Annotated in this window: 46 protein-coding genes (1 of these 46 cut by a window edge); 28 read left to right on the plus strand and 18 right to left on the minus strand. The window is 66.9% G+C overall.

Annotation, left to right across the window (positions count from 1 at the left end; genetic code table 11):
* Nucleotides 1-2 precede the first annotated feature (2 nt).
* Entirely contained in the window at nt 3-1,178 is a 1,176-nt protein-coding gene (locus ACTWJ5_RS04855; protein WP_444437585.1) for a thiolase family protein, read from the minus strand.
* A gap of 201 nt (nt 1,179-1,379) precedes the next feature.
* Here ACTWJ5_RS04855 and ACTWJ5_RS04860 point away from each other — a divergent pair, with 201 nt between their 5' ends.
* The 4 genes from ACTWJ5_RS04860 to ACTWJ5_RS04875 all read left to right on the plus strand — a co-directional run bounded on the left by ACTWJ5_RS04860 (nt 1,380) and on the right by ACTWJ5_RS04875 (nt 7,186).
* Entirely contained in the window at nt 1,380-3,062 is a 1,683-nt protein-coding gene (locus tag ACTWJ5_RS04860; RefSeq protein WP_444437587.1) for a fatty acid--CoA ligase, read from the plus strand.
* A 200-nt stretch (nt 3,063-3,262) separates the two neighbouring features.
* Entirely contained in the window at nt 3,263-5,140 is a 1,878-nt protein-coding gene (locus tag ACTWJ5_RS04865) for a DUF1302 domain-containing protein (RefSeq protein ID WP_074977407.1), read from the plus strand.
* A 112-nt stretch (nt 5,141-5,252) separates the two neighbouring features.
* Entirely contained in the window at nt 5,253-6,626 is a 1,374-nt protein-coding gene (locus tag ACTWJ5_RS04870; RefSeq protein ID WP_009617481.1) for a DUF1329 domain-containing protein, read from the plus strand.
* 119 nt (nt 6,627-6,745) lie between these two features.
* Complete coding sequence (locus ACTWJ5_RS04875; protein WP_169720925.1) at nt 6,746-7,186, plus strand: response regulator; 441 nt, start codon at nt 6,746-6,748, stop codon at nt 7,184-7,186.
* Nucleotides 7,187-8,013: 827 nt separating this feature from the next.
* Here the strand turns inward: ACTWJ5_RS04875 and ypfJ are convergent.
* Nucleotides 8,014-8,910 (minus strand): KPN_02809 family neutral zinc metallopeptidase, encoded by an 897-nt coding sequence (gene ypfJ, locus ACTWJ5_RS04880; RefSeq protein WP_444437590.1) that lies wholly within the window; start codon nt 8,908-8,910, stop codon nt 8,014-8,016.
* A 67-nt stretch (nt 8,911-8,977) separates the two neighbouring features.
* Nucleotides 8,978-9,838 carry a PhzF family phenazine biosynthesis protein gene (locus ACTWJ5_RS04885; RefSeq protein ID WP_074977411.1) on the minus strand — a complete coding sequence of 287 codons (861 nt, stop codon included), beginning with the start codon at nt 9,836-9,838 and terminating at the stop codon, nt 8,978-8,980.
* A 141-nt stretch (nt 9,839-9,979) separates the two neighbouring features.
* On the opposite strand from ACTWJ5_RS04885, the gene alaC reads away from it, so the two are divergent.
* Nucleotides 9,980-11,203, plus strand: a complete 1,224-nt coding sequence (alaC, locus tag ACTWJ5_RS04890; protein ID WP_043313643.1) for an alanine transaminase — start codon at nt 9,980-9,982, stop codon at nt 11,201-11,203.
* 301 nt (nt 11,204-11,504) lie between these two features.
* On the opposite strand, the gene ACTWJ5_RS04895 is transcribed toward alaC, so the two are convergent.
* The gene (locus ACTWJ5_RS04895) at nt 11,505-11,939 is read right to left on the minus strand and encodes a DUF411 domain-containing protein (RefSeq protein WP_074977414.1); all 435 of its coding nucleotides are present in this window, start codon (nt 11,937-11,939) and stop codon (nt 11,505-11,507) included.
* A 173-nt stretch (nt 11,940-12,112) separates the two neighbouring features.
* On the opposite strand from ACTWJ5_RS04895, the gene ACTWJ5_RS04900 reads away from it, so the two are divergent.
* The 3 genes from ACTWJ5_RS04900 (at nt 12,113) to ACTWJ5_RS04910 (ending at nt 13,476) form a co-directional block, all read left to right on the plus strand.
* Entirely contained in the window at nt 12,113-12,580 is a 468-nt protein-coding gene (locus ACTWJ5_RS04900; protein WP_009617493.1) for a DUF4345 family protein, read from the plus strand.
* A gap of 156 nt (nt 12,581-12,736) precedes the next feature.
* A complete protein-coding gene (locus ACTWJ5_RS04905; protein ID WP_444437592.1) occupies nt 12,737-13,087 on the plus strand; it encodes a hypothetical protein in 351 nt (116 codons plus the stop codon).
* Between the two features lie 86 nt (nt 13,088-13,173).
* Entirely contained in the window at nt 13,174-13,476 is a 303-nt protein-coding gene (locus ACTWJ5_RS04910) for a DUF1883 domain-containing protein (RefSeq protein WP_256514259.1), read from the plus strand.
* A 6-nt stretch (nt 13,477-13,482) separates the two neighbouring features.
* Here the strand turns inward: ACTWJ5_RS04910 and ACTWJ5_RS04915 are convergent, their stop codons facing one another.
* From ACTWJ5_RS04915 to ACTWJ5_RS04925, 3 genes are all read right to left on the minus strand, one after another.
* Nucleotides 13,483-13,977 (minus strand): DUF4136 domain-containing protein, encoded by a 495-nt coding sequence (locus ACTWJ5_RS04915; RefSeq protein ID WP_069862008.1) that lies wholly within the window; start codon nt 13,975-13,977, stop codon nt 13,483-13,485.
* Nucleotides 13,978-14,050: 73 nt separating this feature from the next.
* Nucleotides 14,051-15,145: a tRNA (uridine(54)-C5)-methyltransferase TrmA gene (gene trmA, locus ACTWJ5_RS04920; protein ID WP_444437595.1), complete on the minus strand. Its 1,095-nt coding sequence runs from the start codon at nt 15,143-15,145 to the stop codon at nt 14,051-14,053.
* Nucleotides 15,146-15,267: 122 nt separating this feature from the next.
* Nucleotides 15,268-16,563: an NCS2 family permease gene (locus ACTWJ5_RS04925; RefSeq protein ID WP_074977418.1), complete on the minus strand. Its 1,296-nt coding sequence runs from the start codon at nt 16,561-16,563 to the stop codon at nt 15,268-15,270.
* A gap of 330 nt (nt 16,564-16,893) precedes the next feature.
* Here ACTWJ5_RS04925 and ACTWJ5_RS04930 point away from each other — a divergent pair, with 330 nt between their 5' ends.
* Nucleotides 16,894-17,361, plus strand: coding sequence for a SecDF P1 head subdomain-containing protein (locus ACTWJ5_RS04930; protein ID WP_249917834.1), 468 nt, complete (start codon nt 16,894-16,896; stop codon nt 17,359-17,361).
* A 306-nt stretch (nt 17,362-17,667) separates the two neighbouring features.
* Here ACTWJ5_RS04930 and glyA read toward each other — a convergent pair whose 3' ends face one another.
* Both glyA and ACTWJ5_RS04940 read right to left on the minus strand, forming a co-directional pair.
* Entirely contained in the window at nt 17,668-18,921 is a 1,254-nt protein-coding gene (gene glyA, locus ACTWJ5_RS04935; RefSeq protein WP_009617520.1) for a serine hydroxymethyltransferase, read from the minus strand.
* 332 nt (nt 18,922-19,253) lie between these two features.
* Nucleotides 19,254-23,513: a sensor domain-containing protein gene (locus tag ACTWJ5_RS04940; RefSeq protein ID WP_444439530.1), complete on the minus strand. Its 4,260-nt coding sequence runs from the start codon at nt 23,511-23,513 to the stop codon at nt 19,254-19,256.
* A gap of 249 nt (nt 23,514-23,762) precedes the next feature.
* Between ACTWJ5_RS04940 and ettA the strand changes: the two genes are divergently transcribed.
* Both ettA and gdhA read left to right on the plus strand, forming a co-directional pair.
* Nucleotides 23,763-25,427, plus strand: a complete 1,665-nt coding sequence (gene ettA / locus ACTWJ5_RS04945; RefSeq protein WP_444437599.1) for an energy-dependent translational throttle protein EttA — start codon at nt 23,763-23,765, stop codon at nt 25,425-25,427.
* A gap of 230 nt (nt 25,428-25,657) precedes the next feature.
* Entirely contained in the window at nt 25,658-26,992 is a 1,335-nt protein-coding gene (gdhA, locus tag ACTWJ5_RS04950) for an NADP-specific glutamate dehydrogenase (RefSeq protein ID WP_074977429.1), read from the plus strand.
* Nucleotides 26,993-27,489: 497 nt separating this feature from the next.
* Here the strand turns inward: gdhA and ACTWJ5_RS04955 are convergent, their stop codons facing one another.
* The 4 genes from ACTWJ5_RS04955 to ACTWJ5_RS04970 form a co-directional block, all read right to left on the minus strand.
* Entirely contained in the window at nt 27,490-28,512 is a 1,023-nt protein-coding gene (locus ACTWJ5_RS04955) for a cytochrome-c peroxidase (protein ID WP_249917831.1), read from the minus strand.
* 128 nt (nt 28,513-28,640) lie between these two features.
* A complete protein-coding gene (locus tag ACTWJ5_RS04960) occupies nt 28,641-29,861 on the minus strand; it encodes an RtcB family protein (protein ID WP_444437602.1) in 1,221 nt (406 codons plus the stop codon).
* A 46-nt stretch (nt 29,862-29,907) separates the two neighbouring features.
* Nucleotides 29,908-31,773: an Lnb N-terminal periplasmic domain-containing protein gene (locus ACTWJ5_RS04965; protein WP_276213963.1), complete on the minus strand. Its 1,866-nt coding sequence runs from the start codon at nt 31,771-31,773 to the stop codon at nt 29,908-29,910.
* Nucleotides 31,774-31,830: 57 nt separating this feature from the next.
* A complete protein-coding gene (locus tag ACTWJ5_RS04970; protein ID WP_009617533.1) occupies nt 31,831-32,319 on the minus strand; it encodes a DUF3015 domain-containing protein in 489 nt (162 codons plus the stop codon).
* Nucleotides 32,320-32,550: 231 nt separating this feature from the next.
* Here ACTWJ5_RS04970 and ACTWJ5_RS04975 point away from each other — a divergent pair, with 231 nt between their 5' ends.
* The 6 genes from ACTWJ5_RS04975 (at nt 32,551) to ACTWJ5_RS05000 (ending at nt 37,758) form a co-directional block, all read left to right on the plus strand.
* Complete coding sequence (locus ACTWJ5_RS04975; protein ID WP_043273629.1) at nt 32,551-32,880, plus strand: TraR/DksA family transcriptional regulator; 330 nt, start codon at nt 32,551-32,553, stop codon at nt 32,878-32,880.
* Nucleotides 32,881-32,979: 99 nt separating this feature from the next.
* The gene (locus ACTWJ5_RS04980) at nt 32,980-35,463 is read left to right on the plus strand and encodes a Lon protease family protein (protein WP_249917828.1); all 2,484 of its coding nucleotides are present in this window, start codon (nt 32,980-32,982) and stop codon (nt 35,461-35,463) included.
* Between the two features lie 179 nt (nt 35,464-35,642).
* The gene (locus ACTWJ5_RS04985) at nt 35,643-35,984 is read left to right on the plus strand and encodes a PA4575 family protein (protein ID WP_009617539.1); all 342 of its coding nucleotides are present in this window, start codon (nt 35,643-35,645) and stop codon (nt 35,982-35,984) included.
* Nucleotides 35,985-36,152: 168 nt separating this feature from the next.
* Nucleotides 36,153-36,647, plus strand: coding sequence for a TIGR00645 family protein (locus ACTWJ5_RS04990; RefSeq protein ID WP_043273630.1), 495 nt, complete (start codon nt 36,153-36,155; stop codon nt 36,645-36,647).
* Nucleotides 36,648-36,771: 124 nt separating this feature from the next.
* Nucleotides 36,772-37,071, plus strand: a complete 300-nt coding sequence (locus tag ACTWJ5_RS04995) for a DUF6482 family protein (protein WP_009617543.1) — start codon at nt 36,772-36,774, stop codon at nt 37,069-37,071.
* A 69-nt stretch (nt 37,072-37,140) separates the two neighbouring features.
* Nucleotides 37,141-37,758: an FKBP-type peptidyl-prolyl cis-trans isomerase gene (locus tag ACTWJ5_RS05000; protein ID WP_009617545.1), complete on the plus strand. Its 618-nt coding sequence runs from the start codon at nt 37,141-37,143 to the stop codon at nt 37,756-37,758.
* 457 nt (nt 37,759-38,215) lie between these two features.
* Here the strand turns inward: ACTWJ5_RS05000 and ACTWJ5_RS05005 are convergent, their stop codons facing one another.
* Together ACTWJ5_RS05005 and ACTWJ5_RS05010 are read right to left on the minus strand one after the other, a co-directional pair.
* A complete protein-coding gene (locus ACTWJ5_RS05005) occupies nt 38,216-38,440 on the minus strand; it encodes a PA4570 family protein (RefSeq protein WP_009617547.1) in 225 nt (74 codons plus the stop codon).
* Between the two features lie 176 nt (nt 38,441-38,616).
* Nucleotides 38,617-39,585, minus strand: a complete 969-nt coding sequence (locus tag ACTWJ5_RS05010) for a polyprenyl synthetase family protein (protein ID WP_444437606.1) — start codon at nt 39,583-39,585, stop codon at nt 38,617-38,619.
* Nucleotides 39,586-39,825: 240 nt separating this feature from the next.
* Here ACTWJ5_RS05010 and rplU point away from each other — a divergent pair, with 240 nt between their 5' ends.
* The 5 genes from rplU (at nt 39,826) to ACTWJ5_RS05035 (ending at nt 43,450) form a co-directional block, all read left to right on the plus strand.
* Nucleotides 39,826-40,137: a 50S ribosomal protein L21 gene (gene rplU / locus ACTWJ5_RS05015; RefSeq protein ID WP_009617549.1), complete on the plus strand. Its 312-nt coding sequence runs from the start codon at nt 39,826-39,828 to the stop codon at nt 40,135-40,137.
* A 24-nt stretch (nt 40,138-40,161) separates the two neighbouring features.
* Entirely contained in the window at nt 40,162-40,419 is a 258-nt protein-coding gene (gene rpmA / locus ACTWJ5_RS05020) for a 50S ribosomal protein L27 (protein WP_009617551.1), read from the plus strand.
* 156 nt (nt 40,420-40,575) lie between these two features.
* Complete coding sequence (gene cgtA, locus ACTWJ5_RS05025; protein ID WP_074977441.1) at nt 40,576-41,796, plus strand: Obg family GTPase CgtA; 1,221 nt, start codon at nt 40,576-40,578, stop codon at nt 41,794-41,796.
* Nucleotides 41,797-41,858: 62 nt separating this feature from the next.
* Nucleotides 41,859-42,977 carry a glutamate 5-kinase gene (gene proB / locus ACTWJ5_RS05030; protein ID WP_009617553.1) on the plus strand — a complete coding sequence of 373 codons (1,119 nt, stop codon included), beginning with the start codon at nt 41,859-41,861 and terminating at the stop codon, nt 42,975-42,977.
* An 11-nt stretch (nt 42,978-42,988) separates the two neighbouring features.
* The gene (locus ACTWJ5_RS05035; protein ID WP_074977443.1) at nt 42,989-43,450 is read left to right on the plus strand and encodes a CreA family protein; all 462 of its coding nucleotides are present in this window, start codon (nt 42,989-42,991) and stop codon (nt 43,448-43,450) included.
* Nucleotides 43,451-43,754: 304 nt separating this feature from the next.
* Here the strand turns inward: ACTWJ5_RS05035 and rpsT are convergent, their stop codons facing one another.
* A complete protein-coding gene (rpsT, locus tag ACTWJ5_RS05040; RefSeq protein WP_009617555.1) occupies nt 43,755-44,024 on the minus strand; it encodes a 30S ribosomal protein S20 in 270 nt (89 codons plus the stop codon).
* Nucleotides 44,025-44,266: 242 nt separating this feature from the next.
* Between rpsT and murJ the strand changes: the two genes are divergently transcribed.
* The 6 genes from murJ (at nt 44,267) to ispH (ending at nt 51,675) form a co-directional block, all read left to right on the plus strand.
* Nucleotides 44,267-45,805: a murein biosynthesis integral membrane protein MurJ gene (murJ, locus tag ACTWJ5_RS05045; protein ID WP_116422689.1), complete on the plus strand. Its 1,539-nt coding sequence runs from the start codon at nt 44,267-44,269 to the stop codon at nt 45,803-45,805.
* A gap of 106 nt (nt 45,806-45,911) precedes the next feature.
* Nucleotides 45,912-46,850, plus strand: coding sequence for a bifunctional riboflavin kinase/FAD synthetase (gene ribF / locus ACTWJ5_RS05050; protein WP_009617557.1), 939 nt, complete (start codon nt 45,912-45,914; stop codon nt 46,848-46,850).
* Nucleotides 46,851-46,873: 23 nt separating this feature from the next.
* Complete coding sequence (gene ileS / locus ACTWJ5_RS05055) at nt 46,874-49,708, plus strand: isoleucine--tRNA ligase (RefSeq protein ID WP_444437611.1); 2,835 nt, start codon at nt 46,874-46,876, stop codon at nt 49,706-49,708.
* Nucleotides 49,701-50,204 (plus strand): signal peptidase II, encoded by a 504-nt coding sequence (gene lspA / locus ACTWJ5_RS05060; protein WP_043318028.1) that lies wholly within the window; start codon nt 49,701-49,703, stop codon nt 50,202-50,204. Before ileS ends, lspA begins: the two co-directional genes overlap by 8 nt.
* On the plus strand, nt 50,197-50,649 hold the full coding sequence (gene fkpB / locus ACTWJ5_RS05065) for an FKBP-type peptidyl-prolyl cis-trans isomerase (RefSeq protein ID WP_009617560.1): 453 nt from the start codon (nt 50,197-50,199) through the stop codon (nt 50,647-50,649). Before lspA ends, fkpB begins: the two co-directional genes overlap by 8 nt.
* Nucleotides 50,650-50,730: 81 nt before the next feature.
* The gene (gene ispH / locus ACTWJ5_RS05070; protein WP_069861986.1) at nt 50,731-51,675 is read left to right on the plus strand and encodes a 4-hydroxy-3-methylbut-2-enyl diphosphate reductase; all 945 of its coding nucleotides are present in this window, start codon (nt 50,731-50,733) and stop codon (nt 51,673-51,675) included.
* Nucleotides 51,676-51,981: 306 nt separating this feature from the next.
* On the opposite strand, the gene ACTWJ5_RS05075 is transcribed toward ispH, so the two are convergent.
* Together ACTWJ5_RS05075 and ACTWJ5_RS05080 are read right to left on the minus strand one after the other, a co-directional pair.
* Complete coding sequence (locus tag ACTWJ5_RS05075; protein ID WP_116422686.1) at nt 51,982-52,413, minus strand: type IV pilin protein; 432 nt, start codon at nt 52,411-52,413, stop codon at nt 51,982-51,984.
* Between the two features lie 11 nt (nt 52,414-52,424).
* Nucleotides 52,425-56,768, minus strand: the 3' portion of a protein-coding gene (locus ACTWJ5_RS05080) for a PilC/PilY family type IV pilus protein (protein WP_444437614.1). The gene runs 627 nt beyond the window's last position; the window shows 4,344 of its 4,971 coding nt (coding positions 628-4,971); the start codon falls outside the window, past its right edge; it ends in the stop codon at nt 52,425-52,427.

Below are 56,768 nucleotides of genomic sequence, written 5' to 3' on the forward strand. Positions count from 1 at the left end.
CATCAGAGCAGTTCGACGGCCACCGCGGTAGCTTCGCCGCCGCCGATGCACAGCGAGGCCACGCCGCGCTTGCCGCCCTTCTTCTGCAGGGCGTTGATCAGGGTGACGATGATCCGCGAGCCGGTGGAGCCCACCGGGTGGCCCTGGGCGCAGGCGCCGCCGTAGACGTTGACCTTGGCGTGGTCCAGGCCGTGCTCGCGCATGGCCAGCATGGTGACCATGGCGAAGGCTTCGTTGATCTCGAACAGGTCGACGTCGTCCTTGTTCCAGCCGGTCTTCCTGAACAGGTTGGTCATCGCGCCGATGGGGGCCAGGGTGAATTCGCTCGGGTCCTGGCTCTGGGTGGCGTGGCCGACGATCTTCGCCAGCGGCTTGAGGCCACGGCGGGCGGCTTCCTCGGCGGTCATCAGGACCAGCGCGCTGGCGCCGTCGGAGATGGAGCTGGCGTTGGCCGCGGTGATGGTGCCGTCCTTCTTGAAGGCGGGTTTCAGGCTGGGGATCTTGTCCAGGTTGGCGGTCAGCGGCTGTTCGTCGTCCTTCACCACGACCTCGCCCTTGCGGGTGGTGACGGTGACCGGGACGATCTCGCTGGCCAGCGAGCCATCCTGGATCGCGGCCTGGGCGCGCTTGAGCGATTCGATGGCGTAGGCGTCCATGTCTTCGCGGGTGATGCCGTTCCTGTCGGCGGTGTCCTGGGCGAAGGAGCCCATCAGGCGGCCAGTGCGGGCGTCTTCCAGGCCGTCGAGGAACATGTGGTCCTTGATCTCGGCGTGGCCCATGCGCAGGCCGGTGCGCGCTTTCTCCAGCACGTAGGGGGCGTTGGACATGCTTTCCATGCCGCCGGCGACCATCACCTTGTTGGTCCCGGCCTTGAGCAGGTCGTGGGCCAGCATCACCGCCTTCATGCCCGAGCCGCACAGCTTGTTGATGGTGGTGCAGCCGGTGGCGGCGGGCAGGCCGGCGTTGAGCGCCGCCTGTCGGGCCGGGCCCTGCTTCAGACCGGCGGGCAGCACGCAACCCATGATCACTTCCTCGACATCGCCGGCCTCGATACCGGCGCGGGCGACTGCTTCGCGGATGGCGACGGCGCCCAGGTCGATGGCGGAAACGCCGGCCAGGCTGCCCTGGAAGCCGCCCATGGGGGTGCGGGCGCCGCTGACGATGACGATTTCGGACATGGAAAACTACCTCTTGGCTTTTGTTCTCGGAGTGTTCTGGGGGCTCGGCCGTGAACGACCGGGTGGCGGCGATTCTAGCGCGTGACCCGATCAGGCCAAAGAGTCACCCGCAAATCACTCTTTGGATGGATGATTGGTCATGGTTGCACCTCTACAGTCACCGGCATCGACTCCCATGAAGGTCCCACAGGTAAGCCGAATATGCTCAAGACCCGTCTCTTCCCCGCTGCGAGCAATGCCTACCAGTACCCGTTGCTGATCAAGAGCCTGCTGCTGTCCGGCGCGCGCTACGAAAAAAGCCGCGAGATCGTCTACCGCGACCTGGTGCGCTACAACTACGCCACCTTCAACGAGCGCGTCGCGCGCCTGGCCAACGTGCTCACCGAGGCCGGCGTGCAGGCCGGCGACACCGTGGCGGTGATGGACTGGGACAGCCATCGCTACCTGGAGGCGATGTTCGCCATCCCGATGATCGGCGCGGTGCTGCACACCATCAACATCCGCCTTTCGCCGGATCAGATCCTCTACACCATGAACCACGCCGAGGACCGCTTCGTGCTGGTCAACGCCGAGTTCGTGCCGCTCTACCAGGGCATCGCCGGGCAACTGACCACGGTGCAGAAGACCCTGCTGCTGAGCGATGGCGCCGACAAGACCTGCGCCCTGGTCGACTGCATCGGCGAGTACGAGACGCTGATGGCCGCGGCCAGCCCGCGCTATGCCTTCCCCGACTTCGACGAGAATTCGGTGGCCACCACCTTCTACACCACCGGCACCACCGGTAACCCCAAGGGGGTGTATTTCACCCACCGCCAGTTGGTGCTGCACACCCTGGCCATGGCCTCGACCATCGCCAGCCTGGACAGCATCCGCCTGATGGGCAACAGCGACGTGTACATGCCGATCACGCCGATGTTCCATGTGCATGCCTGGGGCGTGCCCTACGTGGCGACCATGCTCGGTATCAAGCAGGTGTACCCGGGGCGTTACGACCCGGAACTGCTGGTCGATCTGTGGAAACGCGAGAACGTCACCTTCTCCCACTGCGTGCCGACCATCCTGCAGATGGTGATGAACGCCAAGGCCGCCCAGGGCGTGGACTTCAAGGACTGGAAAATCATCATCGGCGGCAGCGCGCTGAACCGCTCGCTGTATGAGGCGGCCCAGGCCCGCGGCATCCAGCTGACCGCAGCCTACGGCATGTCCGAGACCTGCCCGCTGATCTCCTGCGCCTACCTCAACGATGAACTCCTGGCCGGCAGCGAGGACGAACGCACCACCTACCGGATCAAGGCCGGCGTGCCGGTGCCGCTGGTGGACGCGGCGATCATGGACGAGCACGGCCAGCTGCTGCCGGCCGACGGCGAGTCCCAGGGCGAGCTGGTGCTGCGTTCGCCCTGGCTGACCCAGGGCTACTTCCGCGAGCCGCAGAAGGGCGAGGAACTCTGGGCCGGCGGCTGGATGCACACCGGCGACGTGGCCACCCTCGACGGCATGGGCTTCATCGACATCCGCGACCGCATCAAGGACGTGATCAAGACCGGCGGCGAATGGCTGTCCTCGCTGGAGCTGGAAGACCTCATCAGCCGTCACCCGGCGGTGCGCGAAGTGGCGGTGGTAGGGGTGCCGGACCCGCAATGGGGCGAGCGCCCGTTCGCCCTGCTGGTGCTCTTCGAGGGCCAGCAGCTGGACGCCAAGGGGCTGAAGGAACACCTCAAGCCTTTCGTCGAGCAGGGCCACATCAACAAGTGGGCGATTCCTTCGCAGATCGCCGTTGTTACTGAAGTTCCCAAGACCAGCGTGGGCAAGCTGGACAAGAAGCGCATCCGTGTGGATATCGCTCGTTGGCAGGAGTCCGGCAGCGAATTCCTCTCCGCCCTGTAAGCCTTTCCCTACAGGCTGCGTCCCCCGAGCAAGCGCTTGGCACGGGGCGCAGCCTCTGCTAATCCTTTCTGCGAGCCGTCTAGCTTGCGGCTCGTTGCCGCAGCGACGCGCTAAATCACACTTTCGAGGGATCAAGCCCGCCGGGGGGCTGGCTATAGTCGCTGCCACTCATAACAAAAAACACACATGGAGTAGCGTCGATGACACAAATGAAGAAGATCTGGCGCCTGGCTCGTTTGCCACTGGCCGTCAGCCTGGCTTCCACGCTTGCCACCCCCGCTTCGGCGGTCACCTTCAACATCGGCGAGATCGAGGGCTCCTTCGACTCCAGCCTGTCGGTCGGCGCCAGCTGGTCGACGCAGAATCCGGACAAGAACCTGATCGGTTCCAACAACGGCGGTCACGGCCTGTCGCAGACCTCCGACGACGGCCACCTGAACTACAAGGCCGGCAAGACCTTCTCGAAGATCTTCAAGGGCATCCACGACCTGGAGCTGAAGTACGGCGACACCGGCGTGTTCCTGCGCGGCAAGTACTGGTACGACTTCGAGCAGAAGGACGAGAGCACCGAGTTCAAGCCGCTCAGCGACAGTGGCCGCAAGACTGCCGCCAAGGCTTCCGGCGCCGAGCTGCTGGACGCCTTCATCTACCACAAGTACAGCATCGCCGACCTGCCTGGCAACGTGCGCCTGGGCAAGCAGGTGGTGAACTGGGGCGAGAGCACTTTCATCCAGGGTGGCATCAACTCGATCAACCCGTTCGACGTCACCGCGCTGCGCCGCCCGGGCTCCGAGATCAAGGAAGCCCTGGTGCCGGTGAACATGTTCTACCTGTCGCAGAACCTCACCGACAACCTCTCCGCCGAAGGCTTCTACCAACTGGAGTGGGACCAGACGGTGGTGGACAACTGCGGCACCTTCTTCTCCCAGCCGGACGTGATCGCCGACGGCTGCACCGACAACCTGCGCGTGCTGACCAATGCCCAGGCGCTGGGGGCGGGGAACGTGGCGCTGGCCAAGCAGTTCGGCGTGGACGTCAACAACGAGGGCGCCCTGGTGCGCCGCGGGCCGGACCGCGATGCCCGCGACAGCGGCCAGTACGGCCTGTCGCTGAAGTACTACGCCGACACCCTGAACACCGAGTTCGGTGGCTACTACATGAACTACCACAGCCGCCTGCCGATCTTCAGCGGCCGCGGCGCTTCCCAGTCCATCTACAACCTGGCCAACTCCCTCAGCGGCACCCCGCTGCAAGCCTTCGCCCCGCTGCTGGTGGCGGGCAACTCCTCGTACTTCGTCGAGTACCCGGAGGACATCCACCTGTATGGCCTGAGCTTCTCCACCACCCTGCCCACCGGCACGGCCTGGCAGGGCGAGATCAGCTACCGGCCCAACGCCCCGGTGCAGCTGAACACCACCGACATCCTGTTCTCCGGCGTGGTGCCGCTGGGCGGCGTGTACGGCAACGCTTCGGTGCTCCAGGGTGCTCCGGACACCGACCAGCACGGCTATCGCCGCAAGGAAATCACCCAGCTGCAGACCACCTTCACCCACTTCTTCGACCAGGTCATGGGCGCCGAGCGTCTGACCCTGGTGGGCGAGGTGGGCTGGACCCACGTCGGCGGCCTGGAAAGCACCTCCAAGGCGCGCTACGGCCGTGACCCGGTGTTCGGCCCCGGCCCGCTCCCGGCGACCGGCAACCTGAACACCTGCCAGGTGCTGAACAACTCGACCCTGGGCAGCGCGCCGAAGAACAACCTGTCGCGCAACTGCGAGAACGACGGCTTCACCACCGCCGACTCCTGGGGCTACCGCATGCGCGCCATCTGGGACTACAACGACGTGTTCGCCGGGGTGAACCTCAAGCCCAACGTGGCCTGGTCCCACGACGTAGACGGCTATTCGCCCGGCCCGGGCGGCAACTTCGAGGAAGGCCGCAAGGCGATCAGCCTGGGCGTCGACGCCGACTACATGAACACCTACACCGCGAGCCTTTCCTACACCAACTACTTCGACGGCAAGTACTCCACCCTGGTCGACCGCGACTTCGTCGCGCTCAGCTTCGGCGTGAACTTCTAAGCGGCACCCGCGCCCCGCCCGGGCCCGGGCGGGGCGCCAGCAGACAGAGATCGCGAGCGCGGCGGCGCGGCCGCTGCGCGAGCAGTAACGACTCATCGAGGACGACGCGATAATGAGAACAACAAAGAGACTGCTGCAAACCGGCGCACTGGCCCTGGGCCTGAGCCTGCTGGCCACCCAGGTGATGGCTGCGGTGTCCGCCGCCGACGCCGCCAAGCTGGGCACCACCCTGACCCCGGTCGGCGCCGAGAAGGCCGGCAACGCCGACGGCAGCATTCCCGCCTGGACCGGCGGCCTGCCGAAGAACGCCGGCGCCGTGGACAGCAAGGGCTTCCTCGCCGACCCCTTCGCCAGCGAGAAGCCGCTGTTCACCATCACCGCGCAGAACGTCGAGCAGTACAAGGACAAGCTGACCCCCGGCCAGCTGGCCATGTTCAAGCGCTACCCCGACACCTACAAGATGCCGGTGTACCCGTCGCACCGCACCGCCACCCTGCCTGACTCGGTGCTGGAAGCGACCAGGAAGAACGCCACCGCCACCAACCTGGTGCAGGGCGGCAACGGCCTGCAGAACTTCCAGACCGCCAACCCCTTCCCGATCCCGCAGAACGGCCTGGAAGTCATCTGGAACCACATCACCCGCTACCGCGGCGGCCACGTGCGCCGTCTGGTGACCCAGGCCACCCCGCAGGTCAACGGCAGCTACTCGCTGGTGTACTTCCAGGACGAGTTCGTGTTCCGCACCGACCTGAAGGACTACGACCCGAGCAAGCCGAGCAACGTGCTGTTCTACTTCAAGCAGCAGGTCACCGCCCCGGCGCGCCTGGCCGGTAACGTGCTGCTGGTGCACGAGACCCTCGATCAGGTCAAGGAACCGCGCCTGGCATGGCTCTACAACGCCGGCCAGCGCCGTGTGCGCCGCGCCCCGCAGGTGTCCTACGACGGCCCCGGCACCGCCGCCGACGGCCTGCGCACCTCGGACAACCTGGACATGTACAACGGCGCGCCGGACCGCTACGACTGGAAGCTGGTGGGCAAGCAGGAGCTGTACATCCCGTACAACAACTACAAGCTCGACGATCCCAAGCTGAAGTATGCGGACATCATCAAGCCCGGCCACCTCAACCAGGACCTGACCCGCTACGAGCTGCACCGCGTCTGGCATGTGGTCGCGACCCTGAAGGCCGGCGAGCGCCACATCTACGCCAAGCGTGACTTCTACATCGACGAGGACACCTGGCAAGCCGCCGAGATCGACCATTACGACGGCCGCGGCACCCTGTGGCGCGTGGCCGAGGCCTTCTCGCAGTACTACTACAACAACCAGGTACCGTGGTACACCGCGGAAACCCTGTACGACCTGCTCTCCAGCCGCTACCTGGTGCTGGGCCTGAAGAACGAGGAGAAATCCGCCTACGACTTCAACTACAGCGCCTCTGAAAGCGACTTCACCCCCGCAGCGCTGCGTCAGGAAGGCGTGCGCTAAGTCGAGTCGCCTTGCTGAAAGCCGGCCTTCGGGCCGGCTTTTTCATGGGCCCGGGGTGGCTACGGTGGCGTGGCAGAATGCCGCTATACTCACGGCAAAACGCCGCCATGGGTGAGCCCTTGCCTCACGCGTACCGCAACCTGCTCGACGACGAAGAGATCGAGGCGCTGCTGGAAATCACCGTCCGTCCCGAGCGCCCCCCGACGGTGCTGCTGGTGGACGACGACCCGCAGGTGCTCGCCGAGATGCGCGAGCTGATCGAAAGCGCCGACCTGCAATGCCTGACCGCGAGCAACAGCGCCCAGGCCCTGCGCCGTATCGGCCGCGACGAATCGGCCATCGACCTGCTGGTCACCGACCTGTGCATGGAAGGCGAGGGCGCCGGCCTGGAGCTGATCCGCCAGCTCCACGCCCGGGGCACCTTCCTGCCGATCATCGTGCTCTCCGGCACCACCCGCGCCCGCGACGTGGTCGAGGCGATGCGCCTGAACGTGCTGGACTTCCTGCTCAAGCCGGTGGAGCCGGAGGAGTTTCTGCGGACGCTCAAGCGTTGCCTGTGAAGCGTTCCGATAGCCCTGGCCATCTCCGCTACGGGGGGAGGAACACCGCGCTTTCCCGGCTACCTGTAGGAGCGGGCCCTGCCCGCGATTCGCGCGCAGGGCGCGCTCCTACATGGGAACGGCGCGGGTGGGGCAGCGTAGGAGCGGATCTCATCCGCGAACCGCGCCGATACGTCCGGCCATCGCGGACAAGGTCCGCTCCTACGGGGGGAGGAATACCGTGCTTCCCGGCTACCTGTAGGAGCGGGCCCTGCCCGCGATTCGCGCGCAGGGCGCGCTCCTACAGGGGAATGGCGCAGGTGGGGCGGCGTAGGAGCGGATCTCATCCGCGAACCGCGCCGATACGTCCGGCCATCGCGGACAAGGTCCGCTCCTACGAGGGAGGAATACCGTGCTTCCCGGTAACCTGTAGGAGCGCGCCCTGCCCGCGATTCGCGCGCAGGGCGCGCTCCTACATGGGAACGGCGCGGGTGGGGCGGCGTAGGAGCGGATCTCATCCGCGAATCGCGCCGATACGTCCGGCCATCGCGGACAAGGTCCGCTCCGGGGAAGGAACACCGCGCTTTCCCGGCTACCTGTAGGAGCGGGCCCTGCCCGCGATTCGCGCGCAGGGCGCGCTCCTACATGGGAATGGCGCGGGTGGGGTAGCGTAGGAGCGGATCTCATCCGCGAATCGCGCCGGGATGGCCGGTTATCGCGGACAAGGTCCGCTCCTACGGGGGGAGGACCGTGCTTCCCGGCTACCCTACATTGCAGGTGAGCACGGCTTTTCGTAGGAGCGAGCTTGCTCGCGAACATGTCCCCGCGGCGGAATTCCTTCGTACTGGTTACAGTGCCTGCGCCTTGAAGGTATCGCACTTGCCCGGCGAGCCCGAGTCGAAGCCGAGCTTGAACCAGCGCATGCGCTGCGCCGAGGTGCCGTGGGTGAAGGAGTCCGGCACCACGGTGCCGCGCGACTGCTTCTGCAGGCGGTCGTCGCCGATGGCGTTGGCGGCGTTCAGCGCGCTTTCGATGTCGCCCGGCTCCAGCCACTGCAGGCGCTGCTGGGCTTTGTTGGCCCAGACGCCGGCGAAGCAGTCGGCCTGCAGCTCCAGGCGTACCGAGAGGCCGTTGGCGCCCTCCATGGGCGCGCCGCGGCGGCGCGCGGCCTCGACCTTGGCCGAGATGCCCAGCAGGTTCTGCACGTGGTGGCCGACCTCGTGGGCGATCACGTAGGCGCGGGCGAAGTCGCCGGCGGCGGAGAAGCGCTGCTCCATCTCGCGGAAGAAGCCCAGGTCCAGATACACCCGGTGGTCGCCGGGGCAGTAGAACGGGCCCACCGCCGAGGAGGCGAAGCCGCAGGCGGAGTTCACCCCGCCGTTGAACAGGATCAGCTTAGGCTGCTCGTACTGGGCGTTGCTGTGGGCGAAGATCTGCCCCCAGGTGTCCTCGGTGTCGCCGAGCACGGCGCGCACGAAGTCCACCTGCGGGTCGGCGCCGGTCGCCGGGCGGCCCTGCACCTGCGAGCGCGCCGGGGCCTGGCCGGCGTCCATCTGGCCGAGCAGGCTGCCGAGGATCTGCATCGGGTCCTGGCCCATCAACAGGCCGACCACCACCACGATGGCCACCCCGCCCAGGCTCAGGCCGCGGCCGCCGATGCGCATGCCGCCACCGCCCATGCCACCGCCGCTGTCGTCGCGGGCATCCACCACGTTGTCGCTGCGTCGTCCTTTGCGCCAGAGCATGGCGTCTTCTCCTGAAAGTTCGTGGATTGAGTGTCGTCGGCGCCCGGCCGACCCGCCAGGCCGGCCGTCAGGCCAGCGCGCAGAGCAACTGGGCGTGGGCCAGCAGCTGCACCTTGCCGCCCACCTGCACCTGGTCGTCGTCGCCGACGCGTACTTCCAGCAGGCTGGGGCGACCGGCGAAGCGGCCCTGGTTCAGCTCGAAGGTCTCGCCGCGACGGGCCTTGCCCAGCTCCACCAGGTAGGCGGCGACCGGGCCGGCGGCGCTGCCGGTGGCGACATCCTCGACCAGCCCGGCGTTGTCCCAGGTGCGGCCCTCGCGGTTATCCACATCCAGCAGGAAGACGAAGGCCGCGCCCAGGGCGGCCAGGCGCTCGCCCAGCTCGGCGCGCTGACGGATGCGCCCGAGAGCCTCGCTGCGCACCGGCAGCAGCACGTAGGGCAGGCCGGTGCTGATCACCTGCGCCGGGTAGTCGGCGAGGTCGCCCGCGTTCAGCGAGAAGGCTTCGGCGAACCAGCGACGTTCCTCCGCGTCGAGCACGGCGCCGAACTGCGCCTGGCCCTGGTTCATCTGCGCGATGAAACCGTTGCCGTGGCGGCGGGTGGTGAGGTTCACGTCCCTGGTCGCCAGCTGCAGCGTCCAGTGCTCCTGTTCGCCACGCTGGTGGATGTGGTGCAGCAGCGCGGCGGCGCCCAGCAGCGGGTGGCCGGCGAAGGGCAGTTCTTCCTCGGGAGTGAAGATGCGCGCGGCGTAGGTGTCCAGCTCGGCGCTGGGGAACAGGAAGATGCTCTCGAACTGGCGCAGCTCCTGGGTCAGCGCCTGCAGCGTGGCGTCGGCCAGGCCGCGCGCGTCGGCGAACACCGCCAGGCCGTTGCCGGCCAGCGGGCGGTCGGCGAACACGTCGAGTTGCCAGTAATGCAGAAAGGACATGGTGCTCCCGTGGAAAGTAGGGCTCGACAGCGAGCCTAGCGGCGGATATGTTCGCCGACAAGAAAAGCCCAGCTTTTCAGGCCACCGCAGTGGCCGGCGTCGCTCGGACGGTTCCGGGCGCTTACGTTCACCGAGGAAATCATGACTGAACCCCGTTCAGCACGCCGTTTCGCGCGTATCGACCGTCTCCCGCCCTACGTCTTCAACATCACCGCCGAACTGAAGATGGCCGCCCGCCGCCGTGGCGAGGACATCATCGATCTATCCATGGGCAACCCCGACGGCGCCACCCCGCCGCACATCGTCGAGAAGCTGGTGCAGGTCGCCCAGCGCGAAGACACCCACGGCTACTCCACCTCCCGCGGCATTCCGCGCCTGCGCCGGGCGATCTCGCACTGGTACAGGGAGCGCTACGCGGTGGACATCGACCCGGAAACCGAGGCCATCGTCACCATCGGCTCCAAGGAAGGCCTGGCGCACCTGATGCTGGCCACCCTGGACCACGGCGACAACATCCTGGTGCCGAACCCCAGCTACCCGATCCACATCTATGGCGCGGTGATCGCCGGCGCCCAGGTGCGCTCGGTGCCGCTGGTGCCGGGCATCGACTTCTTCAACGAGCTGGAGCGGGCGATCCGCGAGTCGATCCCCAAGCCGAAGATGATGATTCTCGGCTTCCCCTCCAACCCGACCGCGCAGTGCGTGGAGCTGGACTTCTTCGAGCGCGTGGTGGCCCTGGCCAAGCAGTACGACGTGCTGGTGGTGCACGACCTGGCCTACGCCGACATCGTCTTCGACGGCTGGAAGGCGCCGTCGATCATGCAGGTGCCGGGGGCCAAGGACATCGCGGTGGAGTTCTTCACCCTGTCCAAGAGCTACAACATGGCCGGCTGGCGCATCGGCTTCATGGTTGGCAACCCGGAACTGGTCTCGGCCCTGGCGCGGATCAAGAGCTACCACGACTACGGCACCTTCACCCCGCTGCAGGTGGCCGCCATCGCCGCCCTGGAAGGCGACCAGCAGTGCGTACGCGACATCGCCAGCCAGTACCAGGCGCGCCGCGACGTGCTGGTGAAGGGCCTGCACGAGGCCGGCTGGATGGTCGAGAACCCCAAGGCGTCGATGTACGTCTGGGCGAAGATACCCGAGCCCTATGCGCACCTGGGCTCGCTGGAATTCGCCAAGAAGCTGCTGAAGGATGCCAAGGTGTCGGTGTCGCCGGGTATCGGCTTTGGTGACTATGGCGATGATCATGTGCGCTTTGCGTTGATCGAGAACCGTGATCGCTTGCGCCAGGCGGTGCGGGGGATCAAGGCGATGTTCCGGGCGGATGGGGTGTTGCCGAAGGCCAAGGTGGCTGAATAAGGCGGGAATGAATGAAGAAGGGGCGGCCGGTTGGTCGCCCCTTTTTGTTTGTGGGGGAGGGGCGGAAGGGCTTGGTGGGGGACTGGAGAGCGCCCTCTCCCTAACCCTCTCCCTGAAGGGAGAGGGGACCGTTGGGCAGGGTTGGATGTCGTGGCGTTAGCCGGCAACGCCGGAGGTTTCCGGCTGAAACCATTCCTTCTCTCGGCACGGACTAGCCCCCTCTCCCTTCAGGGAGAGGGCTGGGGAGAGGGAGCGGAGTTGATCCCAGGCTCCAAAGCAGCAGGGATACTCCAAGCCCCCCTCAACGCCCCGGATAATCCGCCAACACCACCGCCTTCCCATCCTTGCCCAACCCCAGCACCTGGTAGGCATCGTAACGCCCACCCATCTCCATCCCCGGCGACCCCATGGGCATCCCCGGCACCGCCGCGCCCACCAGGTCGGCGCGCTCGTGCAGCTCGAGCACTTCGCTGGCCGGCACGTGGCCTTCGACGAACTTGCCGTCGATCACCCCGGTGTGGCACGAGCCCATGGCGTAGGGCACGCCCAGGCGCGTCTTCACCGCGCTCATGTCCGCCTCGACGTGGTCGTTGACCGTGAAGCCGTTGGCCTGCAGGTGCTTGATCCAGTCCTTGCAGCAGCCGCAGTTGGCGTCGCGGTGCACGTCGATGGTCAGCGGCTGGGCGGCCTGGGCGGTGCCGGCGAGGAGGGCGGCGAGAAGGAGGATGCGGCGCATGGGAAGCTCCTGTCAGAACGAAATCCGTGGAGCATACTCTCAGGGACGGCGGCGCCCGGCCCTGCTCTGTATCAGCTTATGACGCCGCCGGCGAACTCGGCGTGCCGAGCAAGGTCTGTGTCCTTTATCCATCTTCATTTTGCCGAGGGCTGACGGGCCCCAGGAGGAACAGGATGCTCTTCGCCCGCTTCGTCTTGCTGCTACAGGCCCTGGTGTGGGCCGGCCTGGGCCTGCTGTACTGGGTGCGCCCCTACGAGATGGCCAACCTCAGCGGCATGCTGCTGATGGAACCGGAGTCGGTCAGCGACGCCCAGGTGTTCTACGGCGGCCACCAGTTCGCCCTGGCGCTGTTCCTGCTGTTCGCCCTGCGCCGCCGCGAGCTGCTGCGCGCCGGGCTGATCCTGGTGGTGCTGGTGCAGCTCACCCTGACCCTGTCGCGGCTGCTCATCGCCTGGTCCTCGGGCCTGGGCATCGACACCGACGCCACCCTCTACGGCCTGGTCTACCGCGGCAGCGTGTCGCTGCTGGCGATCTTCGCCCTGTACTGGCTGGAGCGCGGCCGGCGCGAGCCGGAGCCGGCCGAACCGCTGCCGGAGGCGCCGGTGGAGAAGGTGCGCGACGCCGACTTCGAAGGGCTCTGAAACAAGGTCCGAATGACTCTGCGGCGAGTCAGGATGACTCCGTCGGATGATGTCATTTAGACTCCTTCATCGCGCCAACCCTTGATCCATGGGCCCTCGGGGGCTGGCACGCTTGCTGTAATGGCTTGGCTACCTTCAAACGCCAATGGAGCGATCATGAAAGTAGCGAGCCTGTGTGCAATGGGTGTGGTGCTGTTGTCCTGCGCGGTGGCGCAGGCGGACCAGGTGGTGGCTGAACGGCCGGACAACACGGTCGGCGGCGGTTTCGGCGCGGGCAGCGGGGTGCTGATCGGCGGCGCCCTGGGCGGGCCCTTCGGCGCACTGGCGGGGGCCGGCATCGGCTGGCTGGCCGGCAGCGGCGTGCAACAGGCCAGCGGCGCCAGCCAGAAGGCCTACGTGGTACAGGCGGCGGACGGCGGCCAGCGCACCGTGCGTTCGCCCAACGCCGAGTTCCAGGTGGGCCAGCGCGTGGAGGCCGACGGTATCCGCCTGCGCGCCGCGAACTGACGCGCATCCGCCCGGCGCCGCTGGGGCGGCGCCGGCTTCCGTGCTATCGTTGCGCCCCGTTCGACCGTCACCCGCAGGCCCGCAACATGAAATTCATCCACAAGCGCGAACACCTCAACGAGGGCGACCTCGTGGTCATCGAATGCTCGCGCACCTGCAACATCCGCCTGATGACCGACGCCAACTTCCGCAGCTTCAAGAACGGCGCGCGCCACGCCTACCACGGCGGTGCCTTCGAGCGCTTCCCGGCGCGCATCCGGGTGCCCAGCACCGGGTTCTGGAACGTCACCCTGGACACCGTCACCCGCCGCGCCATCAGCGTCACTCGCAAGCCGGACTTCAGCTACACCATCAAGTTCGTGCGCAAGACTCCCTCCAGCTACAGCTGAGCCGCCTCAGGGGCGGTGCGCCGGGAAATCCTCCAGCAGCTTCGCCAATGCCTTGTCGAAAGCCTCCTGGCTCAGGTTCGGGTCCTGTAGCTGGCTGCTCAGCTGCGCTTCGTAGAGCACTTCGCGGCTGCGTTCGTCGACGATGCGCATGACCAGCCGCGCCAAGTCGGAATCGGCGAACTGCGTCTGGTTCACCACGCCTTCCTGGGTCGCCACCGGGCGCTGGATCACTCCGGTCTGGCGCTCCAGCCCCAACGCATAGAGCACCCGCAATTCGCCATTCTGCGCCTGGAAGCGGTAGCCCTTGGCTTCCAGGGCGCGGCGCAGGGCGGCGTCGAAGCGCTCCTCCAGGTCCAGGCGATGGCCGGGGGCGCGTACCGCCTGGATGGAGAAGCTGCCCTGGTGGCCATCGGCGGCCGGGGAGACCGTGACTTTGGCCGGGTCGCTGCCGGCGCAGGCGGCCAGCAACAGGGCGAGCAGGGGAAGCAGGAAGCGGTGCATGGCGAGGCTCTCTTGTGGTTATCCACAGCAGCCTAGCCGGCGGCGCGGTGCGCGCCGCCCAACCCAGGTTGGGTTAGCCGCGGCGTTCCAGTAGCACGCCCGCTTCCATGTGGTGGGTGTAGGGGAACTGGTCGAACAGCGCGCAGCGCGTCACCTGGTGGGTGCCGTGCAGCTGGGCGATGTTCTGCGCCAGCGTCTCCGGGTTGCAGGAGATATAGAGGATGCGCTCGAAGCGGCGGGTCAGCTCGCAGGTGTCCGGGTCCATGCCGGCGCGCGGCGGGTCGACGAACACGCTGCCGAAGTCGTAGCCCTTCAGGTCGACGTCGGCCAGGCGGCGGAAGGGGCGCACCTCGTTCAGCGCCTGGGTCAGCTCCTCGGCGGACAGGCGCACCAGGGTGACGTTATCCACAGTGTTGTCGGCCAGGTTGGCCAGGGCGGCGTTCACCGAAGTCTTGCTGATCTCGGTGGCCAGCACCTTGCGCACCCGGGTGGCCAGCGGCAGGGTGAAGTTGCCGTTGCCGCAGTACAGCTCCAGCAGGTCGTCGTCGCGCTGGCCGAGGGCCTCGTAGGCCCAGTTCAGCATCTTCTGGCAGACCGCGCCGTTGGGCTGGGTGAAGGCGCCCTCCGGCTGGCGGTAGTGGAAGGTCCGCCCGGCCACCTGCAGTTCCTCTTCGACATAGTCGCGGCCGACCACCAGGCGCTTGCCGCGCGAGCGCCCGACGATGCTCACGCCCAGTTCGGCGGCCAGCTTCTGCGCGGCGGCCTGCCAGGCGTCGTCGATCGGGCGGTGGTAGCAGAGGGTGATGAGCGCGTCGCCCGCCAGGGTGGTGAGGAATTCCACCTGGAACAGCTTGTGGCCCAGGGCGCGCTCGGCCCAGGCGGCCTTCAGGCGCGGCATCAGCGCGTTGATGCGCTGGCTGGCGATGGGGAACTGCTCGATGTAGATGGGCGTGTGCTTGTCGCCCTGCTCGAACATCGCGTAGTGCCGGCTTTCGGTCCCGGCGTCGCGCCACAGGCGGAACTCGGCGCGCAGGCGGTAGTGCTCGCGGGGCGAGTCGAACACCTGCGGCTCGGGCGCGGCGAAGGGCGCCAGCAGCTCGCGCAGGCGCGCGGCCTTGTCGGCCAGTTGGGTGTCGTAGGTGGCGGGGTCGAAACGGGGACTGCTCATGGGGAACTCTTGCTGCGCGCGGTGGCGGGCGATGGATTTCGTTGCGCCCGACCCATCCTGCAGGTGATTCGCGGGATGGGTGGAGCGAAGCGATACCCATGCTGCACGGGTATCGCTATCGGTCAGGCGTTGTACCAGCCCAGCTTGATGACGAACAGCACCGAGAGGATCACCAGCGCCCAGTTCAGTTCGCGGAAGCGGCCGGACAGCAGCTTGCAGGCGGTCCAGGTGATGAAGCCGAAGGCGATGCCGTTGGCGATGGAGAAGGTCAGCGGCATGGCCAGGGCGGTGACCACCACCGGCGCGGCCACGGTCAGGTCGTCCCAGTCGATCTCGGCCAGGCCCGAGGCCATCAGCACGGCGACGAAGAACAGCGCCGGCGCGGTGGCGAAGGCCGGGACGTTGCCCGCCAGCGGGGCGAAGAACAGCGCCAGGAGGAACAGGACGGCGACCACGATGGCGGTCAGTCCGGTGCGCCCGCCGGCGGAAACGCCCGCGGCCGACTCGATGTAGCTGGTGGTGGTGGAGGTGCCCAGCAGCGAGCCGAACATGGCCGCGGTGCTGTCGGCGATCAGCGCGCGGCCCATCTTCGGCATGTGCCCGTCCTTGCCCATCAGCCCGGCGCGCTTGGCCACGCCGATCAGGGTGCCGGAGTTGTCGAACAGGTCGACGAAGAGGAAGGCGAAGATCACGCTGGTCAGGCCGATGTCCAGGGCGCCCTTGATGTCCAGCTGGAGGAAGGTCGGCGCCAGCGACGGCGGCATCGACACCACGCCGCCGAACTGGGTAACGCCCAGGGCGATGGCGACGAAGGTCACCACCAGGATGCCGATCATCACAGCGCCGGTCACACGGCGCGCTTCCAGGGCGACGATGAGGATGAAGCCGAGGATGGCCAGCAGCGGCTCGGGCCTGGCCAGGTCGCCCATGCCCACCAGGGTGGCCTGGTTGGCGACGACGATGCCCGACTCCTTGAGCGCGATCAGCGCCAGGAACAGGCCGATGCCGGCGGCGATGGCCGAGCGCAGGGCCAGCGGGATGCTGTTGATGATCCATTCGCGGATGCGGAAGATCGAAATGATGAAGAACATGCACGCCGAGAGGAACACCGCGCCGAGCGCCACCTGCCAGGTGTGGCCCATGTGCAGCACCACGGTGTAGGTGAAGAAGGCGTTCAGGCCCATGCCCGGGGCGAGGGCGATGGGGTAGTTGGCGATCAGGCCCATGATCGACGAGCCGATGGCCGCGGCCAGGCAGGTGGCGACGAACACCGCGCCCTTGTCCATGCCGGTTTCGCCGAGGATGCTCGGGTTGACGAAGAGGATGTAGGCCATGGTCAGGAAGGTGGTGATCCCCGCCAGGATCTCGGTGCGTACGTTGGTATTGTGCGCCTTGAGTTGGAACAGCTTTTCCAGCATGTCGTGCTCCCGTGTTTGGGCGTCTTGTCGGCTCGACCGGTCGGTCAGGATTGGCCGTCTTGCGCGGCCTGGGCAAAAAAGGCGGGCATGATAGCAGCTCGCCGGAAACGCGGGTATCGAGCCCGTCGACCGGCCCCACGACGAGCCTAGTTGGCTGGGGCCGTCACTGCCAGCGCAGGGCCCGCGCCAGCCCCTTCGTTGACTTCGGCCACGCCTGCCGGGCCGCCATCGGCGTTATCATGCGCCGGCCGGTACGCAATGACCGGCGCGTGTCGTTGTCCAACCGGCATTCGGCCCGATTCCATTGTTGCCTGACCCCATCGTCGACCCATGAAACGCCTGATCCCGCTCTGCCTCCTCGCCCTGCTGGGCGCCTGCGCCGGCGCGCCGCCAGTCCTGCCGCAGCACAGCTTCGACATCCACGCCACCGCCGACAAGCCCACCGCCAGCACGCGCACCCTGGCCGACCCGCAGGGCCAGGCGGTGCTGGTCGTGGCCCGCGCCGAACTCACCCAACGCGACGTGCAGCGCGCCGAGGTGGTGCTGGGCAACGGCGGCCGCCCCGGCGTGCTGGTGACCTTCGCCCCCGACGCCAGCAAGCGCCTGGCCCGGCTGACCGAAAAGCAGCAGGGCAAGGCCCTGGCGGTGGTCATCGACGGCCGCCTGCGCATGCTGCCGCAGGTATCCGAGCCGGTGCGCGACGGCCGGGTGATGCTGGAGGGCTTCGACAGCCAGGCCGAGGCGGAGGTGCTGGCGCGGCAGCTCAATGGGCTGCGGGATGTGCCGGTGCAGCCCTGATCCGTCGCTTCCAACGACGGATAATTGCGGACGGAGTCCGCTCCTACGGGGGCGCCTGACAATCGTAGGATGGGTTGAGCGAAGCGATACCCATCGCCATGGCCGCATGGGTTTCGCAAGCTCAACCCATCCTACGAAGAGCGCCTTGGTGCGGCCCGCAAGACAGTTGCTCCTACGATCGTGCTTCCCCGGAGGCGTAGGAGCGGACTCCGTCCGCGATTGGGCTCGCAGGCTGCGCGGGGCTATCCGAAGGTGAAACGAAAAAGCCCGGCAAATGCCGGGCTTTTCGTCGTTCTCGGCTAAGGCTTACTTGCCATACACCGGGAACTGGGCGCACAGGGCCTTGACCTGCTCGCGCACGCGGCCTTCCACGGCCTCGTCGCCCAGGTTGGCGAGGATCTCGCAGATCCAGCCGGCCAGTTGGCGGCATTCGCCTTCCTTGAAGCCGCGGGTGGTCACGGCCGGGGTGCCGATGCGCAGGCCCGAGGTGACGAAGGGCGAGCGCGGGTCGTTCGGCACGCTGTTCTTGTTCACGGTGATGAAGGCGCGGCCCAGGGCGGCGTCGGCGTCCTTGCCGGTGATGTCCTGCTTGATCAGGCTGAGCAGGAACAGGTGGTTCTGGGTGCCGCCGGAAACCACGTCGTAGCCGTTCTCGATGAACACCTGGGCCATGGTCTGGGCGTTCTTCACCACTTGTTCCTGGTAGGCCTTGAACTCGGGCTGCAGGGCTTCCTTGAAGCACACGGCCTTGGCGGCGATGACGTGCTCCAGCGGGCCGCCCTGGCCGCCCGGGAAGACCGCGGAGTTCAGCTTCTTCTCCAGCTCTTCGTTCTTGCGCGCCAGGATCAGGCCGCCGCGCGGGCCGCGCAGGGTCTTGTGGGTGGTGGTGGTGACGACGTCGGCGAAGGGCACCGGGTTCGGGTAGATGCCGGCGGCGACCAGGCCCGCCACGTGGGCCATGTCGACGAACAGGTAGGCGCCTACCTTGTCGGCGATGGCGCGGAAGCGCGGGAAGTCGAGGATCTGCGAGTAGGCGGAGAAGCCGGCGATGATCATCTTCGGCTTGTGCTCCACGGCCAGGCGCTCGACCTCGTCGTAGTCGATCAGGCCGTTGCCGTCGATGCCGTATTGCACGGCGTTGTAGATCTTGCCGGAGAAGCTGACGCTGGCGCCGTGGGTCAGGTGGCCGCCGTGGGCCAGGCTCATGCCCAGCACGGTGTCGCCGGCGTTCAGCAGGGCCATGTAGACCGCGGCGTTGGCCTGGGAGCCGGAGTGCGGCTGGACGTTGGCGTAGTCGGCACCGAACAGCTGCTTGGCACGGTCGATGGCCAACTGCTCGACCACGTCGACGTACTCGCAACCGCCGTAGTAGCGCTTGCCCGGGTAGCCTTCGGCGTATTTGTTGGTCAGCACGCTACCCTGGGCTTCCATCACCGCCGGGCTGGTGTAGTTCTCGGAGGCGATGAGCTCGATGTGCTCTTCCTGGCGCTGGGCTTCCTGCTCCATCGCGGCGAAGAGTTCGGCATCGTAGCGGGCGAGGGTCAAATCACGGCTGAACATGGCGGTCCTCATAAGGATCGGTGCTGGGAAAGGGGCGCATTCTAACCCAGGGCGCGCGCGCTGGCATATGAAAGGCGGTCATGTGGCGGACAAGCGGGATTCACGCGGGGGGAGCGCTGTAGGAGCGGGCCCTGCCCGCGATTCGCGCGCAGGGCGCGCTCCTACAGGTGGCGCCGGGGGCATGGTGTAGGAGCAACTGTCTTGCCGACTACGCCGAAGTGCTCTTCGTAGGAGCGAGCTTGCTCGCGAATGAGCCCCCGCTGCGGAATCTGTTCGCGAGCAAGCTCGCTCCTACGAGAAGCCGTGCCTGCCCGTACAGGGGAATCCTGGCGCTAGCCGAGCAGGAACAACGCATTGCTGGAGAACAGCGCGGCGAACTGCTCGGCGGTCATCGGCCGGCCGAACAGGAAGCCCTGCACCTCGTCGCAGCCGTGCTCGCGCAGGAAGTCCAGCTGCGCCTGGCTCTCCACGCCCTCGGCGATCACCATCAGGTTCAGGCTGTGGGCCATGGCGATGATGGCGCGGGCGATCTGCGCGTCCTGCTCGCCGTGGGGCAGGCCGTCGACGAAGCTGCGGTCGATCTTCAGCACGTCGATGGGGAACTGCTTGAGATAGTTCAGCGACGAGTAGCCGGTGCCGAAGTCGTCCACCGCGATGGCCAGGCCCAGGCGCTTGAGGCCGGAGAGGATGTGCATGGCCTCGGACACGTCGCTCATCAGGATGCTTTCGGTCAGCTCCAGCTCCAGGCAGGCCGGCGGGATGCCGGTTTCCATGAGGATGCCGGCGATGCGCGTGCCCAGTTGGCCATCGGCGAACTGCCGCGCCGAGAGGTTCACCGAGACCTTGGGCACCCGCACCTTGTCGCGGTGCCAGATGCGGATCTGCCGGCAGGCCTCGGCCAGCAGCCAGTCGCCGACCTGGGCGATCAGCCCCAGTTCCTCCAGCACCGGGATGAACTCGGCCGGCGCGATCAGCCCGCGCGTGGGGTGCTGCCAGCGCAGCAGGGCCTCGGCGCCGGTGAGGCGGCGGCCGTCGCCGGTGAACTGCGGCTGGTAGTGCAGGATGAATTCGTCCTGCTCGATGGCGCGGCGCAGGTCGCTTTCCAGCTCCAGGCGCTCCAGGGCGCGGGCGTTCATCTCGGCCTGGTAGAACTGGAAGTTGTTCTTGCCCACTTCCTTGGCGTGGTACATGGCGGTGTCGGCGTTCTTCATCAACTGGCTCAGCTCGGCGCCGTCCTGCGGCGACAGGGCCACGCCGATGCTGGCGGTGACGAAGAACTCGCGGCCTTCCAGGGTGAAGGGCCGGGCGAGGCTGGCGAGGATGCGCTCGGCCACCTGGATGGCGCGCTTGAGCGCCTTGTCGCGGTCCTCCAGGCCCGGCAGCAGCAGGGTGAACTCGTCGCCGCCCATGCGCGCCACGGTGTCGTTGTCGCTGACGCACTGGTTCAGGCGCTCGGCCACTTCCTTGAGCATGCGGTCGCCCGCGGCGTGGCCCAGGGAGTCGTTGATCGGCTTGAAGCGGTCGAGGTCGAGGAACATCAGCACCACCCACTGGCGGTGCCGCTCGGCCTGCATCAGCGCGGTGTGCAGGCGGTCCTGGAACAGCGTGCGGTTGGGCAGGTGGGTGAGGGCGTCGTAGTAGGCCAGGCGGTGGATGCGCCGCTCGCTGGCCTTGCGCTCGCTGATGTCGCTGAAGAAGCAGACGAAGCTGACCAGGTCGCCTTCCTCGTCCTGCACCGCGGTGATGCCCACCCAGGACGGGTACAGCTCGCCGCTCTTGCGTTTCTGCAGGATCTCGCCCTCCCAGCTGCCGCTGCGCTGCAGGCTGTCGAGCACGTGCTTGAGCTGGTTGGCTTCCTGCTGGTCGGCGGTGAGCAGGCGGGGCTGCTGGTCGAGCACCTCGGCGGCGCTGTAGCCGGTCAGGCGCGAGAAGGAGTCGTTGACCTGGACGATGTAGCCGGCCGGGTCGGTGACCATGATGGCCGCGGTGGAATGCTCGAACACGGTGGCGGCCATGCGCATCTCGCGCTCGGCACGGCGCTGCTGGCTGATGTCGCGGGCCACGCCGAGCAGGCCGACGAAGCGCCCGTTGTCGTCCCACATCAGGGCGATGCGCAGCTCCACCGGGACCTTGCGGCCGTCGGCGCGCAGGCAGTCGAAGGTGAACAGGTGCACCGCGCTGGATTCGCGCAGGGCGGCCAGCCGGCGCGGCGCGCCTATGGCGTCGCGCACGCGCTCCAGCAGGTCGTGCAGGCGCCCCAGCTGCGCCGGGTTGGCGGCGATCTGCTGCAGGTCGTTGTGCAGCAGCCAGGCCGGGCTGTAGCCGAAGGTCTGCTCGATCGACGGGCTGATGTAGTCGATGTTCAGCTGGGCGTCGGTGGTGAGGATCACGTCGCTGATGCTTTCCGCCAGCATCTGGTAGCGGCGGCTGCTCTCGCGCAGCGAGTTGTTCGCCTCCACCGTGTCGGTGATGTCCTTGGCCACGCCGATCAGGCGCGCCACGCGGCCGCCGTCGTCGCGGCTGAAGGCCTGTTCGCGGATGTCGAACCAGTGCCAACTGCCGTCGCGGTGGCGCCAGCGCAGCAGGCTGTCGAGCAGCAGGTTGTCGCCGATCACCTGTTGCAGGTTGCGCACGCGCCAGTAGTACTCGACGTCGTCCGGGTGCAGCAGGCATTCCCAGAAGCGCTCGCCCATCTGCTCCAGCTCGTCCTTGCCGTAGCCCAGCTGGCTGCCCAGGTGGTGGTTGCTGAAGATCACCCGGCGCGCGGTGATGTCGTGGATGTACAGGGTGTCGGGCACCGCGCGCACGGCGTCGGACCAGAACTTCTCGCGCTCGATCAGCGACAGCTCGACCTGCTTGCGGCTGCTGATGTCGGACAGGCTCAGGGTGACCGCGCGGTAGTCCGGCAGGTGCTCGGGGATGCGCAGCTGCAGCCAGAAGTGGCGCAGCTCGCCCTGGCCGGTGCGGATGGCGACTTCCTGCTCGATGGGGCCGGTGCCGCAGAGGATCGCCTCGATGATGTGCGCGCGCGCGCTGCCGGGGCGCCGCGGGCTGTCGCTGATCAGGCGCCGCCAGGCCTGCTCGCCGCTCTCCACGCCGAACAGCCGGCGCGCCACCTCGTTGACCTCGCTGATGCGGATCAGCCGCAGCAGCTGCGGCCAGTGTTCCTCGCGACGATCCAGCCAGGCCTCCAGGCGGCCCGGCTCGCGCAGGCCGTTGTCGGTGAAGAAGCGCTGCAGGTCCGAGAGGTCGAGCACGCAGAGCGCCACGCCGACGCCGTCGAAGATGTCCTGGTAGCGCCGCCGCGTTTCTTCCAGCACCTGCAGCGAGCGCTGTTCCTCGGTGACGTCGCGCAGCACCCAGACGTGCCCGCCCGGCGCCTGCTGGCCGCGCAGCACCCAGCCGGGCGCCTCGCCCGGCGGGGATTCTTCCAGCGGATGGCGGCTGACGGCATAGCGCCGGCGGCGGCCGTTGCGTTCCAGGGTGACGTGCTGGGTGCCCGATGGCTGGCCTTCGCCGCTCTGCCGTTCCAGTTCCGGCAGCAGGCGGGCGAGATGGTGCTGCGGGGCGTCTTCGGCGCTCACGCCCAGCAGCCGCTCCGCCGGCGGGTTGAGATAGACCAGGCGGCCGTCGGCGCTGGTCACCAGCACCCGCTCGTCCACCGCCGCCAGGGCCTGGGCGGCCTGGCGCAGGCGCGACTGCGAATCGGCGGTCTGCGCGCGCAGGCTCTGTTGTTCGCGTTGCAGGCGCAGCAGGGCGGCGCAGCTGATGCCGGCCAGCAACAGCAGCAGGCCCAGCTCGCCGAGCAGGCGCGGCGGCAGCCTGGGCTGCAGGACGGGCGCATCGACCAGCGGGCGGACCTGCCAGTCGCTGTTGGCGACCTTCAGCGCCGGCGCTTCGACGCTTTCCGGCGCGGCGTCGGTCGGCTCGTCGGGCGCGGCCAGGATCGGGTGGCCGACCTCATCTTCCAGCACCCAGGCGTGGCCGCCGTCCAGGATGCGTCCGGTCCATTGCCGGCGCGCCTCGGCGGCGTCCAGGCGGAGCACGGCGAAGGGGCCGCCGGCGTCCTGGAGGCGCAGCAGCAGGTAGAAGTGACCGCCATCGGCGTCGCTGTAGGCGTAGTGGAAGGGGCTGGCGCCGGCGCGTTGGCGCAGGCCGGCGATGAAGGCGTCGTCGCCGCTGTCCGGCGCGGTGTCCAGTTGCTTGGCGCCGCTGGCCGCGTACCAGGCCAGGCTGCGCAGGGCGGGGTAGACCTGGCGCAGGTCGTCGAGCAGCAGCGCCGGCTCCTCGCCGCGGCCCAGGCGTTGCAGCGCCAGGCTGCGCGCGGCCAGGGCCTTGAGTTCCAGGGCCAGGGACAGCTGGTGCGCCAGTTCCTGGCTCTGGTGCACCACGCGCTCGCGCTCCAGCCGCGCCTGGCCGAAGTATTCCTGGCCCAGCTGCCAGAGCAGCAGGCCGAGCATCAGCGGCACCAGCAGCAGGGCGCTCCTGATGGCCAGCCGTTCAGGCCGGGCCAGGCTGGCCGGAGGGCGGGGAGGTCTGGACAAGGAGCGGCTACCTGGAACGGGGCGACGGGGTTCGGCGCGCAGTAGCATGCCCGGAAGCAGGGCCAAGTGCCAGTATCGCCGACGAGCGTCGTTTGCCCTTCACGGTCCATTCCGGTAGCTTTGCCGCACGCGCGCGTTGAACGCTGCGCCCTGTTTCCGCGAGTCCGGCCCTGCCGTCGCCCGCCTCGCCCGTCGCCCGCGGCCAATGGTCGCGCCCCGAATGCCGGGGCGCACCGGCCCGCCGGCCGCGACAGCCATGACGGCCATTCACTCTTTCATCCCAGAAGCTAGGTATCCATGGCTCAATACGTCTACACCATGCACCGGGTCGGCAAGGTCGTGCCGCCCAAGCGTGAAATCCTCAAGGACATCTCCCTGTCGTTCTTCCCCGGCGCCAAGATCGGCGTGCTGGGCCTGAACGGCGCGGGTAAATCCACCCTGCTGCGCATCATGGCCGGCGTCGACACCGAGATCGAGGGCGAAGCCCGCCCGATGCCGGGCATCAAGGTCGGCTACCTGCCGCAGGAGCCGCAGCTCGACCCGCAGAAGACCGTGCGCGACGTGGTCGAGGAAGCGGTGGACGAGGTCAAGCAGGCCCAGGCCCGCCTGGACGAGGTCTACGCCGCCTACGCCGAGCCGGACGCCGACTTCGACGCCCTGGCCGCCGAGCAGGCCAAGCTGGAAGCCATCATCCATTCCTCCGACGGCCACAACCTGGAGCGCCAGCTGGAAGTCGCCGCCGACGCCCTGCGCCTGCCGCCGTGGGACGCGAAGATCGAACACCTCTCCGGTGGCGAGAAGCGCCGCGTGGCGCTGTGCCGCCTGCTGCTGTCGGCCCCCGACATGCTGCTGCTGGACGAGCCGACCAACCACCTGGACGCCGACTCCGTCGCCTGGCTGGAACACTTCCTCCACGACTTCCCCGGCACCGTGGTGGCGATCACCCACGACCGCTACTTCCTCGACAACGTCGCCGGCTGGATCCTCGAACTGGACCGCGGCCACGGCATCCCCTTCGAAGGCAACTACTCCGGCTGGCTGGAATCCAAGGCCAGCCGCCTGGCCCAGGAAGCCAAGCAGGAGGCCTCCCACGCCAAGGCCATGAAGGCCGAACTGGAGTGGGTGCGCCAGGGCGCCAAGGGGCGCCAGGCCAAGTCCAAGGCCCGTCTGCAGCGCTTCGAGGAAATGCAGTCGCAGGAATTCCAGAAGCGCAGCGAGACCAACGAAATCTACATCCCGGCCGGCCCGCGCCTGGGCGACAAGGTCATCGAGCTGCACAACGTGTGCAAGGGCTACGGCGACCGCGTGCTGATCGACGACCTGTCGCTGAGCATCCCCAAGGGCGCCATCGTCGGCGTGATCGGCGGCAACGGCGCGGGCAAGTCCACCCTGTTCCGCATGCTGACCGGCAAGGAGCAGCCGGACTCGGGCACCATCGATATCGGCGATACCGTGCAGATCGCCAGCGTCGACCAGAGCCGCGACAGCCTGGAAGGCACCAAGACCGTTTGGGAGCAGGTTTCCGACGGCTTCGAGCAGATCAGGATCGGCAACTACGAAGTCCCCTCGCGCAGCTATGTCGGCCGCTTCAACTTCAAGGGTGCCGACCAGCAGAAGTTCGTCAAGGACCTCTCCGGTGGTGAGCGTGGCCGCCTGCACCTGGCCCTGACCCTGAAGCAGGGCGGCAACGTGCTGCTGCTCGACGAACCGTCCAACGACCTCGACGTGGAAACCCTGCGCGCCCTTGAAGAGGCGCTGCTGGACTTCCCCGGCGCCGCCATCGTGATTTCCCACGATCGCTGGTTCCTGGACCGTATCGCCACCCACATCCTGTCCTACGAGGACGACGGCAAGGTGACCTTCTTCGAAGGCAACTACACCGAGTTCGAAGCCGACCGCAAGAAGCGACTGGGCGAGGCTGCCGCGCAGCCGCACCGCGTGCGCTACAAGAAGCTGGCGTAAGCCGCTTCTCACGACAGACGGGGCCTTCGGGCCCCGTTTTCGTAGGTGTACGAAGCTGTTTGAAATGTTTTGAAATACTTGCTGCAGCCCAGTAGCTGAAAGGGCTTTCTTACAGATTTGCACCAAAAAGATTCATAAAGGCGTCATGTCGCACTGTCTCGGTGCGATATCGGTTGTTAGAGTCTCGCCGCAAAAGGGCCCCGCCCATAATCAGAAAGACCGGTGTAGACATGACGCAATCCGTTGACTCGTTCCTCGAGCGCCTCAAGCGGCGCGACCCCGATCAGCCCGAATTCCACCAGGCGGTGGAAGAGGTGCTGCGTTCCCTCTGGCCATTCCTCGAAGCCAACCCGCGCTACCAGCAGGCCGGCATCCTCGAGCGCATCGTCGAGCCCGAACGCGCCATCCTGTTCCGCGTGCCCTGGGTCGACGACCAGGGCCGGGTGCGGGTCAACCGCGGCTTCCGCGTACAGATGAGCAGCGCCATCGGCCCGTACAAGGGCGGCCTGCGCTTCCACCCTTCGGTGAACCTGGGCGTGCTCAAGTTCCTGGCCTTCGAGCAGGTGTTCAAGAACTCCCTGACCTCGCTGCCCATGGGCGGTGGCAAGGGCGGCTCGGACTTCGACCCCAAGGGCAAGAGCGACGCCGAGGTGATGCGCTTCTGCCAGTCGTTCATGAGCGAGCTGTACCGCCACGTCGGCGCCGATCTGGACGTGCCGGCCGGTGACATCGGCGTGGGCGCCCGCGAGATCGGCTACCTGTTCGGCCAGTACAAGCGCCTGGCCAACGAGTTCAGCTCGGTGCTCACCGGCAAGGGACTGGCCTATGGCGGCAGCCTGATCCGCCCGGAAGCCACCGGCTACGGCTGCGTGTATTTCGCCCAGGAGATGCTCAAGGCCCGCGAAAGCGGCTTCGACGGCCAGCGCGTGGCCATCTCCGGCTCCGGCAACGTGGCCCAGTACGCGGCGCAGAAGGTGATGGAACTGGGCGGCAAGGTGATCTCGCTGTCCGACTCCGAAGGCACCCTGTTCGCCGAGGGAGGCCTGAGCCTGGAACAGTGGGAAGAGGTGATGGAGCTGAAGAACGTCCGCCGCGGCCGTCTCAGCGAAATGGCCGGCCCCGGCCTGCGCTTCCTCGCCGGCCAGCGCCCCTGGTCGCTGCCCTGCGACATCGCGCTGCCTTGCGCGACGCAGAACGAACTGGACGCCGAGGACGCCCGCACCCTGCTGGCCAACGGCTGCATCTGCGTGGCCGAAGGCGCCAACATGCCGTCGACCCTGGAGGCTGTGGATATCTTCCTCGAAGCCGGCATCCTCTACGCGCCGGGCAAGGCCTCCAACGCCGGCGGCGTCGCCACCAGCGGCCTGGAGATGAGCCAGAACGCCATGCGCCTGCACTGGAGCGCCGGCGAGGTGGACCAGCGCCTGCACGGCATCATGCAGAACATCCACCACGCCTGCGTCGCCCACGGCGAGGAGAACGGCCGGATCAACTACGTGAAGGGCGCCAACATCGCCGGCTTCGTCAAGGTCGCCGACGCCATGCTGGCGCAAGGGGTGGTCTGACCTGCCGAAGGCCGGTGGGGCGTAGGGCGTATAACGCTCCGCGTTATACGCCGCCTGGCCTTGGTCCCAGGCGCGCCCGGATTTGGCTTCGGAGGCGCTTCGATCCCGACCAATAAGCCGGGCATGAGATGGGTGTAGCGGCGTATAACCGCGAACGGTTATACGCCCTACGTACCGGTCGGCCACGGCGATGGGTATCTCTTCGCTCCACCCATCCTACGCGAGCGCAACGAAGTGCTTTTCGTAGGAGCGAGCTTGCTCGCGAACGAACTCCGCTGCGGGGCATCAGGTTCGCGAGCAAGCTCGCTCCTACAGTTCCCGGGAAGCACGGCATTCCACCCGTAGGAGCGGACCTTGTCCGCGATAGCCGAAGGTTCCGGCGCGATTCGCGGATGAGATCCGCTCCTACACTGCGCCACCTACGCCTTTCCCCTGTAGGAGCGCGCCCTGCGCGCGAATCGCAGGCAGGGCCTGCTCCTACAGGGGGAGGCCCCTGGTCAATCCACCGGCCGCGGCGTGCTGGCAGTGCTCGGCGGCAGCAGCGGGTATTCCACCTGCGGCTGCTTGCCGGTAACGGTCTTGAGGAAGGCGACTATGTCGCTCACCTCGCCGGCATCCAGCTGTTTGCCCAGTTGCGCGGTGCCCATGATCGTCACCGCTTCCTCCAGGTCCCACACCTGCCCGCTGTGGAAGTAGGGCGCGGTGAGGGCCACGTTGCGCAGTGGCGCGGCGCGGAACACGTATTCGTCGTTCTGCGTCTTGGTCACCGCGAAGCGGCCCTTGTCGCCGCTGGGCAGGATGCTGGCGTCGGGTTTCTTCACCAGGCCGAACGGGAAGTAGGCCTGGCCGCCGAGGTTCACGCCGTTGTGGCAGCTGATGCAGCCGGCGCTCATGAAGGCCTGCAGCCCTTTCTTCTCCTTGGCGTCCAGGGCCTTGTCGTCGCCCTTGAGGTACTGGTCGAAGCGCGAGTCGGGGGTGATCAGCGTCGATTCGAAGGCCTGCAGCGCGCGGGCCATGTTGTCGAAGCTCGTCGCCTGCTTGTCGCCGGGGAAGGCCTTTTCGAAGGCCGTCACGTACTCGGGCATGCTCTTGAGCGTGGCCTCGACGTTCTTCGGCGTGTTGTGCATCTCCACCGGGTTCTGCACCGGGCCCTTGGCCTGTTCCTCCAGGTCCTTGGCGCGGCCGTCCCAGAACTGCGCCACGTTGAACACGGCGTTGAACACCGTCGGCGAGTTGCGCGCCCCTTTCTGCCAGGCGTGGCCGCTGGAGGCCGGCACGTTGTCGGCGCCGCCGGTGCCGATGTTGTGGCAGGTGTTGCAACTGATCACGTGGCTGGCCGACAGGCGTGGCTCGAAGAACAACTGGCGACCCAGCTCCACCTGGGCCGCGTCCAGCCCGGTGGTCTGCTCGGGGATGGGCTTGAAGATGGCGTTGGCCTGCTCGCGCAAGGCGTCGGCGTGGGCGGCGGTACTGCTGGCGGCCAACAATAAACCGCCCAGGGCCAGTTTCAGGGGCTGCATGGAGTGTTCTCCTCGTTATCAGGCTATTGGTCTTTTCTGATTCAAGGAGAGGCCAGCCGGCGAAGCGGCGACTTGACCGGGATCAAGCCCGTGGCATGCGGTGGGGTGCGGGGCTTTGCCGCAGGCGTTCAGCCCTTCACGCAGACCACCTGGCGCAGGGTGTGCACCACTTCCACCAGGTCGCGCTGGGCGGCCATCACTGCGTCTATGTCCTTGTAGGCCATGGGGATCTCGTCGATCACGTCCTTGTCCTTGCGGCACTCGACGTGGGCGGTGGCGCGCACCTGGTCCTCGACGCTGAAGCGCTTCTTCGCCTGGGTGCGGCTCATGCTGCGCCCGGCGCCGTGGCTGCAGGAGCAGAACGCTTCTTCGTTGCCCAGGCCGCGGACGATGAAGCTCTTCGCCCCCATGGAGCCGGGAATGATGCCCAGTTGGCCCTTCTGCGCCGAGACCGTGCCCTTGCGCGTGACCAGCACCTCGCGGCCGAAATGCTGCTCGCGCTGCACGTAGTTGTGGTGGCAGTTCACCGCCTCCAGGCTGGCCTCGAAGGGCTTGCGGATCACCTTGCGCGCCGCGGCGATCACCGCCTGCATCATCAGCTCGCGGTTCTGCCGGGCGAAATCCTGGGCCCAGCCCACCGCTTCCACGTAGTCGTCGAAGTGCCGGCTGCCTTCCTCGAAGTAGGCCAGGTCCTTGTCCGGCAGGTTGGCCAGGTGCTGGCGCATGTCGGCCTGGGCCAGTTCGATGAACAGGCAGCCGATGGCGTTGCCCACCCCGCGCGAGCCGCTGTGCAGCATGAACCAGACGCGCCCGGCCTCGTCCAGGCAGACCTCGATGAAGTGGTTGCCGGTGCCCAGGGTGCCCAGGTGGTTGCGGTTGTTGGTCTTCTCCAGGCGCGGGTACTTGTCGGTGATGGCGCGGAAGCGCCGGGCCAGGCCCTTCCAGGCCTGGTCGGCGTGGGCCGGCACCTCGTTCCAGGCGCCCTGGTCGTGGCGGCCGAAGGTCTTGCCGTGGGGCACCGCCTTTTCGATGGCGCTGCGCAGGCCGTGCAGGTTGTCCGGCAGGTCGGCGGCGAGCAGCGAGGTGCGCGCGGCGATCATGCCGCAGCCAATGTCCACGCCGACCGCGGCCGGGATGATGGCGCCGACGGTGGGGATCACGCTGCCGATGGTCGAGCCCTTGCCCAGGTGCACGTCGGGCATCACTGCCAGGTGCCTGAAGATGAACGGCAGGCGCGCGGTGTTCATCAACTGCTGGCGCGCCTCGTCTTCCACGGGCACGCCCTGGGTCCAGAGCTTGATCGGCTTGCCGCCGGCGACTTCGAGCAGGGTGGGGGCTGGGGTTTTCATGGCGCGCTACCCGCCCGCCATCGCGGCGGGCGCTGAATCCGGTGATTCAGTAATGGTACCAGCGCAGCTCCAGCATGACCTCGCTGACCGGCCCGGCCTGGTGGCTGAACTGGCGTTCGGCGGACAGCCGCAGGCCCAGGTTGCGGCCCAGTTCCACCTGCTGGCCGAGGCTCAGGCTGCGGCGCACCTCGCCGTTGTGGAAGTAGTCGCCCTTGCCCTCCAGGGCCAGGTTGCCCAGCGGGTTGCGCCAGAGCACGCCGGTGTCGAAGCCCACTGCCGGCGCTATGGTCGCGGCGAAGTCGGGGTTGTTCTCGATGCGCGCGGTGCCCAGGGCGTAGGCCTGCAGGTCGTCGGCGAGCTTCCAGCTGCCGCCGGCGCCGCCGTTGACGTGGCCGGCCAGGGTGTCGTGGTCGTCGTCGCTGTGCTTGCCGGGCACCCGCTCCCAGCCGCCGGTGACCTGCCAGGACAGCGGCTGCAGCAGGGCGTTGCGCGGCGTCATGGAGCGGATGCTGACCACGTCGAAGCGCTGCAGCTGCCAGCGGTTGCCCTCGTACTGGCGCAGGCGCAGGTCGCCCAGTTCCAGCTGCGCGCCCTGGGGGAAGCCGTAGCTGTTGTCCAGCAGGTCGTGGTAGGCCATGCGCAGGCCGTAGTCGGCGAAGGCCTGGCCGTCGCGGCTGCCGGCGCCGAGCTGCCAGGTCAGCGACTGGTGGCCTTCCTCCGGCTGCCCCGGGCGTTCCACCTGGGCCGGCGGCGGTGGGTTCTGGTTGATCGCGCGCAGCAGTTGGTAGCTGCGCGCGGCGTCGGCCTCGTCGCGTTCCTTGCCGGTGGCGCGGTAGCGCAGCAGGCGGAAGGCGGTGTCCTGCACCAGGGCCTGGCGCGGCGCGGGCAGGGCCTTGAATTCGGGGGAATCGAGCAGGCGGTCGTCGTCGGCCAGGCGCCGGGCCAGCTGCTTCTCGCCGGCGTCCAGCGGCTCGGCGCGGGCCAGCAGTTCCTTCTCCCGCGAGGGGCGGTAGTCGACCTTGTCGATCATCCCGGCCTGCTTCACCGCGCGCACCGTGTCGGTGGGGATGGCGTAGAGCGGGAATTCGTCGGTCAGCTTCACCCCAGGGCGGGCGATCTCCAGCAGTTCGAGCAGGCGGAAGGAGCAGTTCTCGTCGAAGAAGAAGTACTTGAAGCGGACCTGCTTGAGCTCCCACACGTGCTCGACCATGCGCCCGGTCTCCTCGGGCGTGAGGTTCAGGCGGTACTCCCAGAGGTCGCGGTTCTCCAGGCGGCTGTATTCGGAGAGCTTCTCGCGGTAGGGCACCAGGGCGAACAGGCCGGGGTAGCCGCCCATCAGGCCCTTCCAGGCGTAGAGGATGCTGTTGTCCATGCCCTCGATGTAGGCGCCGAAGTTCAGCGCGTAGCTGAGCAGGGCGGTGTTGTTGCTGTCGACGTCTGCCTGGTCGATGCGCAGCAGGGTGTGGCCGAACATCGACGAGGGGCTGTTCAGGTAGGCGGCGGGGAACACCAGCACGGCGCTGTGCGGGTTGATGTCGCCGTACCAGGTGTCGTACTCCTTGCACGCCGGCCGCGGCAGGCCGGTCAACTGCAATTGCTGCTTCAGCCAGCGTGTGCGCGCCGGGTAGACGCACTGGGCATGCTTGTCGCCGAGGCCGGGGGCGGCGTAGAGGGCGTCGACGGTGGCCTTGAGCTCATGCTCCGGCGAGCGGTCGCCGTCCTCGGCGAGGAAGAACCTGTCGTCGTCGACGAAGCTGCGCCAGCCGCCCAGCTTGCTCGGCGTGTAGTGCCCCAGGGCCAGCCAGTAGGGCTGCGCGGCCAGGGCCTGGAGGCGGGATTCGGGAAACTGGGGGCTCGCGTGCAGGGATGCGCAGGCGCACAGCGCCAGCCATGGCAACAGGCGTTTGGGCATGGGGACCTTAGCGGGTCGGGGTAGGGGAGCCCGCCCCGGTGGGGCGGGCCATCAGGCTCAGGCCTGTTCGGCGTACTTGGCCAGGCGGGTGTCCTGTTTCAGCACGGCCTGGGTGTTGGCGTAGACGTCCTCGGCGGTGACGTCGGACTTGTTGAAGATCTGCGCGAAGTGCTCGTGGGTCACTTCGGCGAAGTGCGCGCGGTCTTCGGGTTTCACGCCCAGGACCACGGCGTAGGTGGTCAGCGCTTCGCCGTCACCCTTGGCCATGTCTTCGGACAGCTCGTCCATCATGCTGCTGAGCACGATCATCGGCTTGCCGCCGTAGGTCAGCGCGCCATTGGTGTGGCAACCGTTGGTGCCGGTGGTCATGCCGAAGGTGTTGTTGCCCGAGGAGCCGTTGGTGGTGGCCGCCAGCACGTGGGTGGCGGTGCCGCGCTGGCCCTTGAAGAGCATCTGGCCCCAGCCGCAGCCGTCGCTGCCGGGGGCGTCGGCGAAGGCGCCGATGGAAACGGTGGCGAGGAGGGTACCGAGTAGAATCCTTTTCATCTGCGTATCTCTCTTTGTTCGAATGCATGGCTGTACGTAGCCGCTGACAGCAAACAGCGCCAGGCAGAGCTTTGTAGGAATATCCTGAGGGTGTCAAGGCGCGATGTCCCCCAACCCTCGACGGGGCGAACTGCGTCATGCTCCTTGCAACAGGCTATTGATCGGTATCAGCGGCGATTCCCTTGGAACCGGCCACACTTGAAACAGTTCCTTGTCCGTCGGAGAGGCGTCATGGCCGTAGATGATTTCGACCCCCGTTCTGCCCTGGATACGCTGGCCAGCGAATATTCCCAGCGTGCCGCCGCGATCCGCAGCGACCTGGCGCGGACCCACTCGCCGGACTTCGCCGAACAGGCCCAGCAGCGGGAGAACGACGATGTGCTGCGGGCCCTGCTGGCCGAAGCCGAGGCGGGCATGCGTCTGGTGGGCCTGGCCCGCCTGCGCCTGGCAGACGGAACCTACGGACAGTGCGTACGCTGCGGCGAAGCCATCGAGCCCCGCCGCCTGCGCGCCCTGCCGGCCACGGAATACTGCCTGCGCTGCGCCGATCTGCAGCACTGATCGGCCAGGGCTTGCGCGCGCCTTGCCAGTGGCGCGCGGGCAGCGCGAGAATGCGGGCAACTCTCCGCGGCCCCGTGCCGCCCGATGCAAGGATTTCCGATGCCCCAATCCGTTGCCGCCGGCCTGCGCCTGGCGCCCGATGAACTGACCCGTCCCTTCTCGCCCGAGCAGTTTGCCTTCGCCACCACCGACGATCTGGACCCCTTCCTCGGCGTCCTAGGACAGGAGCGCGCGGTGGAGGCCCTGCAGTTCGGTGTGGCGATGCCGCGGCCGGGCTACAACGTGTTCGTCATGGGCGAGCCGGGGACCGGGCGTTTCTCCTTCGTGCAGCGCTATCTGAAGGCCGAGGCCAAGCGCCTGCCGACGCCGGCCGACTGGGTCTACGTCAACCACTTCGAGGAGGGCCGCGAGCCGCGCGCCATCGAACTGCCGCCGGGCAGCGCCGCCGACTTCGGCACGGACATCGACCAACTGATCGACAACCTGCTGTCGACCTTCCCCTCGGTGTTCGAGAACCCGGCCTACCAGCAGAAGAAGAGCGCCATCGACCGCGCCTTCAACCAGCGCTACGACAAGGCCCTGGACACCGTCGAGCGCCTGGCCCTGGAGAAGGACGTGGCGCTGTACCGCGACAGCGCGAACATCGCCTTCACCCCGATGAAGGACGGCAAGGCCCTCGACGAGGCCGAGTTCGCCCAACTGCCGGAGGCCGAGCGCGAGCGTTTTCACGCCGATATCGCCGACCTCGAGGAACAGCTCAACGAGGAACTGGCCAGCCTGCCGCAGTGGAAGCGCGAGTCCAGCAACCAGCTGCGCCAGCTCAACGAAGAGACCATCACCCTCGCGCTGCAGCCGCTGCTGGCGCCGCTGGTGGAGAAGTACAACAACAACACCGGCGTCTGCACCTACCTGCAGGCCATGCAGCTGAACCTGCTGAAGACCGTGGTCGACCAACTGGTGGACACCGAGCGTAGCGATGCCCAGCGCAAGCTGATGCTGCAGGAGCTGTACGCGCCCAACCAGGTGATCGGCCACCACACCACCAGCGGCGCGCCGGTGGTGTTCGAGTCGCACCCGACCTACGACAACCTGTTCGGCCGCATCGAGTACGCCTCCGACCAGGGCGCCCTCTACACCAGCTACCGGCAGCTGCGCCCGGGCGCGCTGCACCGCGCCAATGGCGGCTTCCTGGTGCTGGAGGCGGAGAAGCTGCTGGGCGAGCCCTTCGTCTGGGACGCGCTCAAGCGCGCCCTGCAGTCGCGCCAGCTGAAGATGGAATCGCCGCTGGCCGAACTCGGCCGCCTGGCCGCCATGAGCCTGACGCCGCAGGTGATCCCGCTGCACCTGAAGGTCATCATCATCGGCTCGCGGCAGATCTACTACACCCTGCAGGACCTGGACCCGGACTTCCAGGAGATGTTCCGCGTGCTGGTCGACTTCGACGAGGACATCCCGCTGGCCGAGGACAGCCTCGAACAGTTCGCCCAGTTGCTCAAGACGCGCACCTCGGAAGAGGGCATGGCGCCGCTGAGCGCCACCGCGGTGGCGCGCCTGGCCACCTACAGCGCGCGCCTGGCCGAGCACCAGGGGCGGCTGTCGGCGCGCATCGGCGACCTGTTCCAACTGGTCAGCGAGGCGGACTTCATCCGCCAGTTGGCCAACGAGCCGGTCACCGACCTGGGCCACATCGAGCGCGCCCTCAAGGCCAAGGAAACCCGCACCGGCCGCGTCTCGGCACGAATTCTCGACGACATGCTGGCCGGCATCGTGCTGATCGACACCGAAGGCGCCGCCGTGGGCAAGTGCAACGGCCTCACCGTGCTGGAGGTGGGCGACTCGGTGTTCGGCGTGCCGGCGCGCATCTCCGCCACCGTCTACCCCGGCGGCAGCGGCATCGTCGACATCGAGCGAGAGGTCAGCCTCGGCCAGCCGATCCACTCCAAGGGCGTGATGATCCTCACCGGCTACCTGGGCAGCCGCTACGCCCAGGAGTTCCCGCTGGAAATCTCCGCGAGCATCGCCCTGGAGCAGTCCTACGGCTACGTCGACGGCGACAGCGCCTCGCTCGGCGAGGTCTGCACGCTGATCTCGGCGCTGTCGCGCACGCCGCTGCGGCAGTGCTTCGCCATCACCGGCTCGATCAACCAGTTCGGCGAAGTGCAGGCGGTGGGCGGCGTCAACGAGAAGATCGAAGGCTTCTTCCGCCTCTGCGAGGCCCGCGGCCTGACCGGCGAGCAGGGGGTGATCATCCCGCGTTCCAACGTCAGCACCCTGATGCTCGACGAGCGCGTGCTGCAGGCGGTGCGCAACGGCCTGTTCAACGTCTACGCGGTGCGCCACGTCGACGAGGCGCTGGGCCTGCTGGTCGGCGAGCCGGCCGGTGCGCCGGACGCCAAGGGCCAGTTCCCGGCCGGCAGCGTCAACGCGCGGGTGGTCGAGCGTCTCAAGGAGATCGACGCCATGGGCATGGACGAGGAGGACAAGGAAAAGCTCGCCAAGGAAGCCGCGCCGGCCGCTGCCAAGGCCGCCAAGGCGCCCCAGGTGGAGAAGGAGCGGGCGCGCAAGAAGAAGGACAGCGACTGAGCCCGCTGCCGCTGGCCAGTCCTTGACCAGCGGCGGGGTCCCCAGCAACGGCGCTCGTCGGGCGCCGTTGCCCCCGTGGTGTCCACAACGATATCCACAGCTATGGTGGATAAAACGGGCTTTTCCGAGGTCAACCCCGGGTGTAGGCTCGAAAATAGGACAACCGCGAGGGTGCCGCCATGCCGCGTAACCTCTGCCTTATCCGCCCCTGTCTGGGGCTGACCACGCGCATCGAGTGCGTGATCAGGCCGCTGGCCGGAGAGAATGGACTCTGGACACTGCTCTGCGCCGCGGGCATGGCGGGGGCCCAGCCCACCGCCATCAAGGCCCAGGGCCCGTTCTACGGGCCTTTCGTGGCAGAAGGCGTGCTCGACGCCATCGCCGACTGCCTGGCCCAGCAGGGCTACGTGCCCGCCGACGACCTGCCCATCTGGCAGCTGCACCTGCAGGCCGAACTGCGACGCATCAACGGTGAGCGCGTGCGCAATTTCGGGGACTACCAGTCTCACCCCGAGTCCTGAAGGCGCATTGCGCAGTCTCTGAGCGACAGCCGGCGACCCCCGGCGGGCGGGGGCTTGCGCGTTTCTTCCCGCGTTCCTGCACATATTTATCCACAGAATAACTGGATAACTCGTCGCGGGCCTTCAGCTATAATCCTGCGCCATTTCTGAACTCCCCTTGCGAAGGCCATGGAACGTTTCATCGAAAACAGCATGTACGCCGCCCGCTGGCTGCTGGCGCCGGTCTATATAGGCCTGTCGCTGGCATTGCTGGCGCTGACCATCAAGTTCTTCCAGGAAATCTTCCACATCCTCCCGGACATCTTCTCGATCGCCGAGGCCGACCTGATCCTGGTGCTGCTGTCGCTGATCGACATGGCCCTGGTCGGCGGCCTGCTGGTGATGGTGATGTTCTCCGGCTACGAGAACTTCGTCTCGCAGCTGGACATTTCCGAAGGCAAGGAAAAGCTCAGTTGGCTCGGCAAGATGGACGCCAGTTCGCTGAAGAACAAGGTGGCCGCTTCCATCGTGGCGATCTCCTCGATCCACCTGCTGCGCATCTTCATGGACGCCAAGAACGTCCCGGACAACAAGCTGATGTGGTACGTGATCATCCACCTCACCTTCGTCCTCTCCGCGTTCGCCATGGGCTACCTGGACAAGGCCACGCGCCACGACCACTGATCGCTTTTCCCGCCTCCAGCGCACCGCCCGTCAGCCGCAACTGACGGGCGGCGTCGTTTGCGCTGGGCGCGGCCGGCGCGCTGTACCAGACTGGCTGCGTTGGAGCCTACCCTGGAGGTGCGCGATGAACCTGCAAGAGCTGACCAACCGTTCCCTCGCCGGGGATATCGACGAACTCAACCTGGTATCCCTGGAGGGCGGCATCTACGTGCTGGAGGCGCGCGTGGGCCAGCGTTTCTTCCCGATCCAGGACGCCAAGGGGCACGTGCTCGGGGTGCGTTCGCTGGAGCACGCCCGCCAACTGCTGACGGCGTTGCCACCGATTCCGTTCCAACTGGTGCATGCCGCGGTGCAGGACGAGATGTGCGGCTCGCAGAGCGGCAGCGCGCAGAACGACGAGGGCGTGCCCATGCCGCTGCATTGAGGTCGCGGTGGGGTGGGGCGGCCGACTGTGCTAGGCTGGCCGCCCTTTTTCACCCAGCGGAGCCCCGCCATGAGCGAACTCAACCTTTCCACCGACGAAGCCCGCGTCAGCTACGGCGTCGGCCGCCAGCTGGGCGACCAGTTGCGTGCCAACCCGGTCCCGGGCATGAGCCTGGACGCGGTGCTGGCCGGCCTCTCCGACGCCTTCGCCGGTGCCGATAGCCGGGTGCCCGCCGAGCAGCTGTCCGCCAGCTTCCAGGTGATCCGCCAGCGCATGCAGGCCGAAGCCCAGGCCAAGGCCGATGCGGCCGCCGCCGAAGGCAAGGCCTACCTGGTGGAGAACGCCAAGCGCGAGGGCGTCACCGTGCTGCCGTCCGGCCTGCAATACGAAGTGCTGGTCGCCGGCGAGGGCGCCAAGCCGTCCCGCGACGACACCGTGCGCACCCACTACCATGGCACCCTGATCGACGGCAGCGTGTTCGACAGCTCCTACCAGCGCGGCCAGCCGGCTGAGTTCCCGGTGGGCGGCGTGATCGCCGGCTGGGTCGAGGCCCTGCAACTGATGAACACCGGCAGCAAGTGGCGCCTGCACGTGCCGGCCGAGCTGGCCTATGGCGGCCAGGCGGTGGGCAGCATCCCGCCGCACAGCACCCTGGTGTTCGACGTCGAGCTGCTCGACATCCTCTGATGGATGCAGCCCGCGGCGGCCGTCCCTGGCCGCCGCGGCGTGCAGGGGGCTCCACGTTGCCCCCGCTGTGCAGCCGCCTCCCGGGCGGCGACCGCACGGATGGCGCGTCCTGCGCCATCGCAAAAAACCTGTACATCCCGCTCCCGCTCTTGCTCTTCGTAGGAGCGAGCTTGCTCGCGAACGGCCCTACGGGTCGTTATGTTTGCCAGATGAGATGCAGGAGTGGATTTATCCGCGATTCCGTCGGCAGTGCCGGCGCTCATCCCGCCATCGCCCGGAACTGTAGGAGCGGGCCCTGCCCGCGATTCGCGCGCAGGGCGCGCTCCTACAGGGGAATGGCGTGGGTGGGGCAGCGTAGGAGCGGATCTCATCCGCGAATCGCGCCGGATCGTCCGGCTATCGCGGACAAGGTCCGCTCCTACGAAAGCCCCGTCGCTCCCGCGAACAGCCGCGGCGTTCAACGCAGCGCGCGGGCGTAGCAGAACAGGAACAGGTTGCGCACCAGCTCCTTGAGCACCTGCGGCTCGCTGGTGCCCAGTTCGTGCAGGTCCAGGCCGCCCTGTTCGCGCAGCTCGTCCAGGGCGTCTTCCTGCAGCAGGGCGCAGACTTCCCCGGTATCGCGATTGAGGATGCGCAGATAGGGATGGGGGCGGTCCAGCCAGGCATCGATCATGTAGGTCATCTCTGCATCTCCTTGGTAGCCGAGTTAATGAGAATAATTCTTATTATCTCGATGGCAAGCCCCTATGCAGAATTTTTTTCCACCAACCGACCAATGCCATGGCCTGGATCAACCGCGCATAACGCAGAACGCCCGCGCGGCAGGGCCGGGCGGGCGTTCGTCGGATCGTGTGCGGATCAGTGGGTGCGGGCGACGGCGAACTCGCTCAGCTCGATCAGCGCGGCGCGGTACCCGTTGTCCGGCAGCGCCTTGAGGCAGTCGATGGCGCGGGCGGCGTATTCGCGCGCCAGCTTCGCGGTGTAGTCCAGGGCGCCGGCGGCTTCCACGGCGGCGCGGATGCCTTCCAGGTCCTGGCTGCCGCCCTGCTGGATGGCCTTGCGCACCAACTGCGCCTGCTCCGGGGTGCCGTCGCGCATGGTGGCGATCAGCGGCAGGGTGGGCTTGCCCTCGGCGAGGTCGTCGCCGACGTTCTTGCCCAGGGTGCTGGCGTCGCCGCGGTAGTCCAGCAGGTCGTCCACCAGCTGGAAGGCGATGCCCAGGGCGTCGCCGAACTGGCGCAGGGCCTCGGCCTGTTCCGCGGTGGCGCCGGCGATGGCGGCGGCGCTGTGGGTGGAGGCCTCGAAGAGCATCGCGGTCTTGCCGCGGATGACTTCCATGTAGGTTTCTTCGGTGGTGCTGGCGTCGCGCACCTTGGTCAGCTGCAGCACCTCGCCCTCGGCGATCACCCGGGTGGCCTGGGAGATGATGCGCATCACCGGCATGGAGCCGAGTTCGACCATCATTTCGAAGGAGCGGGCATAGAGGAAGTCGCCGACCAGCACGCTGGGCGCGTTGCCCCATTGCGCATTGGCGGTGGCGCGGCCGCGGCGCAGACCGGAGGCGTCGACCACGTCGTCGTGCAGCAGGGTGGAGGTATGCAGGAATTCGATGGTGGCGGCCAGCAGGCGCAGGTCGTCCCCGGAGTAGCCCAGGGCCTTGCCGCTGAGCAGCACCAGCAGCGGGCGAAGACGCTTGCCGCCGGCGGAGATGATATAGTCGCCGATCTTCTCGACCAGGGGAACGCGGGAGCTGAGCTGGCGACGGATGATGCCGTCGACGGCGGTGAAGTCGTCCGCCACCACCCGATAGAAAGCCTGGGGTTGCATATTACGAAGGCGCTCCTCGAAGAATGCGCGGCATGCTAGGTGCCGGGGTGGGGGCTGTCAAGGAAAGCGCCGCAAGGCTTGTGTCCGCGTAGGGCTTTGCGTACAATCGCGGCCCCGAACTTCCCTGGCATACCCTGCCTTACGCAATTGCACGGGCGCTCTTCCGGCCCCATGCAGCCATGCCGACCGATACCTCTTCCTATAAAGCGTCGGGTGAGCAGGTCTAACGGAGACATCCAGATGTACGCAGTTATTGTTACCGGCGGCAAGCAATACAAAGTCGCCGAAGGCGAATTCCTCAAGGTCGAGAAACTCGACGTCGCCACCGGCGAAGCGATCAACCTGGATCGCGTTCTGCTGGTCGCCAATGGCGATGACGTCAAGATCGGCCTGCCGGTGGTAGAAGGCGCGAAAGTGACCGCTGAAGTGGTTTCCCACGGTCGTCACGACAAGGTGCGCATCATCAAGTTCCGCCGCCGCAAGCACCACATGAAGCGTCAGGGCCACCGCCAGTGGTTCACTGAAATCAAGATCACCGGCATCCAGGCCTAATTCCTTTTTTGGAGGATATGACTCATGGCACACAAGAAAGCTGGCGGTAGTACCCGCAACGGCCGCGATTCCGAAAGTAAACGCCTTGGCGTGAAGCTGTTCGGTAGCCAGGCTGTCAAAGCAGGCAACATCATCGTGCGTCAGCGCGGCACCCAGTTCCACGCCGGCTACGGCGTTGGCATGGGCAAGGATCACACCCTGTTCGCGAAAATCGACGGCGTGATCAAGTTCGAAGTGAAAGGCGCCTTCGGCCGTCGCTACGTAAGCGTCGTCGCTGCCTAAGCGAGCCTTCACTGAAAAAGCCCTGTCTCGCGACGGGGCTTTTTTGTTTCTGGCGTTTCCCGGCAACGGATCCCGGGCTCCTGCGTTTGCGCGGGCTTGGCTGTATCCTATGCTCCTTTTCTTATTCAACCCGCCACGCTGGCGGGAGGCGTTCCCATGAAATTCGTCGACGAAGTATCCATCCACGTGAAAGCCGGTGACGGCGGCAATGGCCTCATGAGCTTTCGCCGCGAGAAGTTCATCGAGAAGGGCGGCCCCAACGGCGGTGACGGTGGCGACGGCGGCTCGGTGTTCCTCGAGGCCGACGAGAGCCTGAACACCCTGGTGGATTACCGCTACACCCGCCGTTTCGACGCCCAGCGCGGGCAGAATGGCGGCAGCAAGGACTGCACCGGCGCCAAGGGCGACGACCTGGTTCTGCCGGTGCCGGTGGGCACCACCGTGATCGATGCTAGCACCCATGAAGTCATCGGTGACCTGACCGAGCCCGGCCAGCGCCTGATGGTCGCCCAGGGCGGCTGGCATGGCCTGGGCAACACCCGCTTCAAGTCCAGCACCAACCGCGCGCCGCGGCAGACCACCCCGGGCAAGCCCGGCGAGGCCCGCGACCTCAAGCTGGAACTGAAGGTCCTGGCCGACGTCGGCCTGCTGGGCCTGCCAAACGCCGGCAAGAGCACCTTCATCCGCGCCGTGTCCGCGGCCAAGCCGAAAGTCGCCGACTACCCCTTCACCACCCTGGTGCCGAACCTGGGCGTGGTCAGCGTCGGGCGCTTCAAGAGCTTCGTGGTCGCCGACATCCCCGGCCTGATCGAGGGCGCCGCCGAAGGCGCCGGCCTGGGCATCCGCTTCCTCAAGCACCTGGCGCGTACCCGCCTGCTGCTGCACATCGTCGACATGGCGCCGCTGGACGAGAGCGACCCGGCCGATGCCGCCGAGACCATCGTCAACGAGCTGGCCAAGTTCAGCCCGGCGCTCACCGAGCGTGACCGTTGGCTGGTGCTGAACAAGATGGACCAGATCCTCGAGCCCGAGGAGCAGGAGCGGCGCAAGCAGCAGGTGGTCGAGCGCCTGGGCTGGGAAGGTCCGGTCTACGTGATCTCCGCCCTGGAGCGCGAAGGCACCGAGGCGCTCAGCCAGGACATCATGAAGTACCTCGACGAGCGTAGCCTGCGCATCGAGGAAGACCCGGCCTACGGCGAGGCCCTGGCCGAACTCGACCAGCGCATCGAAGACGAGGCGCGTTCCCGTCTGCAGGCCCTGGATGACGTGCGCGCGCTGCGCCGTGCCGGCCTGAAGAATGCCGACGACCTCGACGACGACGATGATTTCGACGACGAGGACGACGGCGACGGGCCGGAAATCTTCTACGTGCCCTGACCGGCGCCGCGTGCGCCGGTCCCGAAGCAACCTGGTGAAACCTGACTTCGTAAGGTTGATGTATGCGTGAGAAAGTGACCGGCGCGCGGCGCTGGGTGGTGAAGATCGGCAGCGCCCTGCTCACGGCCGATGGCCGCGGGCTGGATCGCGACGCCATGGCGGTGTGGGTCGAGCAGATGGTCGCGCTGCACTGCGCGGGCGTCGAGCTGGTGCTGGTGTCCTCCGGCGCCGTGGCGGCGGGCATGAGCCGCCTGGGCTGGGTCTCCCGCCCGAGCGACATGCACGAGCTGCAGGCCGCGGCGGCCGTCGGCCAGATGGGCCTGGTGCAGGCCTGGGAGTCCAGCTTCGGCCAGCATGGCCTGCAGACCGCCCAGGTGCTGCTGACCCATGACGACCTGTCCGACCGCAAGCGCTACCTGAACGCCCGCAACACCCTGCGCACCCTGGTCGACCTCGGCGTGATCCCGGTGATCAACGAGAACGACACCGTGGTCACCGACGAAATCCGCTTCGGCGACAACGACACCCTGGCGGCCCTGGTGGCCAACCTGGTGGAAGCCGACCTGCTGGTGATCCTCACCGATCGCGACGGCATGTTCGACGCCGACCCGCGCAACAACCCCGAAGCCCAGCTGATCTACGAAGCCCGCGCTGACGACGCCCAGCTCGACCTGGTGGCTGGCGGCAGCGCCGGCGCCCTCGGCCGCGGCGGCATGCAGACCAAGCTGCGCGCGGCGCGCCTGGCGGCGCGTTCCGGCGCGCACACGGTGATCGTCGGCGGGCGCATCGAGCGCGTGCTCGACCGCCTGCGCTCCGGCGAGCGCCTGGGCACCCTGCTGACCCCTGAGCAGAGCCGCAAGGCCGCGCGCAAGCAGTGGCTGGCCGGCCACCTGCAGATGCGCGGCACCCTGGTGCTGGACGCCGGTGCGGTCAAGGCTATCGCCGAGGACCACAAGAGCCTGCTGCCGGTGGGCGTGAAGCAGGTCCAGGGCAGCTTCCGTCGCGGCGAGATGGTGGTCTGCGTGGACCCGCAGGGTCGCGAGATCGCCCGCGGCCTGGCCAACTACAGCGCCCTGGAGGCGCAGAAGATCATCGGCCAGCCGACCGATGCCATCGAAGGTCTGCTGGGCTACGTCGACGGCCCGGAGCTGGTGCACCGCGACAACCTTGTGCTGGTCTGAAGGAGCGAGCCATGAAGCTATGGAAGGGCGTGTGCGCCGGTCTGCTGATGCTGCCGGCGCTGGCCGGCGCGGAGGAGATCGGTGAGGTCTCCACGGTGTTCAAGTGGGTGGGGCCGAACGACAAGATCGTGGTCGAGGCCTTCGACGATCCCAAGGTGGAAGGGGTGACCTGCTACCTGTCGCGGGCCAAGACCGGCGGCGTCAAGGGCGGCCTGGGCCTGGCCGAGGATCGCGCCGAGGCGTCCATCGCCTGCCGCCAGGTCGGGCCGATCCGCTTCGCCGGCGAGCTCAAGGACGGCGAGGAAGTGTTCAAGCAGCGCACCTCGCTGGTGTTCAAGTCCATGCAGGTGGTGCGCTTCTTCGACAAGAAGCGCAACGCGCTGGTCTACCTCGTCTACAGCGACCGCATCATCGAAGGCAGCCCGCAGAACGCGGTGACCGCCATCCCGATCATGCCCTGGCCGACGAAATAAAAGCCTTTTGCTTTTCGTAGGAGCGAGCTTGCTCGCGAATCCGCCCGTCACTGGATTCCCGCGTTCGCGGGAATGACGGGGGATGGTTAGGCGTTTCAGGATGACTCCAAACTCCTCACCCACTCCGAACAGCCCCCTCTCCAGGGAGAGGGTTGGGGAGAGGGCGCTCTTAACTCCAGCACCTACGCCACCGGGAAGCACCGTTCGCGAGCAAGCTCGCTCCTACAGGTCCGGGGCCGGGGTTGGGCTTTTAGCGGGCAATAAAAAACCGGCCACCAGGGCCGGTTTTTCAAGAACGGAACGCTTACGCGGTGGCCAGGGCCTTCACGTGGGCGTTCAGGCGGCTCTTGTGGCGGGCGGCCTTGTTCTTGTGGATGATGCCTTTGTCAGCCATGCGGTCGATGACCGGTACGGCGGCAACCAGAGCGGCCTGGGCCTTGGGCAGGTCCTTGGCATCGACTGCCTTGACTACGTTCTTGATGTAGGTGCGGACCATGGAACGCAGGCTGGCGTTGTGGCTGCGACGCTTCTCAGCCTGTTTGGCGCGTTTTTTGGCGGAAGGTGTGTTGGCCACCGTCGAGCTCCTCGAGAAAAACTTGGGATGTAGCGAATAAATTAAGGCCGCGAATGATGCCGTCGAGTCCGTGCCTTGTCAAGGGTATGAGCGGCCGCCGACGAGCGGCATGGCCGGGGATTCGCGGACTGGGTGGGTGATTTATTCGACCGGCGGCCATACACTCGACGCCCTTTACTGGCCGCCGGGCGATCCGGCCGCCCGCGGGCAGGGCCACCCTGCGCTGACAAGTCCCGGATGCAATGAATCTACTCAAATCGCTGGCCGCGGTCAGCTCCATGACCATGATCTCGCGGGTGCTCGGCTTCGTCCGGGACACCATAGTAGCGCGCATGTTCGGCGCCGGCATGGCCACCGACGCCTTCTTCGTCGCCTTCAAGCTGCCCAACCTGCTGCGCCGCATCTTCGCCGAGGGCGCCTTCTCCCAGGCCTTCGTGCCGATCCTCGCCGAATACAAGACGCAGCAGGGCGAGGAGGCCACCCGCACTTTCATCGCCTATATCTCCGGCCTGCTGACCCTGGTGCTGGCGCTGGTCACCGTGCTGGGCATCCTCGCCGCGCCCTGGGTGATCTGGATCACCGCGCCGGGCTTCGCCGACACTCCGGAGAAGTTCGACCTGACCACAGCGCTGCTGCGCGTGACCTTCCCCTACATCCTGCTGATTTCCCTGGCCTCGCTGGCCGGGGCCATCCTCAATACCTGGAACCGCTTCTCGGTGCCGGCCTTCGTGCCGACCCTGCTGAACGTCAGCATGATCGTCTTTTCGCTGTTCCTCACGCCGTACTTCGACCCGCCGGTGATGGCCCTGGGCTGGGCGGTGCTGGCCGGCGGCCTGGCGCAGCTGCTCTACCAGCTGCCGCACCTGAAGAAGATCGGCATGCTGGTGCTGCCGCGCCTGAACCTGCGCGACACCGGCGTGTGGCGCGTGCTCAAGCAGATGGGCCCGGCGATCCTCGGCGTGTCGGTGAGCCAGATCTCGCTGATCATCAACACCATCTTCGCCTCCTTCCTGGCCGCAGGCTCCGTGTCCTGGATGTACTACGCCGACCGCCTGATGGAGCTGCCCTCCGGCGTGCTGGGCGTGGCCCTGGGCACCATCCTGCTGCCGTCCCTGGCCAAGACCTACGCCAGCGACGACCGCCACGAGTATTCGCGCCTGATGGACTGGGGCCTGCGCCTGTGCTTCCTGCTGGTGCTGCCCTGCGCCCTGGCCCTGGCGCTGATCGCCGAGCCGCTGACCGTGTCGCTGTTCCAGTACGGCAAGTTCAGCGCCAACGACGCGCTCATGACCCAGCGCGCGCTCATCGCCTACGCCGTGGGCCTGCTCGGGATCATCCTGGTCAAGGTGCTGGCGCCGGGCTTCTACGCCCGGCAGAACATCCGCACGCCGGTGAAGATCGCGCTCTTCACCCTGGTTTCCACCCAGGCGATGAACCTGGTGTTCATCGGCCCGCTCAAGCACGCGGGGCTGGCCCTGGCCATCAGCCTGGCGGCCTGCCTCAACGCCGGCCTGCTGTACTGGCAGTTGCGCAAGCACGACCTGTTCGAGCCGCAGCCGGGCTGGGCGAAGTTCCTCGGCAAGCTGGTGCTGGCGGTGCTGGTGATGTCCGCCGTGCTGCTGGGCCTGATGCATTTCATGCCGGCCTGGGACCTGGGCGGCATGCCGCTGCGCCTGGCGCGCCTGGGCGTGCTGGTGGTGGCCGGCGTGGTGGCCTATTTCGGTATGCTGGCGCTGCTGGGCTTCCGCCTGCGCGACTTCTCGCGGCGGGCGGTGAGCTAGCCCGGCGCCGGCACTTGGGTGCATCCGTGACGCACGGCGGCTTTGTGCCTGTCGCGCGGCGGCGGGTGCAGGTATAATCGACCACTTTCTGAGCAATACGCGCGCTATGCAGCTGCTTCGAGGCCTCCACAACCTGCGGCCCCTGTCCGGGGGCTGCGTTGCCACCATCGGCAATTTCGACGGCGTCCACCTTGGCCACCAGGCGATCCTGGCGCGTCTGCGCGAGCGCTCGCAGGAGCTGGGCGTGCCCAGCTGCGTGGTGATCTTCGAGCCGCAGCCGCGCGAGTACTTCGCCCCGGATGCCGCGCCGGTGCGCCTGACGCGCCTGCGCGAGAAGCTCGAACTGCTGCGCGAGCAGGGTGTCGATTTCGTCCTGTGCCTGACCTTCAACCGCCGCCTGCGCGAACTGTCGGCCGCCGAGTTCGTCCGCCAGGTGCTGGTGGACGGCCTGGCGGTGCGCCACCTGGAAGTGGGCGACGACTTCCGCTTCGGCTGCGACCGTTCCGGCGACTTCGCCTTCCTGGTCAGGGCCAGCGCCGAGCAGGGTTTCACCGTCGAGGCCGCCACCACGGTGGAAGTCGACGGCATGCGGGTGAGCAGCTCGCGCATCCGCAAGGTGCTCGCCGACGGCGACCTGCACCAGGCCGAGCGCCTGCTGGGCCGGCCGTTCCGCCTGAGCGGGCGGGTGCTGCACGGGCAGAAGCTCGGCCGCACCCTGGGTTCGCCCACCGCCAACATCCAGCTCAAGCGCCGCAAGGCGCCGCTGAACGGCGTCTACCTGGTCAGCACGGAAGTGGCCGGCCAGCGCGTCAACGGGGTGGCCAACATCGGCACGCGGCCGTCGGTCAACGGTGATGGCCGGCCCCACCTGGAAGTGCATCTGCTGGACTTCGCCGGCGACCTCTACGGCCTGCACCTGGATGTGACCTTCCACCAGAAGCTGCGAGATGAGCAGCGCTTCGCCTCCCTCGAGGCACTGAAGGCGGCGATCCTCGCCGACATAGCCGCCGCCCGGGCCTACTGGCTGGGCCAACCGCTTGATTGAAGAGATTCCGAACAGGCCCTGAGATGACCGACTACAAAGCCACGCTGAACCTTCCCGATACCCAGTTCCCGATGAAAGCCGGCCTGCCCCAGCGCGAGCCGGAAACCCTGAAGTTCTGGAACGACATCGGCCTGTACCAGAAGCTGCGGAAGGCCGGCGAAGGTCGCCCGAAATTCATCCTGCACGATGGCCCGCCCTACGCCAACGGCAGCATCCACATCGGTCATGCGGTCAACAAGATCCTCAAGGACCTGATCGTCCGCTCGCGCACCCTGGCCGGCTACGACGCCCCCTACGTGCCGGGCTGGGACTGCCATGGCCTGCCCATCGAGCACAAGGTCGAGACCACCCACGGCAAGAACCTGCCGGCGGACAAGACCCGCGAACTGTGCCGCGCCTACGCCAGCGAGCAGATCGAGGGGCAGAAGGCCGACTTCATCCGCCTGGGCGTGCTCGGCGAGTGGGACAACCCCTACAAGACCATGAACTTCGCCAACGAGGCCGGCGAGATCCGCGCCCTGGCCGAGATGGTCAAGCAGGGCTTCGTGTTCAAGGGCCTGAAGCCGGTGAACTGGTGCTTCGACTGCGGCTCGGCCCTGGCCGAGGCGGAAGTCGAGTACGCCGACAAGAAGTCCGACGCCATCGACGTCGCCTTCCCGGTGGAAGACGCCGACAAGCTGGCCGCCGCCTTCGGCCTGGCGAGCCTGGCCAAGCCCGCCGCCATCGTCATCTGGACCACCACCCCCTGGACCATCCCGGCCAACCAGGCGCTGAACGTCCACCCCGAATTCACCTACGCCCTGGTCGATACCGGCGCGCGCCTGCTGGTGCTGGCCGAGGAACTGGTCGAGTCCTGCCTGCAGCGCTACGGCCTGGAAGGCAAGGTCATCGCCACGGCCAAGGGCGAGGCGCTGGACCTGATCCGCTTCCGCCACCCGTTCTACGAGCGCTTCTCGCCGGTCTACCTGGCCGAGTACGTGGCCCTGGACGCCGGCACCGGCATCGTCCACTCCGCGCCGGCCTACGGCGAGGACGACTTCCGTACCTGCAAGCAGTACGGCATGAGCAACGACGACATCCTCAGCCCGGTGCAGAGCAACGGTGTATATGTTCAGGACCTGCCGTTCTTCGGCGGCCAGTTCATCTGGAAGGCCAACCCGAACATCGTCGCCAAGCTCGAGGAAGTGGGCGCGCTGCTCAAGCACGCCAGCATCAACCACAGCTACATGCACTGCTGGCGCCACAAGACGCCGCTGATCTACCGCGCCACCGCGCAGTGGTTCGTCGGCATGGACAAGCAGCCGCAAAGCGGCGCCACCCTGCGCGAGCGCGCGCTGGAAGCCATCACCCAGACCGAATTCGTGCCCAGCTGGGGCCAGGCGCGCCTGCACGGCATGATCGCCGGCCGTCCGGACTGGTGCATCTCGCGCCAGCGCAACTGGGGCGTGCCCATCCCGTTCTTCCTGCACAAGGCTACCGGCGAGCTGCACCCGCGCACCGTCGAGCTGATGGAAGCAGTCGCCCAGCGCGTGGAGAAGGAAGGCATCGAGGCCTGGTTCAAGCTCGACGCCGCCGAACTGCTCGGTGACGAAGCCGCGCAGTACGACAAGATCAACGACACCCTGGACGTCTGGTTCGACTCCGGCACCACCCACTGGCACGTGCTGCGCGGCTCCCACGCCGAACTCGGCCACGCCAGCGGCCCGGCCGCCGACCTCTACCTGGAAGGCTCCGACCAGCACCGCGGCTGGTTCCACTCCTCGCTGCTGACCGGCTGCGCCATCGACGGCCACGCGCCGTACCGCCAGCTGCTGACCCACGGCTTCACCGTGGACGAGTCCGGCCGCAAGATGTCCAAGTCCCTGGGCAACACCGTGGTGCCGCAGACTGTGATCGACACCCTGGGCGCCGACATCCTGCGCCTGTGGGTGGCCTCCACCGACTATTCCGGCGAGATCGCGGTCTCCCAGACCATCCTGCAGCGCAGCGCCGATGCCTACCGGCGCATCCGCAACACCACGCGCTTCCTGCTCTCCAACCTGACCGGTTTCGACCCGGCCAAGGACCTGCTGCCCAACGACCAGTTGCTGGCCCTGGACCGCTGGGCCGTGGACCGCGCCCTGCTGCTGCAGCGCGAACTGGAAGAGGCCTACCGCGACTACCGCTTCTGGAACGTCTACTCCAAGGTGCACAACTTCTGCGTGCAGGAGCTGGGCGGCTTCTACCTGGACATCATCAAGGACCGCCAGTACACCACCCAGGCCGACAGCGTCGCCCGCCGTTCCTGCCAGACCGCGCTGTTCCACATCGCCGAGGCGCTGGTGCGCTGGGTCGCGCCGATCCTCGCCTTCACCGCCGAGGAAGTGTGGAAGTTCCTGCCCGGCGAGCGCGCCGAGTCGGTCATGCTGACCACCTGGTACGACGGCCTGTCCGAACTGCCGGCCGACGCCGAGCTGGGCCGCGCCTATTGGGAACAGGTCATGGCCGCCAAGGCCGCGGTCAACAAGGAACTGGAGAACCAGCGCACCGCCAAGGCCATCGGCGGCAACCTGCAGGCCGAGGTCACCCTCTACGCCGAGGACGACCTGGCCCGCAGCCTGGGCAAGCTGGGCAACGAGCTGCGTTTCGTGCTGATCACCTCCACCGCCACCCTCGCGCCCCTGGCCGATGCCCCGGCCGATGCCGTGCAGAGCGAACTGCCCGGCCTCAAGCTGAAGGTAGTGAAGTCGGCCCACGCCAAGTGCGCCCGTTGCTGGCACCACCGCGAGGACGTCGGCAGTAACGCCGCGCACCCGGAAATCTGCGGCCGTTGCGTGGAGAACATCGAAGGCGCCGGCGAGGTTCGCCACTATGCCTAACCGCTTCGGCCGCCTTGGCTGGTTGTGGATAACCGTGCTGGTCCTGGTCCTCGACCAGGTCAGCAAGGCCTACTTCGAGGGCACGCTGAGCCTGTACCAGCAGATCGTGGTCATCCCCGACCTGTTCAGTTGGACCCTGGCCTACAACACCGGCGCGGCCTTCAGTTTCCTGGCCGACAGCTCCGGCTGGCAGCGCTGGCTGTTCGCCCTGATCGCCATCGTGGTCAGCGCGGTGCTGGTCATCTGGCTCAAGCGCCTGAAGCCCAGCGACACCTGGCTGGCCATCGCCCTGGCCCTGGTGCTGGGCGGCGCGCTGGGCAACCTGTACGACCGCATCGTGCTCGGCCACGTGATCGACTTCATCCTGGTGCACTGGCAGAACCGCTGGTACTTCCCGGCGTTCAACCTGGCCGACAGCGCCATCACCGTTGGCGCCATCATGCTGGCGCTGGACATGTTCAAGACGAAGAAATCCGGAGAGACCGCCCATGGCTGACAGCAGCAGTGATATCCAGCGCATCGGAGCGGATACCGAAGTCACCCTGCACTTCGCCCTCAAGCTGGAAGACGGCAACGTCGTCGACAGCACCTTCGACAAGCAGCCGGCCACCTTCAAGGTCGGCGACGGCAACCTGCTGCCGGGCTTCGAGCAGGCGCTGTTCGGCCTCAAGGCCGGCGACAAGCGCACCCTGAACATCGAGCCGGAGCAGGGCTTCGGCCAGCCGAACCCGGCCAACGTACAGGTGATGCCGCGCGACCAGTTCCAGGACATGGAGCTGGCCGAGGGCCTGCTGGTGATCTTCAACGACGCCGCCAAGACCGAGCTGCCCGGCGTGGTCAAGGCCTTCGACGAACAGCAGGTGACCATCGATTTCAACCACCCGCTGGCCGGCAAGAGCCTGACCTTCGAAGTGGAAATCATCGACGTAAGGGCGCTCTGAGGGCCCTTCGCAGGCGTAGGATGGGTATCGCGAAGCGATAGCCATCGCGCCATCCCCTCTGCGCGCCGAGACAGACCGACCATGCAAATCAAACTCGCCAACCCCCGCGGCTTCTGTGCCGGCGTCGACCGGGCGATCGAAATCGTCAACCGCGCCCTGGACGTGTTCGGCCCGCCGATCTACGTGCGCCATGAAGTGGTGCACAACAAGTTCGTGGTGGAGAACCTGCGCAACCGCGGCGCGGTGTTCGTCGAGGAGCTCGACCAGGTGCCGGACGACACCATCGTCATCTTCAGCGCCCACGGTGTCTCCCAGGCCGTGCGCAAGGAGGCCGAGAACCGCGGCCTGAAGGTCTTCGACGCGACCTGCCCGCTGGTCACCAAGGTGCACATGGAAGTGGTGCGCTACAGCCGCGACGGCCAGGAGTGCATCCTCATCGGCCACGAAGGCCACCCCGAGGTGGAAGGCACCATGGGCCAGTACAACCGCGACAATGGCGGCGACATCTACTTGGTCGAGGACGAGGAAGACGTGGCCGCGCTGCAAGTGCGCAACCCCGAGGCCCTGCACTTCGTCACCCAGACCACCCTGTCGATGGACGACACCTCCAAGGTGATCGACGCCCTGCGCGCGAAATTCCCGCACATCAAGGGCCCGCGCAAGAACGACATCTGCTACGCCACCCAGAACCGCCAGGACGCGGTCAAGGAACTGGCCGACCAGTGCGACCTGGTGCTGGTGGTGGGCAGCCCGAACAGCTCCAACTCCAACCGCCTGCGCGAACTCGCTGAACGCATGGGCACCCCCGGCTACCTGATCGACGGCGCCGAGGACCTCAAGCGCGAATGGTTCGAAGGCAAGCAGCGCATCGGCATCACCGCCGGCGCCTCCGCCCCGGAAGTGCTGGTGCGCGGTGTGATCGAGCAACTGCGCAAATGGGGCGCGGAGCCCGAGGTGGAGCTGGATGGGCGGGAGGAGAACATTACGTTTTCGATGCCCAAGGAACTGCGGGTCAAGGCGGTTTAAACCCGTTCCTGTCTTCCCTCACACCCCGGGAAGCACGGCGTAGGATGGGTGGAGCGAAGCGATACCCCATCGCCATATTCGACCGAACGCCGGCCTTTGCCGGCGGAATCGCGGATAAATCCGCTCCTACGTCGTATCCCTGCCTGCCGACTGCGCCCAGGCGCTCTTCGTAGGATGGGTTGAGCCTGCGAAACCCATGCTGCCGTGGTGATGGGTATCGCTTCGCTCAACCCATCCTACGACGGCAACTCTCCAACTCCTGCTCTGTAGGCGCGAGAGCTTGCTCGCGAACCTGTCGCAAGCGCTTCACTTCCAGCAGTCGTTCACACTGGTGCTGCCGCTGACGCCGCGGGTGCCCATGGCATTGAGCGTCAGGTTGCCGCATTTGGTGTCCTTCGTCTGCGCGCCCTGCGGGGTCGCGGTCAGTTGGTAGCCACCGCTGCCGTTGGGGTTGCTGATGGTCAGCGCGTACTTGCCGGTATCCGAGGTCACGGTCGTGCCGCTGGTATTGCGCATGCCCAGCCTGGCGATGTTGGCCTGGGCGGTGACATAGGCATTGTTCTGGGCGAAGTAGCGCTCCTGACGCGCGGCCGCGTCGTTGAGCAGAGCCTGCCCTTCGCTGCGGTTGCCGCGCAGGACGTATTCCTGGTAGCTGGGATAGGCGATGGCCGCCAGGATGCCGATGATGGCCACCACGATCATCATCTCGATCAGGGTGAAACCCGCTGTCTTCTTCATGTACTGCTTCCTCATTGCGGGGCTACGCGCCAGGTCTGGCGTCCGGTGGACTCAGGGCCGAAGCTGATATTCATCGGCGCGCCGTCGGCGGTGAAGCGGGTATTGCCGGAAAGCGCCGCACCACCGGCCGGGGTCTTGTAGCCGGAGACCACCTGGCTGGTGTCGCCGGAAACGTAGGCGTCACCCTGGTCGACCACGAAGTTCTGGCTGAAGTCGAAGATATTGAAGTCGGCGCGGCCGCCGGTATAAGGGTCGAGGCCGTACGACCAGCCTTCCACGCCGGCCTGGCAGACATCCAGGCTGGGTGTGCGGGTGTTGATCAGCAGTGCCTGACCACGGGCCGCCATTTCGTCGACGATCCGCTCGCCTACCAGGCTGCCCCCAGTGACCTGGAGGTTCAGGTACCAGCCGCTTTTGGTCGCCCAGTCCACGCTGTTCTGGCTGAGCAGACGGATATCGAAGGTGTTGGCCGTGTTGTCGGCGAAGGTCACAGCGTTCACCTGGGACGAAATGGTCTGCCCTTGCAGGCTGGCTCGCGACAGGCTTGGCGTGCTGGTGGCCGCTTCGCCCTTGGTCTTCTTGTCCCAGATGCCGTAGAGCGTCTGTAGCTGGAACGGACCGGTCTTGTCGACGGTGCCCAGGTAGCGGCCGGTACCGAAGATCACCAGGTAGCCGGTGGTCGAGGGATGGCGTACCAACGATGGCGGCGCGGTGATCGGCTGGCGCACACCGTCACTGCCGTCGGCATCCTTGGCCACGTACAGCGGGGTACCGTTGAAGGATGTCTTGAAGGTCGAGGCCTGGACGTCGGTGTTGGCGAAGGGGTTGGTGGCGGAGCTGTCGATCAGGTCGAAGCGCCACAGGTTACCCTGCAGGTCGCCGGCGTAGGCGTAGTCGATGATGCCGTCGCTGTTGTTGTCGGCGCCGCGGATGCTGGACAGGCCGTTGGTGCCGGCGACGCCCTGTGCTTCCAGTGTCTTGAGGACGGCGCCGGTCTTGATGTTCAGCACGTACATCACCGCCTTGCCGCTGCTGTTGTTGGCGCTGTTGTAGCCGTTGGGCAGCAGCACGCCCCATTGTCCGCTGTGCAGGCGGGCGACCACCGGGGTGGGGATGGTGAAGCCGAGGTTGCTCAGCGTCGTGTTGGTGCCGTCCTTGCTGCTGGCGTTGTCGTCGTCGAACTCCCAGAGCAGGGCGATGTTGTCCGGGTCGGTCACGTCCAGGGCGAAGGCGGACTTGCCGCCGGCGCCGAGGGTACCCACCAGCACGGTGTGCCAGGCGTCGTCGTAGTAGACGTCGCGCACGGTCAGGCTGCCGTCGACGAACCAGCGGTGCTGGGCGGCGGTGTAGTCCTTGCTGCTCAGGTACTGCAGGTTCGGGATGACGGCGCGGGGCACGAAGGCGAACTTCTCCGCCCCAGTGGTGCCGTCGAAGGCGTGCAACATGCCGTCGTTGGCGCCGACGTAGACCTGGGTGCGGCGAGTCTTCTTGGCTTCGATGAAGTCGGCGTACTTCTGGTAGCCGCCATCGATGGCGCCTGCCAGGTAGGCCAGGTACTGGGCACCGGAGACCACCACTGGGTTGGAGTTGATGATGTCACCCAGCAGGGTGCTGCGCCGGCGGAAGCTGCTGCCTTCGCCGCTGCGGTCGCCCAGCACGTAACCGAGCTGCGCGGAGGTCAGGGTGGTCTGCAGGTCGACGCCGTTGTAGGTCACGCCCGACAGGTTGCTGTGGGTGAGGGTGGCCAGGCTGCCGTTGCTGCCCCTGAACTTTATGTTGCGGGTGCTCGGGAACTGGTCCTTGGCGTGCCAGACCACGGTGCGGGCGAAGGTGGCCGGGTTGATGGTCTCCTTGATCAGGTCGCCCGACCAGTCGTCCACCAGGAAGTTGGAGCGGTATACCGAGCGCGCGTCGCTGATCGAGGCGCCGGGTTGCAGGCGTTCCACCGACGGGGTGGAGACGGAGCTGTTGCGCTGGTAGATGTCGTTGAACGCTTTGTTCAACTGGTCCTTCAGCGTCAGGGCGTTGGTGACCAGGAAGTAGTTGTCCGGCACGCCGTTGCCATCGGTGTCGTTGTTGGTCGCGTTGGTGCCGTACTTGGCGGCGTACCACAACGGGTTCTCCAGGAAGGTGGCCGCCGGGGTGCCCGACAGGGTGAAGGTACGCGAGGAGCTGAGCCGGCTCAGGGTGCAGTCGTTGGGTTTGGTGGTCGCGTTGCAGTAGTTGGGATCGCGACCATCGGGGGTATCCAGCTTGTAGGCGACGTTGTTGCCGCCCTGGTCCTTGACCTCCAGGTAGATACCGTCCTTGGTGGTGCCGGAGATCACATAGCCCATGTGCTGGTCGATGCCGCCGGCGGCGTATTCGGAGGTCATGTTGATGACCAGCTTGCCCTGATCGTTGACCAGCAATTCATACAGGGCGATGGCGTCCATGTCATGGTCGGCGCCCTGTTCCACGTCCTCGTAGTTGATGCGGAACTTGGCGTAGGGACGGCCGCCGTTGAGGGTGGTGTCGCAGTCGCTGACCAGGCTGGGCGTGCCGCCATTACAGGCTGGCGAAGTATTGGCGAACTTCTCCACGTAGTAGTCGACGATCTGGTCGGTAGGCTGGAAGCTGCCGTTCGCGTCGATGCTGCTGCCACCGACGGACTTGGCGAAAGGCACCACGGTCACCACGCTGGTGACGCCATTGCTGGTGACGGGGAACTTGATGGTCGGCAGGGGCGAGGCCAGTGCCACCGAGTAGGTCAACAGGGCCTTGTCGCCGCCGATCTTGTTGTTCGCGCCATAGCGCGCCACGGCAGCGGAGTAGTAGGTGCCCTGCTTGCTGGGCTCCTCCGGCGCCAAACCGCGGACGGTGGACAGGTTGCTGACGGTCTTGGCTGTGGGGGCGCTGTCGGCGACACCGTTGGATTCGCCGATGAAGATGGACTTGCTGCCACCCCCTTCGGCTGCCCAGATCTTGTCCGCCTCGGTGGAGACGTTCAGGCCCGCCAGCGATCCTGAGGAGGGCGCCGAAACGTCGGTGGACCATTTGCTGCCCGGCAGCTTGAAGTCATAGGACGGGTTGATGTCGCTGATGACCGTCATGGCCGGGACCGAGCACACGGGGTAGCCATTGGGGTTGGCGGTCGACTTGTAGGGCGGGGTCCAGGTGCCGATGCGCGGAAGGCCCAGCACGTCCTTGTCTTTGCTGTTGCCGGAGCCATAGTCATAGGTGCTGGTGGGCGTTGTTTCACCGGAGAAGTAGCGCATCGTCTCGTACATCATTTCGCCGATCGGATTGCCCCACATGTAGCAGGTGTCGTTCTGAGTGATCGGGCGCGTGGTGATCCAGCCGCAGCCGTAGGTATGGTCGCCGTAGTTGAAGTCGATGATGCGCAGCTTGTTGATGGTCGCCACGATGCCGTTGCTCACGCCGTCGGAACCGCACACGTTGGTGCCGGCGAAGCAGTATTGCCCGGTGGTCGAGCTGTACTCCTTGGAGAAGCTCTGCAACTGGCTGCGCAGCACGCCGCCGCTGATGTTCTTCTGGAACGAGCCGGTGAGCAGGCCGAAGTACATCTTGTTGGTGGCGCCGTAGTCGTGAAGGATGCCGGTCGGCTTGAAGTTGTTGCCATAGGCGATGCAGTTGCTTTCGCGCAGGCCGGCGTTGTCGGTTCCGCTGGGGCAGACCGAGACCTTGACGTTCCTGTCGGTCATCTCGCTGGTGCCGGTGGCCGGGGTCTTCCAGTACAGGTAGAAGTTGGCGTCGCCGCCGTTTTCCTCGTGACGGAAGGTGAAGGAGTAGGCCGTGCCCGCCGTGAGTGTGACGCTAGCGGTAGTACCGGTACCACCGCTACCTGACTTGCCGTGATCACCGTAGTACGAGGCGGTAACCCCGTTGACCTGGAATTCGACGGCGTCGTCACCGTCCACAGAGAATTGGTAGACGCCGCTGAGGGCGGGGGTGAGCGTGCCGGTGATCAGGGTGTGATAGCTGTCCTGGCCACAGCCGTTGGCAGAGTAGGGGTTGGTGAAATTCTGCGGGCTGTTGATATTGGTGAAGGGGGCTGTGCCTGTGCCGCATCTCGAGCTGGTATTGCTGTAGGTCGATCCGAACAGCTCATCCATCTGCGACTTGCTGGTGGAAGTCGAGCGCGAGTCCTTCCAGGTGGTGAGCGTAAGGCCCGACATCTGGTCGGCGGGCACTATGGTCCAGTTGCCGCCACTGGGGCCGCCGCTGGTGCAGTTGACTTCCGAGCCGGCGCTGTTCACGCAGGTGCTGCCGGCTACCGGCCGCTCCTTCGACACCCAGTTCCAGATACGGAAGCTGGTGTTGGTCAGGGTGCGCAACTGCGGTACGCCGGTGTC

This window comes from Pseudomonas sp. A6 (assembly GCF_052367875.1).
Lineage (GTDB): Bacteria > Pseudomonadota > Gammaproteobacteria > Pseudomonadales > Pseudomonadaceae > Pseudomonas > Pseudomonas citronellolis.

Excerpts from the sequence above, each read along its gene's own strand:
- ACTWJ5_RS04855 (WP_444437585.1), bottom strand. The coding sequence starts at position 1,178 with ATGTCCGAAATCGTCATCGTCAGCGGCGCCCGCACCCCCATGGGCGGC.
- ACTWJ5_RS04860 (WP_444437587.1), top strand. The coding sequence starts at position 1,380 with ATGCTCAAGACCCGTCTCTTCCCCGCTGCGAGCAATGCCTACCAGTAC.
- ACTWJ5_RS04865 (WP_074977407.1), top strand. The coding sequence starts at position 3,263 with ATGACACAAATGAAGAAGATCTGGCGCCTGGCTCGTTTGCCACTGGCC.
- ACTWJ5_RS04870 (WP_009617481.1), top strand. The coding sequence starts at position 5,253 with ATGAGAACAACAAAGAGACTGCTGCAAACCGGCGCACTGGCCCTGGGC.
- ypfJ (WP_444437590.1), bottom strand. The coding sequence starts at position 8,910 with ATGCTCTGGCGCAAAGGACGACGCAGCGACAACGTGGTGGATGCCCGC.
- ACTWJ5_RS04885 (WP_074977411.1), bottom strand. The coding sequence starts at position 9,838 with ATGTCCTTTCTGCATTACTGGCAACTCGACGTGTTCGCCGACCGCCCG.
- alaC (WP_043313643.1), top strand. The coding sequence starts at position 9,980 with ATGACTGAACCCCGTTCAGCACGCCGTTTCGCGCGTATCGACCGTCTC.
- ACTWJ5_RS04895 (WP_074977414.1), bottom strand. The coding sequence starts at position 11,939 with ATGCGCCGCATCCTCCTTCTCGCCGCCCTCCTCGCCGGCACCGCCCAG.
- ACTWJ5_RS04900 (WP_009617493.1), top strand. The coding sequence starts at position 12,113 with ATGCTCTTCGCCCGCTTCGTCTTGCTGCTACAGGCCCTGGTGTGGGCC.
- ACTWJ5_RS04905 (WP_444437592.1), top strand. The coding sequence starts at position 12,737 with ATGAAAGTAGCGAGCCTGTGTGCAATGGGTGTGGTGCTGTTGTCCTGC.
- ACTWJ5_RS04910 (WP_256514259.1), top strand. The coding sequence starts at position 13,174 with ATGAAATTCATCCACAAGCGCGAACACCTCAACGAGGGCGACCTCGTG.
- ACTWJ5_RS04915 (WP_069862008.1), bottom strand. The coding sequence starts at position 13,977 with ATGCACCGCTTCCTGCTTCCCCTGCTCGCCCTGTTGCTGGCCGCCTGC.
- trmA (WP_444437595.1), bottom strand. The coding sequence starts at position 15,145 with ATGAGCAGTCCCCGTTTCGACCCCGCCACCTACGACACCCAACTGGCC.
- ACTWJ5_RS04925 (WP_074977418.1), bottom strand. The coding sequence starts at position 16,563 with ATGCTGGAAAAGCTGTTCCAACTCAAGGCGCACAATACCAACGTACGC.
- ACTWJ5_RS04930 (WP_249917834.1), top strand. The coding sequence starts at position 16,894 with ATGAAACGCCTGATCCCGCTCTGCCTCCTCGCCCTGCTGGGCGCCTGC.
- glyA (WP_009617520.1), bottom strand. The coding sequence starts at position 18,921 with ATGTTCAGCCGTGATTTGACCCTCGCCCGCTACGATGCCGAACTCTTC.
- ACTWJ5_RS04940 (WP_444439530.1), bottom strand. The coding sequence starts at position 23,513 with ATGCTACTGCGCGCCGAACCCCGTCGCCCCGTTCCAGGTAGCCGCTCC.
- ettA (WP_444437599.1), top strand. The coding sequence starts at position 23,763 with ATGGCTCAATACGTCTACACCATGCACCGGGTCGGCAAGGTCGTGCCG.
- gdhA (WP_074977429.1), top strand. The coding sequence starts at position 25,658 with ATGACGCAATCCGTTGACTCGTTCCTCGAGCGCCTCAAGCGGCGCGAC.
- ACTWJ5_RS04955 (WP_249917831.1), bottom strand. The coding sequence starts at position 28,512 with ATGCAGCCCCTGAAACTGGCCCTGGGCGGTTTATTGTTGGCCGCCAGC.
- ACTWJ5_RS04960 (WP_444437602.1), bottom strand. The coding sequence starts at position 29,861 with ATGAAAACCCCAGCCCCCACCCTGCTCGAAGTCGCCGGCGGCAAGCCG.
- ACTWJ5_RS04965 (WP_276213963.1), bottom strand. The coding sequence starts at position 31,773 with ATGCCCAAACGCCTGTTGCCATGGCTGGCGCTGTGCGCCTGCGCATCC.
- ACTWJ5_RS04970 (WP_009617533.1), bottom strand. The coding sequence starts at position 32,319 with ATGAAAAGGATTCTACTCGGTACCCTCCTCGCCACCGTTTCCATCGGC.
- ACTWJ5_RS04975 (WP_043273629.1), top strand. The coding sequence starts at position 32,551 with ATGGCCGTAGATGATTTCGACCCCCGTTCTGCCCTGGATACGCTGGCC.
- ACTWJ5_RS04980 (WP_249917828.1), top strand. The coding sequence starts at position 32,980 with ATGCCCCAATCCGTTGCCGCCGGCCTGCGCCTGGCGCCCGATGAACTG.
- ACTWJ5_RS04985 (WP_009617539.1), top strand. The coding sequence starts at position 35,643 with ATGCCGCGTAACCTCTGCCTTATCCGCCCCTGTCTGGGGCTGACCACG.
- ACTWJ5_RS04990 (WP_043273630.1), top strand. The coding sequence starts at position 36,153 with ATGGAACGTTTCATCGAAAACAGCATGTACGCCGCCCGCTGGCTGCTG.
- ACTWJ5_RS04995 (WP_009617543.1), top strand. The coding sequence starts at position 36,772 with ATGAACCTGCAAGAGCTGACCAACCGTTCCCTCGCCGGGGATATCGAC.
- ACTWJ5_RS05000 (WP_009617545.1), top strand. The coding sequence starts at position 37,141 with ATGAGCGAACTCAACCTTTCCACCGACGAAGCCCGCGTCAGCTACGGC.
- ACTWJ5_RS05005 (WP_009617547.1), bottom strand. The coding sequence starts at position 38,440 with ATGACCTACATGATCGATGCCTGGCTGGACCGCCCCCATCCCTATCTG.
- ACTWJ5_RS05010 (WP_444437606.1), bottom strand. The coding sequence starts at position 39,585 with ATGCAACCCCAGGCTTTCTATCGGGTGGTGGCGGACGACTTCACCGCC.
- rplU (WP_009617549.1), top strand. The coding sequence starts at position 39,826 with ATGTACGCAGTTATTGTTACCGGCGGCAAGCAATACAAAGTCGCCGAA.
- rpmA (WP_009617551.1), top strand. The coding sequence starts at position 40,162 with ATGGCACACAAGAAAGCTGGCGGTAGTACCCGCAACGGCCGCGATTCC.
- cgtA (WP_074977441.1), top strand. The coding sequence starts at position 40,576 with ATGAAATTCGTCGACGAAGTATCCATCCACGTGAAAGCCGGTGACGGC.
- proB (WP_009617553.1), top strand. The coding sequence starts at position 41,859 with ATGCGTGAGAAAGTGACCGGCGCGCGGCGCTGGGTGGTGAAGATCGGC.
- ACTWJ5_RS05035 (WP_074977443.1), top strand. The coding sequence starts at position 42,989 with ATGAAGCTATGGAAGGGCGTGTGCGCCGGTCTGCTGATGCTGCCGGCG.
- murJ (WP_116422689.1), top strand. The coding sequence starts at position 44,267 with ATGAATCTACTCAAATCGCTGGCCGCGGTCAGCTCCATGACCATGATC.
- ribF (WP_009617557.1), top strand. The coding sequence starts at position 45,912 with ATGCAGCTGCTTCGAGGCCTCCACAACCTGCGGCCCCTGTCCGGGGGC.
- ileS (WP_444437611.1), top strand. The coding sequence starts at position 46,874 with ATGACCGACTACAAAGCCACGCTGAACCTTCCCGATACCCAGTTCCCG.
- lspA (WP_043318028.1), top strand. The coding sequence starts at position 49,701 with ATGCCTAACCGCTTCGGCCGCCTTGGCTGGTTGTGGATAACCGTGCTG.
- fkpB (WP_009617560.1), top strand. The coding sequence starts at position 50,197 with ATGGCTGACAGCAGCAGTGATATCCAGCGCATCGGAGCGGATACCGAA.
- ispH (WP_069861986.1), top strand. The coding sequence starts at position 50,731 with ATGCAAATCAAACTCGCCAACCCCCGCGGCTTCTGTGCCGGCGTCGAC.
- ACTWJ5_RS05075 (WP_116422686.1), bottom strand. The coding sequence starts at position 52,413 with ATGAAGAAGACAGCGGGTTTCACCCTGATCGAGATGATGATCGTGGTG.